Raw genomic sequence first — 57,671 nt, 5'->3', positions numbered from 1 at the left:
CGCCTTAGGTACGGGTATCGCGTGTCTGCTGCTTCTAATCACCCTGCTAAGGATGTATCGCGGGAAAGCTAGGGTAGAGGTAGAACTGGCTGACTAAGCAAGGAGGGCACTTGTTGATGAAGCTGTGACCGAACTCATCCGGTGCGTCTTATCGAGGGTGTTTTTACTCCTTCCCAAAGCAGATATGTGTTACCTAACTCCTCTAACTAGAGTGGGGACATTTTCTGGGGGGTAAAGCTCTCCTTGTGAGTGGAGTGCTGGCAGGGACTAGGCCTTCTCTGCTGGTAGGAATGCCAAAATCAGCTAAAAGCCTGCAAATGAAGAGTTTGCAGGCTTTTTTGTTTCTACTGGGCCCCTAAATTTTACACCTTTTCAGGTATTATAGTCGCATTATCCGGTGAGTTCCTCAAACGCCTCCATTGACTCACCGAATCGGTTTGTAGCTGGCTAAAATTCAACGAGTATAGGAGCAAACGCTGCACCACGCATTGGCTTCATCCATTCTTCGCATCTTCAGTCCTAACAAGTATACTTCGGGAAATATAAACGGGCAGAGCCTATAAGCGACGAAAGCTATTCCGTATTTTAGGGGTAACTTTTACATAGTTTGCTTTAAGCTAGATATGAAGGAGATTCAGGATATAGTTGCCGCGTTTGAGCAAGCCCGTGAGCAGAACAAAAAAACAGCGCTGGCAACGGTGGTGCATGTGGAGGGTTCGTCTTACCGAAGGCCGGGTGCCCGGATGCTGGTGACGGAAGATGGACAGCTGACAGGCGCTGTGAGTGGTGGGTGCCTGGAAGGGGATGCGTTGCGTAAAGCACGGCTGGTGATGCTGGAGCAAAAGTCCATGCTCATCACCTATGATACAACGGATGATGACGATGCTAAATTAGGCGTAGGATTAGGCTGCAACGGCATCATTCGAATATTGATAGAGCCCATCAACCCGGAATCGCCTGACAACCCTATCGCATACTTTAAAACCTTTTTGAGTAGCCGGCGAGCTGCTGTACTCATCACCCTGTTTTCGTTGGAGAACAGGGTGGCAGAACAGCCAGGCACCTGTCTTTTTATCTCTGAAGGCAGAAAAGTTAGTGGTACTTGCACCGACAAAGCTATAGAAGAGGCCTTATTGACGGACGCCGAGCGGGCACTGGAAGCAGGTGTTTCGGTAACCAAAACATATGTTTCTTCTGAGAACACCCTGACTGGTTTTGTGGAAATACTAAAGCCAGCGGTTTCGCTTGTAGTAGTGGGAGCAGGGAACGATGCCATACCGCTCACGCAGCTGGCTGCTATACTTGGGTGGCAGGTGACGGTGGTAGACGGACGTGCCAATTATGCTACAACAAATCGTTTTCCTGGGGCACAACGCGTGCTGGTTTCTAAACCGAAGAAGGTGCTGTCTCACATCCAACCAGATGCCCAGACGGTGTTTGTGTTGATGACCCACAACTACAACTATGATATAGCCATGCTGCGTCAGTTACTGCCACTGCAGCTGCCCTACATCGGTTCGTTAGGCCCTAAAAAGAAGCTGGACCGGATGTTGGCAGAGCTGCAGGAAGAGGTCCTGGTTATTCCGGAAGAGCAGCTGGCTTTTGTGTATGGGCCCACAGGCCTTGACCTAGGAGCTGAAACACCCGAAGAAATTGCGCTATCTATCATTTCAGAAATAAAAGCGGTTCTTTCCGGTAAAAACGGCACTTCCTTACGGAATAGGCAGGACGTTATCCATCCTCGTGAAGCTACAGTGATTGAGCAGGAGATTTTAGCTGATAATTCAACTAGTGCATCTACCGGGGCCAGAGGAACAAGTATGAAGGGTAGTTTTACATGCGGTTCTTAAGGAGAGATTCAGAGCTATCATGACAGGATTGGTATTATTAGCTGCAGGAGCGTCTACCCGGCTGGGAAAACCGAAGCAGGAACTATACTTTGAGGGCATGACCCTGTTTGAGCGGGCCATAAAGACAGCGCTGGGTTCTGCCTGCACTCCTGTTGTAGTTGTACAGCGTGCTGAGGCTACTTTTGCCCTGCCTGAGGCTATTGCCCATGCGGTTACCATGGTGCAGAACCCTGAATGGCAGGAAGGTATGGCCTCTTCCATCAGGTGTGGTTTAACAAAACTGCTCGCACTCGCGCCTGATGTTTCCGCCTGCATTTTCATGGTTTGTGACCAGCCTTTCGTACAGGAGTCGCTGCTGGATAACATGATACAAACAAAACATGAGAGCCGGAAAGGTATCGTGGCAAGTGCCTACAAGGATACCATCGGTACGCCTGTGCTTTTTGATAAGCGTTACTTCCCGGATTTGCTTTCATTGCAAGGGCAGGAGGGTGCCAAGAAAGTAGTCCTGAAGTATAAACAGGATGCAGCGACTGTTCCTTTTCCCTTAGGCTATATAGATATAGACACCGCAGAAGATTACGACTCACTAATAAATCTCAAGAATAACACTTTCTAAAGAGGCTGCCCTTTTGGGGGATATTAGAATTTTTCTATCTTAGTATTCGAACTTAAGAAGATTTACGCATGGCACTATACAAGCTTCAAATCAATGGGCGCTCTTATGAGGCAGATGTTGAACCGGACACGCCACTGTTATGGGTGTTGCGTGACAACCTGGGCCTGGTAGGCACAAAGTATGGCTGCGGCATCGCGCAATGCGGCGCCTGCACCGTGCATGTAAACGGCAACCCCATGCGTTCCTGCGCTTACCCTGTTTCGGCTGCTGCCAATGCTAAGATAACCACTATCGAAGGGCTGGAGAGCAACGGCAAACTGCATGCGGTGCAGGAAGCGTGGGATGAAGTGGATGTGGCGCAGTGCGGTTACTGCCAGGCCGGGCAAATCATGACAGCCACTGCTTTTTTAAGTAAGAATCCGAACCCAACAGAGGAGGAGATTGAAACTGCCATGAACGGCAATATCTGCCGCTGCGGTACGTATCATCGCATCCGCGAAGCTGTTGCATTAGCCGCCACTAAACTGAAATAGCCATGACCGATATCTCTACGACAAGCAGACGTAACTTTATGAAGCTGGCTGCCACAGCGGGTGGCGGTCTTGTGCTTGCCTTTAGCTGGACCAACACACTGGCTTCGGCAGTAATGGAAGTGTTAGACGATACCAACCTGGCTAGCGGTAAAATTGACTTCAATAGTTACCTGTCTATCTCGCCTGATGATGTGATTACCATTTTTTCACCAAACCCGGAGCTGGGGCAGAACATCAAGACTTCTTTCCCGATGATTGTGGCCGAGGAGTTGGATGCTGACTGGACCAAAGTGAAGGTGGTGCAGGCTCCTTTGGATACGAACAAGTTTGAGCGCCAGGTAACCGGTGGCAGTGGCGCCGTTCCGCACTCATGGGAGCGACTTCGTAAGGCAGGGGCAACAGCCAGGCAAATGTTGCTGGAGGCTGCCGCCAAACGCTGGAAAGTGTCGGCAGATACCCTGACGACAGAAAACGGTGTGGTGGTGCACAAGGCCAGCGGCCGCAAACTGACGTATGGTGAGCTGGCAACAGAAGCTTCTAAAGTACCTGTTCCGACAGACGTAAAGCTAAAGGACACAAAAGATTTCAAGCTTATCGGCAAGGCGATACGCAATGTCGATAACTATGAAATGATTACCGGAAAGCCGCTTTATGGGCTGGACGTGTATCGCGATGGGATGCTGTACGCTGTGATTCAGCGGCCAAAGGCTTTTGGCATGAAGCTGAAATCGGTGGATGCTGCCGCAGCCAAAGCAATACCTGGCGTGGTGGATGTGGTGACCTTCAAAAACAATGTTGCCGTGGTGGGTACCTCCACCTGGCAGGTAAATAAGGCCCGCAAGGCGCTAAAAATAGACTATGAAGCGGAAGCCCCGCTCGAAAGTTCGTCCGACCACGACCGCATTTTTAAAGAATTGCTCAGCAGCAAAGAGGCAACCGTACGCCGTAAGGATGGTGATGTAGAGGCTGCCTTTAAAAAAGCGGCAAAAGTAGTGACAGCGGAGTATCAATGTCCCTTCCTGTCGCACAGCCCTATGGAGCCGATGAACTTCTTTGCAGATGTTCGCCCGGATGGGGTGGAGCTGATTGGCCCGATTCAAACCCCGGAGCGTGCACGCGCGGATGTGGCGAAACTCCTGAACATTGCCCCGGAAAAAGTCACGCTGGAGTTAACCCGCCTGGGTGGTGGCTTTGGCAGAAGGCTTTACGGAGACTATGTGCTGGAGGCAGCTGAGCTTTCCAGTATTGTAAAGAAACCAATCAAGCTGGTTTGGACCCGTGAAGACGATATGACCGGTGGTACGTATCGCCCGGCAGTGCGCTATCGCTTCGAGGCGGCACTGGACGCAAAAGGGAACATGATTGGTTACAAACTGCGTGGTGCAGGTATAAACTCAGGTAATCCCACGCGTGAAGACAACTTCCCTTCCGGTGCTGTCGAAAACCTGCTAATAGATTCTATAGAACATCAATCGCCAATCACCACAGGGGCATGGCGTGCACCCATCACCAACTTCCTGGCATTTGCTGAACAGGCTTTCCTGGATGAAGTGGCGCAGGCAGCCAAAAAAGACCCTGTGCAGTTCCGGCTGGAGTTGCTCGATAAAGCCAAAAACGCACCTGTTGGTGCTATCAAGTATGACATCGACCGCATGAAAGGTGTCATCAACCTGGCAGCCGAAAAGGCAGGTTGGGGCAAGAAGGAGGGAGTATCGCAAGGCTTTAGTGTATACTTCTCCCATAGGTCTTATGTAGCGCAGGTGGCGGATGTGGTGATGAAGGAAGGCAAACCTGCAGTTGACAGGATTCATGCTGCCGTGGATTGTGGCATTGTGGTAAACCTGAGTGGTGCATATCAGCAGGTGCGCGGTGGTGTGATTGATGGCCTGGGGCATGCCATATATAGCAACCTTACCTTCAAGGATGGCGCAGCAGAACAAAGCAACTTTAACAACTACCGCCTGATCCGGATGAAAGAGGTGCCGGAGGTAGATGTATACTTCGTTAACAACGGCATCGATCCGACCGGTCTGGGTGAGCCGGCGCTTCCTCCAACGGGTGGCGCTGTTGCAAATGCGATTTACAAGGCAACAGGCAAGCGGTTACGGAATCAACCCTTTATCAACCAGCCGGAGCTAAAGACAGTTTAACTGATGTTAGTTACAGAGCACACCACCTTGTAGCGCAAGTCTGCAGGCGGTGTGCTTTCGTTTTAAAAGAAAGCGCCATTGAATTACTACCTTAACTTTTAAGGTTTATCGCGTATAGCAGAGCATGTTGAGAGATAGTCACGGGAGGAAGATAAATTACTTAAGGCTGGCGGTAACCGATAGGTGCAACTTACGGTGCTTCTATTGCATGCCGGAAGAGGGACTCAACTGGCTTTCCCGCACTGAGCTGATGTCGTATGAAGAAATGCTGCACATCAGTTCCATATTGGTGAGAATGGGGGTGGAGAAGATTCGCATTACCGGCGGGGAGCCTTTTGTGCGCAAGGACCTCATGTCTTTTCTCACGCGCCTCTCACAGCTACAGGGGCTGCGCCAACTGACACTGACCACAAACGGGGTACTGACGGCACCCTTCGTACCTGCGCTTCAGAAAATCGGTGTAGCTTCCGTCAACCTCAGTCTCGACACCTTAGATCCGGAGCGCTTCCTGGCAATTACGCGCCGTGACGAATTTGCCAACGTCATGGCGACCTTGGATGCCCTGTTGAAGTATGGCATGGAGGTGAAGATAAATGCCGTGGTGATGGAAGGGAAAAATACCGAAGACATCCTGCCGCTGGTACAGCTGACAAAGGATATGCCTGTTAGTGTTCGTTTTATTGAAGAGATGCCCTTCAACGGTGGTTCACACCAAGCCAGCCTTACCTGGAATTATGTGCAGATTTTAAATACCATCCGGGAAAAATATCCTCAACTAAAGAAGCTGCAGGACCCGCCTTTCTCTACCTCCTTCAACTACCAGATTCCGGGGCACAAGGGCAGTGTGGGCATTATACCTGCTTATACCCGTTCTTTTTGCGGCTCCTGCAACCGCATCAGACTAACGCCGCAGGGCGACCTGAAAACCTGCCTTTACGGGAAGAATGTGCTGAACGTAAAGGATTTGATGCGCGCAGGTACAGATGCAGGAGGACTCGAAAATGCGCTTCTGCATGCCATAGGCAATAAGGAAAAAGATGGCTGGGAAGCAGCGCAACATGCTGCCGGCCTGCCGGTGTTGAACGCATCCATGGCTACGATAGGAGGGTAAAAAGCACTACGCATGATTAAAGTAGTAGAAGCGGAAGCTATTATTCAGGCTCAGGCACGGAATTACGGGGTAGAAGTAGTGCCACTGGAGCAGGCACTGGGCCGCGTGTTAGCCGTTGAACTGACTGCTGATAGGGACCTGCCACCTTTCAACAGGGTAGCCATGGATGGCATCGCCATCAAGTATGATGCCTTTGAGTCCGGCACTCGCTCTTTCCGAATCCAGGCAACCCAGGCCGCAGGCGATAAACCAGCAGAAGTGTTTGCTGCCGATGCGTGTGTGGAAATTATGACCGGGGCAGCCTTGCCTTCCATGCTCGATACGGTGGTTCGCTATGAAGACCTGGAGATAAAAGACGGGGTTGCAACGGTTTTAACAGATGCTGTAAAGCAGGGACAGAACCTCCACCAGCAGGGGAAAGATAAGAAAGTAGGGGAAGTGGTGGCACCAGCCAACAAGCTGATTGATGCTGCGCTGATAGGAGTGGCAGCATCGGTGGGTGCCACAGCGCTGCGTGTGAAGACGCTGCCCAAAGTAGTGGTGATTTCTACAGGTGATGAGCTGGTGGAAGTGCAGGAAGCACCGCTCCCGTACCAAATCAGGCGGTCGAATAGCTATACGATACAAGCCGCTTTGCAGCAGTATGGCATACAGGCAGCGCAATTGCACATTCCGGATGATAAAGAAAGTATAAAGCACCAGTTAGCAGGCTGTCTTCAAGCCTATGATGTGCTCCTGCTGAGCGGCGGCATCTCCATGGGCAAGTATGATTTTGTGCCTCAGGTGCTGGAGGAACTGCAGGTAAGTAAGCTGTTCCATAAAGTGCAGCAACGGCCGGGCAAACCCTTCTGGTTTGGCAAACATGCCAACGGCGTGCTGGTGTTTGCCTTGCCTGGTAACCCGGTCTCTACGTTTATGTGCTTTCACCGCAACTTTGTGCCCTGGCTGAAGGCAAGTATAGGCCTGCCCGTAACACAGGCTTTCGCCGCTTTGAGCACAGACTTTGCGTTTGAGCCGGACTTGCAGTACTTCCTGCAGGTAAGTATAAGTATAAATACCAACGGGCAATTAGTTGCCACACCGCTCGTCGGCAATGGCTCCGGCGATTTTGCCAATCTGGTCGAAGCAGACGCATTCCTGGAGCTTCCGGCAGAAAAGCGTAACTTTAAGCAAGGCGAAGTATACCGGATATGGCCTTTTAAGCCGGTCCTATACTAATACTTCGTCCCTCAAAGTATAAATAAGCAAGTATAACATGAGTGATTTCTCGCACCTGAACGATAAAGGGCAAGCCACGATGGTAGATGTGGGCGGAAAGCAAGCGACCTACCGCACCGCCACAGCCCGGAGCATTGTATCGCTGCCACAGCAAGTCTTGGAGAAGCTAATCGAAGGAGACATGCAGACCAAGAAGGGCTCTGTGTTCCAGACAGCCATCATCGCCGGCATTATGGCCGCCAAGAAAACAGGCGATTTAATCCCACTGTGCCACCCCATCGGCATGGACAACTGCAACATCAACATACAGCTAAACGAGCAGCAGGAGGTTGTGATTGACTGCACAGCCAGTATCACGGCCAAGACAGGCATTGAAATGGAAGCGCTGGTGGGGGCATCGGTAGCGGCGTTAACCGTGTATGATATGTGCAAGGCGCTGAGCCATGATATCGTCATCAAAGAGACAAAACTGATTGAGAAGACAGGAGGGAAGCGTGACTTTAAAAGAGCATAAAAAACACAGCCTCATCCCCAGGCCAACCTACGGTAACTTTGGGAGAAATGAGTGGGCCATTCTTGGTACCCCTTGCAGTGCCATCAAAGCGCTTGCGGATACGGTGATAAAAGCCCTGTCCGGCAAGTATAAATGTGCTTATGTAGATGCGCAACATGCCCATGCCGACGAGGAAGCTGTGTTGCCCGGTCGTTTGGCTGCTGGTGCTGTGGCAACGTATACCGACCAGATTCACTACCATCAGTTCGACTTCAAAAAAGAGCTGAATCCTTTTCACTTCAGGCAGCTTTTCGCAGACATGGACCTGGTACTGGTAAATGGCAACCATGAACAGGCAAAAGCGCAGGTGGTGGTCATAGATACATCTAAGAAAGCATCACTTCAGAAGCGCCTCTCGCAGCTAACCCATGTGCAGTTGTTTTTACTGGCAGACAATGCGGACGAGGTTTTTGACTTTATACAGGACGCCGTGCCTGATTGGCAAAACGTCCCACTTTACCGATTAAGCGAAACCGGAAAGATTGTTGCGTTCTTCCAGGAGCAGTTGCAGCAGGCAAGGCCCATGCTGAACGGTTTGGTGTTGGCAGGTGGCCAGAGCCTGCGCATGGGCCAGGACAAAGGCGCGCTGCAGTGGCATGGGAAAGCCCAACGCTATTTTATGGCAGATATGCTAAAGTCGTTTTGTGCGGAAGTTTTCATCTCCTGCCGAGCAGAGCAAGCCGGTGAACTAGACCGAACGTATAAGCCATTGGCTGATACCTTTACAGGACTGGGTCCTTACGGAGCTATCCTTTCAGCGTTTCGGGAGCAGCCGGATGCGGCATGGCTCGTGGTGGCCTGCGACCTGCCCTTGCTGAATAAAGCAACCCTTCAGCAGTTGGTTGATAAGCGGAACAGCTCCGCCGTTGCCACTACGTTCGAAAGTCCGCATGATGGATTTCCGGAGCCGCTGATTACGATTTGGGAGCCAAAGAGCTATCCGCAATTACTATCTTTCCTAGGGCAGGGCTATACTTGCCCACGCAAGGTATTGCTCAACAGCGATACGCAGCTACTGACTCCCCTTGACCCGGAGGCGCTGATGAACGTGAACACCCCGGAGGAACTGGCGCGCGTAAAAGAGGTCTTGGCCCAACGAACAACCAGCATCCATGCAGAATAACCTGCTACGTTATACTTGCCAGATAGCACTGCCGGGCTTTAGCGAGGCTTCTCAGCAGCAACTGCAGGAAGCCCGGGTGCTGGTTGTCGGGGCAGGGGGGCTGGGGTGCCCGGCCGCGCAATACCTGGCCGCGGCTGGCATTGGCACCTTAGGTATTGCCGATTTTGATGTGGTATCAGTCGGAAACCTGCACCGGCAGGTACTTTTTACACCGGAGGAGGTGGGGCAGCACAAAGCGTTGGTAGCCTGCGAAAAGCTACAGCGCCAGAACCCTGGTATTAAACTGGTGCCGCATGTGCTCAAGGTTACCTCCGATAACATCCTGGCGCTGCTGCAGGAGTATGATTTGGTGCTGGATGGTACGGACAATTTTGACACGAAGTACCTGCTAAACGATGCCTGCGTGTTGGCCGGAAAGCCGCTGGTTTACGGGGCGATTTACCAGTTCGATGGGCAGGTGGCCGTTTGGAATGTAAGGCAGCCGGATGGAAGCTTCTCGCCCAATTACCGGGACGTGTACCCGATGGTCGATGACTCGCAGGTGCCGAATTGTGCCGAAGGGGGCGTGATTCCTACACTGGCTGGTATGATTGGCTGCATGCAGGCCAATGAGGTAATCAAATTTATCACGAAAACGGGTGATTTATTGGCCGGTAAACTTTTGCTGGTGGATGCGCTAAGTATGCAGAGCCGTGTCATTAAGCTCGGGAAAGCCACGAAAACAAGTATAAGCGCTTTGCCGCAAACGGAGGAAGTGCCAACACTGTCTGTCCAGGAAGTAAAGCAACAGCTGGAGACGGAGGGCTGTGTGCTGGTGGATGTCCGGAATCAGGCTGAGCGGGATACCTACCATATTGGCGGAGAGCACGTGCCGCTGGAAGCCTTGACGGAAGAGGCGGCTTTTCTCGCATCAGACAAACCGATACTGATTTACTGCGCGTCTGGGAAGCGAAGCGGTGAAGCTGTTAAGCGCCTGAAAAAGATGTTTCCCGAAAAAGAAATCTATTCACTAGAGGGGGGAATGAAGGCCTGGCGGGAGCAAGTATAACTACGGGTGCGCTGCCACCCATACTTCCCCGTCTTCAAAAAACTCCTTTTTCCAGATGGGCACGGTTTGCTTTAAAGTATCGATAATGTAGCGGCAGGCATCAAAAGCAGCAGCCCGGTGTGCCGCCGCTACCGCAATGACTACCGGTACCTCACCCACCTGCAAGGTGCCGGTTCGGTGGTGCAGGAGCACCTTTTGTACCGGCCATTTTTCCATCGCCTGCTTTGCAATTTTCTGCATTTCCTTCAGGGCCATTTGCCTGTAGGCTTCAAACTCCAGCCGCAAAACAGCTCTGCCTTTGGTGGCATTGCGCACCGTGCCAATAAACACATCAATACCACCGCACTCCGGCGACATCACCCATGCCACGCAGGCGGGTATATCCAGGGGCTCCTCTGTAAGTTTAATATCGACCATGTTACCGTCTCTCAACCGCCGCTTACGGGTGGAATAATAGCCACTTCATCCTGTTGTTGCAGCGCGTCACCATCCGCTGCATATGCATCGTTCACGGCTATCATGTAGGATGCCAGCTGCTTCAGGCGGGGGTATTTTTCCTCCAGTTTGCTACGCAGGTCGGTAACGGTGCCCGCTTCGGGCAGCTCCACCTCTATGGCAGAGGCTCCAAAGATATCCTTCGCAATTCCGAAAGCCAATACGTTTATGTTCATGCTATACTTAATTAATCCAGGGCAGGTGCTTGTAGAGAACTTCTACACCGGCCACAAAAATGAGCGCTGCCGTCATGCGGCGAATTACCAGCGGGTTGAACGTAAAGATGGACAGGCGGGACCCCAACTGGCCGCCCACCAGCACCGCGCTGCACAGCAGCAGTATACGCGTCAGGTTGATAGAGGGCGGTAGCTGTGAAAGCTGGCCCGCAATACCTGCCAGCGAATTGACAAGTATAAAGACACTGGCCGTCGCTGCTATTTTCTTTGTGCCATCCCACTTCATCAGGTGCAGGACGGGAGAGAGAAAGATACCGCCGCCAATGCCCAGCATGCCGGACAGGAATCCGATAGAGCCACCCAGCAAACCATCTTTCGAATAGCTCTTTTCTTCTACAACGACGGCTGCTGCGCCTTCGGAAGCAGTTCGTTGGCGGAACCACATCAGCAGGGCCGCCACTACCAGGCTGCACCCCAGCAGCACATAAAATGTATGTTGCTCTATCCGTAGGGATGCCCCCAGGTAAGCTGCAGGTATACTCAGCAGCGCAAGGGGGGCTACTTTTCGCCAGTTCACGTGGTTGTTGCGGATGTAAAGTATCGTGCCACCCGTTACAACCACAATGTTACAGATGAGCGCAATCAGCCTTACTTCCGTAAAGGGCAAGGCATACAGGGCAAGTATAGCCAGGTAGCTGGAGCCGCCCCCAAACCCCACCGATGCATACACAAAGGCTATCACAAAAAAGAAAAGCAATAGCTCCGGGTGCTGCATAGGTTATGACTTGGTTGATTTCAACTGAAGGGTGCGCCTACTTTGAACGTAATGCCTTTACCTGAGCCGGTGTAACAGCCTTGGCTTTGTTGCCCCAGTTATTCTGTATATAGTTAACCACATCCGCCACTTCCTGATCAGATAAATGGGGTAGTGCGGGCATTTCCATGTTGTACGTTTCGCCGTTCACGGTTATCTCCCCTGATACACCGTGCACGACTGCTTTAATCGCACGGGTCGGGTCTTTCATGAGATTAGCAGAGTTGGCTAAGGGCGGGAAAGCTCCTGGTACGCCTTCGCCATTCTCCATGTGGCAGCTCTGGCAATTAGCAATGTAAAGTTGCTTTCCTCTTTTAATGCTATCTGCAGGCTTGTCTGTGCCCACAGAAGAAATAACGTAACCGGATGTAAGCAGCGTAGAAATCAGTATTGTTTTGAACATAGTGTGCGTGTTTGGTAGGCCAAGATAGTTAAAAAAAATTTCTGTCTATAGTACGCAAAACGGGTTTAAACATCTGTCAGGTTACAAACAGATGATTGGAGCATGCTGGCTTTGTTACGAGGGGAACTGCCGCAAATTGTTAGAACAAGAGTTTAGAAAGTGCCGTTAGTCCTACGATAAGTATTACACCTTTTGAACTACGGGAAGGCCATTGGTGGCTGCTGGTTTGCTGATGTCGGGTGCTTCAGTTATTGAACTGTCTCACAAACCGGCTTCCAAAGTATTAAGAGCAAAACACCGTCCTGACCAACATACTTCATCATACTATGGAAAACGACTCCACTCCATTACCTGATAAACAGCCGGTCATGCTGCACATTAACGGCGCAGAAGTAAAGCTGCAGCTAGCTCCCTGGACCTCGCTGCTCGATGCATTGCGCGAGCACTTACATCTGACAGGCACTAAAAAAGGGTGTGACCACGGCCAGTGCGGGGCATGTACGGTTCTTGTAGACGGAAAGCGCATCAACTCCTGCCTGACCCTCGCTGTGATGCAGGAAGGCAAAGAAGTTACTACTATTGAAGGGCTTGCCAAAGACGGGGAATTGCACCCGGTACAGCAAGCCTTTATTGATCATGATGCCTTTCAGTGCGGCTACTGCACTCCCGGCCAGATCTGCTCGGTGATAGGATTGGTAAACGAAGGCAAGGCCAAAACGCTGGATGACATTCGTGACCTGATGAGTGGGAACGTGTGTCGTTGTGGGGCCTATGTAAATATTGTAAAAGTGGTGCAGGAAGCATTGGAAAGGAGCGAAGCCAGATGAGGCCATTTACATTTACCAGGGTTAAGGATGTAGCCACTGCGGTGCAGGAAGTTACAGGACAGCAAAACGCCAAGTTTATAGCCGGTGGTACAAATCTGCTGGATCTGATGAAGATAGATGTGATGACGCCTCAACACTTGGTCGATATCACCCACATCGCATTAAAAACAATAGAGGAGAATAAGGAGGGAGGTTTGCGACTGGGAGCACTTGCCACCAATGCGGCTACGGCCTATCATGCGCTGGTAGAGACGCGTTATCCCTTACTCTCACACGCCATACTTGCCGGTGCCACCGGGCAGCTGCGCAATATGGCTACCGATGGCGGTAACCTGCTGCAACGGACCCGCTGCTACTATTTCTACGACACCGACACTCCCTGCAACAAGCGGGAGCCCGGTTCGGGCTGCTCTGCCATAAAAGGCTATAACCGTGACCTGGCTATACTTGGCACCAGCGAACACTGCATTGCCACACACCCCTCCGATATGGCGGTGGCGCTGGCGGCGTTGGATGCAAAAGTTAATGTAACGGGTAAAGACGGCGACCGTGTCATTCCAATCCTGGAGTTTCACAGGCTGCCGGGCGATAAGCCGCACATTGACACAAACCTGAAGGAAGACGAGATCATCACCTCCATCGATCTGCCAGCCAAGGGCTTTGCCGACCATTATACATATATCAAACTGCGCGATAGGGCCTCTTATGCGTTTGCGCTGGTGTCGGTTGCCATTGGGCTCGAGATGGAGGGCAACACAGTGAAAGAGGCACGCATTGCGTTGGGGGGCGTAGCACATAAACCCTGGAGATTGCCCCAGGCAGAGGCGCTGCTTCAGGGGAAGGAAGCAACCAAAGCCAATTTTACGAAAGTGGCCGAGGCCTATTTAGAGGGTGCGAAGGGGTACGGAGACAACGATTTTAAAATTGAACTGGCCAGGCGCGCGATGGTGCGTGCGCTGGAGCAGGCTTTAAGTATGGAGGCAGCATCATGAAGACAGAACAGATAGGAAAACCATCCAACCGTGTAGATGGTCGCGCAAAAGTAACCGGCGAAGCAAAGTATGCTGCTGAGTTCAATGCCCCGAATCTGGCCTATGGCTTTGTGTTGAACAGTGCCATCGCAAGGGGAACGATAAAAAGTATAGATACCAGTAAAGCCCTGGCCCTGGATGGGGTGTTGGAGGTATTCACCCACGAAAACAGACCCGGTTATGTTTGGGGAGATAAGAATTATCAGGACGAAGATTCACCGCCTGGTTCGCCGTTCCGGCCGCTCTACAAAAGCGAGATACAGTTCAGTATGCAACCCATTGCCCTGGTTGTGGCAGAAACCTTTGAGCTGGCGCGCTATGCCGCCACACTTGTAGAAGTGGTGTATGAGCCCGATGAATTTGAATCAGACTTTAATGCCAATATGGAAAAGGCTTATAAGCCTAAAAAGTATAAATCTACGCCGCCACAAGACCCTAGGGGCAAGCCGGAGGAAGCCCTGGCAGAAGCTGCCGTAAAAATTGAACAGACATATGCGCACCCAAGCGAGCATCACAACCCGATGGAGATGCATGCTTCTACAGTTGTATGGGAGGGAGATGGAAGAATTACGGTGTATGACAAAATCCAGGGCGTACAGAACAGCCAGAAGTATTTAACCAATGCCTTTGGCCTGGATGAAGCGCACGTGCGCGTGATTTCTCCTTTTGTGGGCGGTGCGTTCGGTTCTGGACTGCGCCCGCAGTACCAGTTGTTCCTGGCAGTGTTGGCGGCGCTCCAGCTCAAGCGCTCTGTCAGGGTGGTGCTTACGCGGCAGCAGATGTTCTCCTTTGGCCACCGGCCCAAAACGGTTCAACGTTTTGCGATAGGCGCCTCAGAGGATGGCAAGCTGCAGGCAATCCAACAGGATGTGTTTGCCGAGACCTCAAAGTTCGAGGATTACTCAGAGGATGTGGTGATCTGGCCTGGCGTACTGTACAAGTGCGATAACGTGAAGCTGAGCCATAAACTAGTGGGGTTGGATGTGTATACCCCGCTGGATATGCGTGCACCGGGTGGTACTACGGGTATCTATGCGATGGAGTGTGCCATGGATGAAATGGCCTATAAACTGGGCATGGACCCGCTGGAGTTCAGGCTGAAGAATTACGCTGAAAAAGACCAGAACAAGGACAAGCTTTTCTCCAGTAAAGAGCTGAAGGAATGTTACCGGCAGGGAGCTGAAAAATTTGGCTGGAGCAAACGCAATCCGGAGCCAAGGTCGATGAAAGAGGGGCACAACCTGGTTGGCTGGGGAATGGCCCACGGAGCCTGGGAAGCAAAGCAACAGGAGGCCGAGGCCAAGGCTACGTTAACGCCTGATGGTAAACTAACTGTGGGGAGCGCCACTGCCGATATCGGGACCGGTACCTACACCGCCATGACACAGATAGCTGCCGATACAGTCGGGCTTCCCCTGGAAAATGTGACCTTCCAACTCGGAGACTCTTCTTTGCCAAAATCCCCTTTGGAAGGAGGATCGTGGACGGTTTCCTCTGTCGGCTCAGCCGTAAAAGCAGTCTGTGACAAAGTGCGTGAAAAGCTTTTAGACCTGGCGCAGCAGCTGGAAAACTCACCTGTGGCGAATGTGGGATTGGATGAGGTTACCTTTGCTGATGGTAAGATTAGCCTGAATACCGATCCGTCTAAAACGGTCTCTATTTTAGATGCCCTGAAGCAGAACGGGGGGCAGGCAATAGAGGAAAAAGTAACCAGCAAACCGGTGGAAGGACAGGAGAAATTTTCACCTTATGCGCATTCAGCCACCTTTGTGGAAGTAAAGGTAGACGAAGACCTGGGAACTGTAAAAGTTACGCGTGTGGTGAGTGCCATTGCCGGTGGCCGCATCATAAACCCTAAAACAGCCCGAAGCCAGATCTTGGGTGGTATGGTATGGGGAATCGGTGCGGCGCTGGAAGAAGAAACCGTAATGGATAATAATCTGGGACGCTTTATAAACCATGATCTGGACAAATACCATGTTCCCGTAAACGCCGATGTACATGACATGGAGGTCATCTTTGTAGAAGAAAAAGATGAGCACGTGAACCCTATTGGGGCGAAAGGCTTGGGAGAGATAGGTATTGTAAGTGTAGCCCCTGCCATTGCCAACGCTGTTTTCCATGCAACCGGCAAGCGAATTAGGGAGCTGCCGATTACATTGGATAAGCTGTTGTAACTAAAGCATAGGAACCTTACATAAGTATAAGTATGGGTGAACAAAGTATAGCTGTTCAATAGACGATTTAGGCTTATGACATCTCGCGCACACAAGAGCCTGCAAACATAACTATGCAGGCTCTTGTGTTTTCGAGCATACTAGAAACTGCCCCTGTTCCGGAATAGTAGGTGAGTACGAACGTCTGCGATAAGCAGCGGAAGTGCAATGGACAAAGCTGTAGTTTGCTTGGACAAAGTTGTATTGGGGACCAAGCCTACGTCTTCAAATTAAGCACACGTATTGAACGCCAGCTTCCTGTTCCTAAACGCCGAATCCGTAAGTATCCTCTGGTAAAAAGTTTTTCAGAGGATGGAAGCAGGTCTTGTTAATCTAATTAAAATATATAGATTTATAAGCGTAAAATGATGTTTTACGTGGTGCATCCGGGCGCGATGTTTTCTGCTACCGCCCTGTTGTAGCTCCACATACTTAGGAACATAACATAAAACCATGAAGCGAATCCTACTGCCTTTGGCGCTCTTTATGATGACAGCAACCGCCTTTGCCCAGGACTGGCCCAACCTGAAGAAGTACGAGGCCGCCAACCAGGAGGTCCTGGCCTCTGCCACACGCCCCAGGGCCGTGTTCATGGGCAATTCCATCACCGAGGGCTGGTGGCAGCAGCGGCCGGAGTTCTTCGAAAAGAACGGCTTCGTGGGCAGGGGTATAGGGGGGCAGACCACGCCCCAGATGCTCATCCGCTTCACCCCCGACGTGCTTGACCTGAAGCCGGAGGTGGTCGTTATCCTGGCCGGCACCAACGACATTGCAGGCAACACCGGCCCCTCCACAGTGAAGATGATAACCGACAACCTGGCGGCCATGGCTCAGTTGGCGAAGGCCAACGGGGTAAAGGTGGTGCTGAGCTCGATTTTGCCTGTGAAGGAGTACCCGTGGAAGAAGGAGGCCGACGCGGTGGGCATGATCGCCCAGGTGAACGCGTGGATGAAGCAGTACGCGGCTGAGCAAGGCTTCATCTACCTGGACTACTTCCCAGCCATGGCAGACAAGGAGCAGGGACTGAAAAAGGAGTACTCCGGCGACGGCGTGCACCCCAACCTCAAGGGCTATGCCGTGATGGAGCCACTGGTGCTCCAGGCGGTGCAGAAGGCGCTACAGTAAGGCCCGAGAGGTGAGAGAAAGGCGCTTAATTGTCCGTGCTCTCAGCAAGTTGGCGCTTCCGCCATGCAAGTAGTAGCAATGGCGGCTACAAATTATACTTTATTATACTTTGAAGACGGGCTTAATATAAAAACTGGGCCGGAGCTAACTCACAGCCCCGGCCCAATTTAGCTTATACTTCAGTCTATACTTTTAATAGTTAACTTACCAGGTGATATGACTTAGGGTAGCCCGGTACCTCAACCATTCGCTCCTCACACCAATTAAGCCTCCTTTCATACCTCACCCTTGAGCGCAGCGCCTGGCTGTAAAGCAGATTTATACTCTCACTCAACCGCTTTAGCCCGCTAGCCAGCCAGTACAAAGTATAGGAGAGCTTAAACCTAGCCACTGGCCCGTGTCAGGCTGGAAGTATAAAAACATACTTGCAGGCTACTTGCCAAGAAGTCTAGCAAAATGGTTGTCCAGGTGGTTGCGCATGCCATTGCGCAGCATCTCAGCCGAACCATGTTCTATAATATCCACCAGCCCCTTATGGGACACGAACTTGCGGACAGGTACATCCATATTCAGCAGCCCGCTGCGCTGCACATAATCAAACACAGGCAGCAGCATGCTCTGAAACTTCTTTAAGGTGGTATTACCGGATATCTCGTAGAGCTTGCCATGGAAGGATATCTCGTGCTGCACCTGAAAAATCGTAGAGTCGGAAAGGTCTGGCTCGTTTGCCACAATTTCTTTCAGCTCCTCAATATCTTCCTTCGTAACGCGCTCCATTATAAAGTCTGCCATGCCGATTTCCAGTACCAGGCGCAGCTCAAACACCTCCCGAAGCGTTGCGTTATCGAGCACCTGAGGTATCAGGCGCTTCTCCAGCATCGACAGCAGGTCCGGGTTTGTAATCACAGCGCCCCGGTGTTTCTTAGACTCAATCAGGCCTATCATCCGCAGGCGCAGCAAAGCTTCTCTTATCACGGTGCGGCTAACGCCCAGGGTGGCCGCAAGCTCCATTTCCTTCGGTATGGCATCCCCTACCTTGAGGTTCTGCTGCACCAGCAGCTCAAGTAAGTTCATTTCTACTTTGTCAACCAGCGAACTGGTATCGATAGCACCTATCTTATTAAACGGAGACTCCATGCTTATGCCTTATATGTCTAACTTAAGTTTGTTAATAGTCAATTTACAAAGTTACTACAACTAAGGAAAAGTTGTTTTAAGAAAAAGTTACGGATTTTTTTTGGGATTCAAGATAAAGTCTCTTATGTTTATTATGTCATACATAAGTCAATAACCTTAACCTCTCATCTTATGAAACTTAAACCATTACTCAGGCTATTCCTCTGGGGGATATGTCTGCTCATGGCTCCCCAACTATTCGCCCAAGGGACGACAGTCAGCGGGCGGGTGATTTCTTCTGAAGATAAGTTACCACTGATCGGGGTAAGCTTAAACATAAAAGGTACAGACCGCGGCACCCAGACGGATGTAGAAGGCGCCTTTACCATTCGGGCGGCCGCAGGGGATGTGCTCGTGGTAAGGTACCTGGGCTTTGAGGCGCGGGAAGTAACCGTACCAGCCAACACCGAAACTTTGGAGATTGCCCTGTCTCCGGCTACAGCCAAGCTTGGCGAAGTGGTGGTGGTAGGATACGGTACCCAGAGCCGCGAGACGCTTACCGGCGCCGTTTCTACTGTAGACAACAAAGTGCTGGAGTCGGCGCCGCGCACCAACGTGGCCACGGCCCTGCAGGGCACGGTTACGGGCTTGCGGGTGCAGCAGACATCAGGCCAGCCGGGCGCTACGCCTAATATCACCTTCCGGGGTGGCACCAACTTTAACGGCTCAGGCTCTCCGCTTGTGATTGTGGACGGAGTGATTTTCCCCTCCTTATATGGTGTCAACTCCGAAGATATCGAATCCATTAACGTGCTGAAGGACGCTGCCTCTACCGCTATTTATGGAGCGAGAGCAGCCAACGGTGTTATCCTGATCACGACCAAGAAAGGCAAGAAAGGCCGCGCGCAGGTAACCTATAGCCTGAAGCACGCCCAAAACTACATCCGCCGCAACCCGATAGACTTCATGAGCGCGGAGGATTACATTCTCTGGAACAGAAGGGGCCTGGGCAGCCGGTATGAGGCCGCCATGAAAGATGGTAACACGGCTGAGGCGAATAACGCCCGCAACCAGCTGACTGGCTCCTGGGGATGGGCGCAGAGCCCTGCCTGGGCGGCACCAGACGGCAAATACTCCACACAACTGGTAAGCGGTAACAACAGGCACCTGCTGAACGACCCGATGTGGAACCTGCTGGTTGATAAGAACCCCTTTGGTACAGGGCAAATGGATAGTATCCTGTACCGCTCTACTTCTCAAAGGGAGCTGGAGGATATGATTCTGCAGGAGAGCTCGCTGCAGGAGCATTACATCAACTTCTCGGGCGGTGGCGATAAAGGTACTTTTGCCTTGGGCGTTGGTACTGTAAAGGATGTGGGAATGGTAGTAGGCTCCTCCCTGAAAAGGTATAACCTGAACTTCAACGGTGGGCTGGATGTGAACGAGGACTTCAAAATCAACCTGAACCTTTCGGCCTACAACGATAAAAACACACCGTCTTACCTAACGGCAGATGCAGGCGGCGGCCTGACTGGCGGCTTGATTCAACGTTTTGGTGGCATCGCTCCAACAGCGCGCTTCACGCATGACGTGACAGGTGCAATACTGCCTGGCGTAGACGGCGGCACGCTGGGCAACCCGCTTTACCTGCAGGATAAGTTCGTAAACAAGAACGAGGAGCAGCGCTTCTCCGGTAGCCTGAACCTGGAGTACCGCATATTGCCGCAGCTGAAGGCCATGGCCTCTGCCTCTGGTTTTATGCGCTATACCAGCTACGAGAGCTTTACCAAGGCCTACCAGAACGGAACGGGCGGCGCCTTCATCAACACCAGAAACGCCTCGTATACCCTTCCGCGTGCCAATCAGTACTCCTACAACGCCTTTTTGCAGTATGACAATACCTTTGGCAAACACACGCTGAGCGTGCTGGGTGGCGGGGAGTATTTCGACTCACGTTTCTACCAGTTCAGTGCCTCGGCCCGCGGTGCTTCCACCGACTTTATCCCATACTTGTCAGCCTCTACTGAGGCGGTGGGTATTCCATACTCCGGCTTCTACTCCTGGAACCGCCTGGTGTCCGGTATCGGCCGCGTTACCTACGATTACGACTCGCGCTACCTGCTGAACGTGAACATGCGTTACGACGGAACTTCGCGCCTGGCGGATAACCGCTACGGCCTTTTCCCGGGCATTTCTGCTGGCTGGAACCTGCATAACGAAGCTTTCTTCACTAATTCCGGCATCAGCGACTACATCAGCACCATTAAGCCGCGTGTGAGTTGGGGACAGAACGGTAGCATCGAGCCGCTGAGCGACTTTGCCACAGCTGCTACGTATGGGGGCACCGGCATCTACGGTGGGCAGGCAGGCTTTGCGCCTAACTTCCTGCTGAACACCGCCCTGAAGTGGGAGCGTGCATCCTCGCTCAACTTTGGTTTAGACCTGGGCCTGTTCGAGAACCGCATCACTGTTATCGGCGACTACTTTATCCGCGACATCTACGACAAGATTACCTCGCTGGGCATCCCTAGCTGGACGGGATACGGCAGCTTTACCACCAACCTGGGCCAGCTGCAGAACCGCGGGGTAGAGCTGGAGGTAAGGGCAAACGTGATTCGTCCTGCGCAGCCGGATGGCTTCAGCTGGGATGTGAGCGCCAACTTCTTCCACGTGAAGAACTACGCTAAAAAACTGCCTGACAACGGCCTGGAGAACAACAGGCAAAGCACCATAGAAGTATATGACCCGGCAAGCGGCAAGCGGGTGCATGTGGCTGGTTTGCAGGAAGGCAAGCGCGTAGGCCTGGATGAGATCTGGGCGCCTATCTATGATGGCCTGTACCTGACAGAGGCTGACCTGGAGGCAGATGCTAACTTGTATAACGCTTACCTGCCGCACCGCGATAAGAAAGTGAAGCTGCTGGGCGATGCCCGCTGGCGCGATCTGGACCAGAATGACACCATCGACTTCCGCGACAGGGTTTTCGTGGGCCGCACTATTCCAACTGTGCAAGGCGGCTTCGGCACAAACTTCAGCTGGAAAGGCTTCAACCTGTTTGCACAGTTTGATTTCGCTCTGGGCCACACAATCCTGAACCAGTCCAAGCTCAGAGGCTTGTCGCAGGTGCAGGGCTCGCAGAACGGGCCGGTGGACGTGAAAAACACCTGGCACCCGGACAACCCAAGCGGCACTCTGCCACGCTACTACTGGGCGAACTATGGCCGCAACTACTTCCAGGACGCCGGTGGCAGCACAACCTCTTTTGCCAACTTCTATGAGAAAGGCGACTACCTGGCCATGCGCGAGATCACATTGAGCTACCAGGTGCCGCAGGCCTTCCTGCAAGGGGTGCTGCGCGATAAACTGCAGGGGCTGCGCCTCTTCGTAACCGGCACCAACCTGGCGTACTTTACTGGCTACAGTGGCAATTTCCCGGAGGTGGGAGGCAACGATGTGGGTAGATTCGCGCTGCCGCGCACTATCACCACAGGTTTGAACGTGACACTATAAAACGGGCTTTTCAAGAGAAATCAACATGAAACGATATATTTCAAGTATAAAATATGTGCTGGGGCTCTCGTTGGTGCTTGGTGCCACGGGCTGCGGCGACCAGCTGGATGAGGTGAAACCACAAACCTCACTTAACCGGGACGTTATCCTCTCAGACCCGAACGCTGCCATGACCTTATACTATGGCGTGTACGGCTCCTTCCGATCGTACCACGGCACGCTGTTCTCGCTGGGGGAGATGCGCTCGGAGATATGGGCTGACGGTCTTTTCACAGAGTCCGAGGATGGGGGCGCCAGGAACTACTATACCCATAACATTGACGTTAACAATGTGCCGGCTACCAACTGGGCGGGCTTCTACAGCCTGCTGGATAAGCTGAACACAGCCATTAAGCTGTTCCCGCAAACACCGGTGCCGGATGACCAGAAGAACAGGGTGCTGGCTGAGATGCACGGTTTGCGCGGTTACATCTACTATACGATGCTTAAAACCTGGGGAGGCGTGCCGCTGACCACCGAGCCCGTAACACAGGTGGGCGGGCTGGCGGACCTCTACCGCGAGCGGGCTACCCCGGACGCCGTGATGGCCCAGGTAAAAGCTGACATCGATCAGTCGCTGGCGCTGTTTGGGAGCGATAACGCCCTGACCGGCGGCTTTACCGGCACCTCCAAGCACATCTACTGGAACCGCGCCGCTACCCTTACCCTGAAAGGCGATGCCTACCTCTGGTCGGGCACACATATGGGCGGTGGCAGCGCTGACTTTGCCGCGGCGCAGCAGGCACTGGAGGAGGTAGGCACCATCGGCGGACTTGGTTTGCTGGAGAACTATGCCGACCTGTTTAACCCGGCAAGAGAGGCTGGCAACAAGGAAATCATCTTTGCCATCAACTACGAGAAGGATGAGGGCACGATGGGCGTGTATGGCAACTTCAGGGTAAACACCACCCAGGCCAGCACCCTGCTGCTGGACCCTCTAACGAACCCAAGGACAGTGGCGCAGGCTTATCCTTATCTAGCGGGTGCAAGCCGCGTGGGCATGTCTGAAGGGATGATTCAGAAACTGCAGAACCCTGACGACAAGCGCATTGCGGCAACGTTTCAGGTGATGTACCGCGACGTAGCGCCTACTTACCCGATTGCCGGTGTGCTGCTGACCAAGTTTGCCGGCCGCCAAGATGCTGGGGCCCAGCTGTACGACACGGACTTCCCGGTGTACCGCTATGCCGATGTGCTCCTGATGCTGGCCGAGGCCAAGACCAAGCAGGGCATGGACCCATCCGCCGAGATAAACCAGATTCGGGCTCGTGCCTATGGCAGCGACTATACTCCTTATGAAAACGGCAGCCAGGAAGACAACATGCGCGCCATTCTGGAGGAGGACCTGCGGGAGTTTATAGGCGAGGGCAGGCGCTGGTGGTCGCTCCGCAGAGCGGGCAACGAGTGGGTGTTTGCCTACGTGGATCCGGTATACCTGGCCGCGGGGCAGGAGTACAAGCTGCTGCTGCCAATCTCGGTGGGCATGCTCAACTCCGATCCGAAACTGACACAGACGCCAGGGTACTAACCCCGGGCAAGGGCATGTATACTTGCCTGATGTGCTAAAAGGAGCTGTGCTATACGCTGGTGTGGCACAGCTCCACGGGCACAAAGCAGCAGCCGCCATACTTTGAACACGGTGAAGCTTAGGTTTTAAAGGGATTAAAAAGGTAGTACCTTTAAGAGTTCGCCCAAACCTTAAAGTATGGAAAGTATGCATGTCTGATGATGCTAAACAAAAAGCTCGAACATAATACAGAACGCTAAATACACCTGAATGAAATTTGCACACTTACAAGGGCTCATCGTGGCTCCTTTCACACCCATGCACCCAGATGGAAGCCTGCACCTGGAGCTGATCCCATCTTACTACAACCTGCTGAAAACAAACGGGAATACAGGAGCCTTCATCTGCGGCTCCACCGGGGAGGGCGTGTCCCTGACGCTGGAGGAGAAGAAGCAGGTAGCCGAGGCTTGGGGCGAGGCTACCAAAGGCGACGATGACTTTAAGGTAATCACGCTGGTGGGCGGCACCTGCCTGCAGGATGCCATCGACCTGTCGCGGCACGCGCAGCGTATCGGCCTGTACGCCGTATCATTTACGGCCCCCTCATACTTTAAGCCCGCTTCGGTGCAGGTGCTGGCTGAGTGCTGCAAAGCGGTGGCCGATGCCGTGCCGCAGATGGCCTTCTATTACTACCACATTCCGGTGCTGACGGGGGTGGGTTTCCAGATGATAGACCTGCTCAAAGAGGTGGAGGGAAGCATCCCCAACTTTGCGGGCATCAAGTATACGCACGAGGATTTCATGGATTTCCAGTCTTGCCTGCGCTTCGGCAACGGCAAGTATGACATGCTGTGGGGCCGCGATGAGAACCTCCTGTCTGCCCTGGTACTTGGGGCAAAGGGCGGTGTAGGCAGCACCTACAACTATGCCGCTCCGCTCTACACCAGCCTGATAGAGGCCTTTGAGCAAGGTGATTTGGAGAAGGCCCAAAGCCTGCAGCAGCAGTCCATCGACATGATCCGCCTGCTGGGCAAGTATGGCGGCATTGCCACCGGCAAAGCCTACATGAAACTGATTGGCCTCGACTGCGGCGCGTTCCGTCTGCCAGTTCGCAACATGGGTACAGCGCAGTTCCAGTCTTTTAAAGAGGATGTGGCCGCACTGGGTTTTGACGAATATTGCTCCCGCGCACCCGAAACGAAATACGCCTAACACAGTCTGATGAAAAATATCCTGCCTATACTTCTTTTTCTACTCGCCTTTACCGTAGGCCGGGCAGAACAGCAAAAGCCTAACAACCTGGAGTGGTCTGTTGCAGCCACACTTCCTGCCTCTCCCGGACAGGCGGTGCAGCCGGGCCTGGCCGGTCCGGTGGGCGGCGTGCACAACAACGCGCTGCTGCTGGGCGGTGGGGCCAACTTTCCGGAGGGCTTGCCTTGGGAGGGAGGAAAGAAAAAGTATTGGCAGGATATTTTCGTCTTGCTTAAAGACGGACAGGGCAAGTATAGCTGGCACGACAAAACCTTTCAACTGCCGCAGCCGCTGGCCTATAGCGCCAACGTTGCCACCCCGCAGGGCGTGGTAAGTATAGGCGGGGAGAATGAGCAGGGCATCCAGAACGCGGTGCTGCTGTTGCAGTGGAACCCCGCCTCAAAAGAAGTAAAGGTAGAGCAGCTGCCGGCGCTGCCGTTGCCCCTTACCAATGCTGCCGCGGCCGTCATCGGCAACCAGGTATACGTGGCAGGCGGCGAAACCACGGGCAAGGCCAGCAACGGCTTTTACCGCTTAGACTTATCTTCACTTTCCAAAGGCTGGGAGCAGCTGCCGGAGCTGCCAAAGGCGCTCTCGCATGCGGTGGCGTTTGTGCAGTCCAACGGCGAGTACCCGGCTTTATACCTGATTGGCGGCAGGGCCAGAACCGAGTCCGGCGTGAGCGAACTCTACGGCTCCACCTTCCGCTACGACCCAAAGAAGAACAACTGGAAACAACTTAGCAATATTTCTGACGGCAAGGGCAACGAAACAACGCTCTCTGCTGCTACCGGCGTTATCACCGGGGCCAACTACATCCTTGTTTTCGGAGGCGACAAAGGCAATGTCTTTACACAGATAGAGCAGCACAATGCCGCCATCGCCCGCACCACCGACGAGGCCGAGAAGGCAAGGCTGGAGGCAGCGCGCCTGGCCCTGCAGACCCAGCACGAGGGCTTCAGCAAAGACATTTACCTCTACAACACTGTTACCGACGCCTGGACCAAGTCCAGCGAGCTGCCTTACGCGCCCGTAACCACCTTTGCCACCCGCTGGGACAACGACATCCTGATTCCTTCCGGCGAAATCAGGCCGGGGGTGCGCACGCCGGAGGTGCTCAAAGGCAATCTCGCGCCGCAGCACTACTTCGCCTGGCTCGACTACGTGGTCGTGGTGTTATACTTGCTGCTGATGGTGGGCATCGGCATGTGGACCTCCCGTAACCAAAGCACCACCGACGACTACTTCCGCGGCGGGCAGCGCATACCGGGCTGGGCCGCTGGCCTGAGCATCTACGGCACGCAGCTGAGCGCCATCACCTTCATGTCCATCCCGGCCAAGACTTACGCCACCAACTGGAACTACTTTATACTTCAGATGACCATTATCCTGGTCATTCCTGTAATCACTACCTACTTCATTCCGTTTTACCGCAAGCTGCAGATAACCTCGGCTTACGAGTACCTGGAGAAGCGCTTCAACTACGTGGCGCGCGCCCTGGCCTCGTTGCTTTACATCATGCTGCAGCTCGGTCGCCTGGCCATCGTGCTCCTGCTGCCGAGCCTGGCGCTCACCCTGGTGACAGGCATTAACGTGAACCTGTGCATCCTGCTGATGGGCATAATTACAATCTTTTATACTATGAAGGGCGGCATTGAGGCTGTGGTATGGACGGACGTGGCGCAGGTGGTTATACTTTTGGGCGGTGCCCTGGTGTGCCTGGTGATGATTCCATTTCAGTTGGAGGCCGATGCTGACACGATCTGGCAAACCATCCAGCAAAACGAGAAGCTCAATATCCTCGACCTCACTTTCAGCCTTAATGAGCCTACGCTGTGGGTGGTGATACTGGGTGGCCTGGCTATCAACGTAATTTCCTATGGTACCGACCAATCCGTGGTGCAGAAATACCTGACCACGAAAAACGAGGCAGAGTCGAAGAAAAGTATGCGTTTGGGTGCTTGGATGGCGCTGCCTTCGGCTATCATCTTCTTCTCGATCGGTACCATGCTGTACCTGTTCTTTAGGGAGCACCCGGAGAAAGTGAACTACCAGCTGCAAAGCCAGGACGCTATCTTCCCGTGGTATATCGTAACGGAGCTTCCGGCGGGCATCACCGGCCTATTGATTGCCGCCATATTCGCAGCGGCCATGTCTACCCTGAGCAGCAGCATGAACTCGGTGACTACGGCCATCATCACTGACTTTTACAGGCGCTTTGTGCCGACCAAGTCAGACAAAAGCTACCTGAGCACCGCCAAGTACATCACCCTGACGATAGGCGTGGTGGGCACCTCGCTGGCGCTGGTGATGGCGCAATGGGGCATTTCTTCGCTCTGGGACCAGTTTAACACCATTCTTGGTCTGTTCACCGGCGGCCTGGGCGGCTTGTTCATGCTGGGCATCTTCACCAAAAGGGCCAATGCCAAAGGGGCTATTACGGGGCTTCTGCTGAGCGGACTGGTGCAGTTTTATATCAGCCAGTACACCAACATCAACCTGCTGCTCTATGCCTTCACCGGGCTGGCATCCTGCGTGATTTTCGGGTACCTGTTCAGCCTGCTTTTCGGCGGTCAGGAGCGCGAGCACGAGGGACTGACCATCTATGAGAGCGAGGCGCAGCGCGGCAAGGTAAAAGAGAAGGTGATGTAAGTATAGACCATAGTCTTTTAAAGTATAAACCCAAGTATAAAGCTGCGCTGGAAAACGCAGCAAGTATCAAACACAAAGTATAATGACAAGAGCCAAAGGTATTCTGTGCTGCCTGTTGCTGGTGCTGTTCTGTAGCGTGGGCTGCACCAGAAGCGTAACCACATCGGGTCCCGCAGTGAGTGGGGTAAGTATAACGAGCACTGCCCCAACCGTGCCGGTGCTGCGGGGCACGGAGCATAACCCGGTGCTGCGCGTAACGATGTACGTGCCGGCGGGCAGCGAAAGTATAAACTTCCAAAGTATAAAAGCCCGCCTCAACAGCACGGCCCTGCAGGATGTGGAGAAGCTGGATGTATACTTTACCGGCTCCGAGGCGCTGTTCCGTACCGATAACTTGGTTAAGACTATCCGGCCGACGGCAGAGGATTTTGAGGTGCCGTTGAGCATCCAGGCCAAGCCGGGCAAGCACTATATCTGGTTCAGCGTTACGCTGAAGGAGTCGGCCAACATCGATAACAAAGTGGCGCTGCACGCTACCCAATTGGTAGACGCGGCTGGCAAAGTATACCCGGTGTCGGAGGATGGCTCGGAGTATACCAAACGCATGGGCATTGCCCTGCGCAAGGCCGGCCAGGACGGTTCGCACACCTACCGCATCCCGGGCATCGCCACCACCGACAAAGGCACCCTGATTGCCGTGTATGACATCCGCTACGAGCACGCTGGCGACCTGCCGGCCAATATCGACGTGGGCATGAGCCGCAGCACCGACGGCGGCAAAACCTGGGAGCCGATGAAAATTATCATGGACATGGGCGAGCCGCACGAAAACAACGGCGTCGGCGACCCATCTATACTTTTTGACCCCGCCACCGGCAAAATTTGGGTGGCAGCGCTGTGGAGCAAGGGCAACCGTTCCATTGCCGGTTCCGGCCCCGGCCTGTCGCCGGACGAGACGGGGCAGTTTGTGCTGGTGAGCAGCGACGACGACGGCAAAACCTGGTCGGAGCCGTACAGCATCACTGATCAGATCAAGAACCCCGACTGGCGCCTCTATTTCAACGGCCCCGGCAACGGCATCGTGATGCAGAACGGCACGCTGGTTTTCCCGTCGCAGTACTGGGATGAGAACAAGATGCCGCACTCCTCTGTCATCTACAGCCAGGACAACGGCAAGACCTGGAAGAGCGGCATCGGCGCAAAATCCAATACCACCGAGAGCCAGGTAGTGGAAACCACGCCCGGCACCCTGATGCTGAACATGCGCGACAACCGCGGCCGCTTCCGATCTGTGGCTACCACCACCGACCTGGGCCAGACCTGGGTAGAGCACCATACTTCCTACAGCGCCCTGCCGGATCCGGTGTGCATGGCCGGCTTCATCAAGGCTGATGTGAGCACGAAGAAAGGGAAAGAGGAAGTACTCTTCTTCAGCAACGCCGCAACGCCGCACGGCCGCTACAACATCACGCTCAAAGCCAGCACCGATCTGGGCGAGGCCTGGCCCGAAAACAACGCCTTGCTGGTTGACGAGCGCGGTACGTACGGCTACTCAGCCCTCACCAAAGTCGATGATAACACCATCGGCCTGCTCTACGAGGGCGTGCGCGAGCTATACTTTGTGCGCATCCCGGTAAGCGAAGTAATAAACTAAAACCACAGCAACACACCTGCCCGAAAGTATAACCGGGCAGGTGTGTTGTGTTTGCATCTGCCATGACGCGTTTCCTACTGCTTTTTATCGCTTTTATACTTGCTATACCCGGGTACTCGCAGCAAGACGCGGCCCGGCTGAAAGTAGCCTGTATCGGCAACTCCGTAACCTTTGGGTATCTGATCGAGGACAGGGAGCAAAAAGCTTATCCGGCGCAGCTCCAGCATTTGCTCGGGCCGGCGTACGAGGTAGGGAATTTCGGGCTGAACGGGGCTACGCTGCTACGCAAAGGACACCGGCCCTACACCAAAACGCAGCAGTATCAGGATGCCCTTGCCTTCGAGCCTGATATTGCCGTGATTCACTTGGGCCTGAACGACACCGATCCGCGCAACTGGCCCAACTACCGCGATGAGTTTGCCGCTGATTACTACCACCTGATTGACACGCTGCGAGCCGTAAACCCGGAGGTGCGCATCCTTATCTCCCGGCTCACGCCCATTTTCTCGGGGCACCCGCGCTTTGCGTCCGGCACCCGCGACTGGTTCTGGCAGATTCAGGAACTGATACCTGTGATTGCCGAAAACAGAAAGGTAGAACTCATTGACCTGCACACTCCGCTCTACAGCCGCCCAGACCTGTTCCCCGACGAGCTGCACCCTACCGCCGAAGGAGCGGGCATTATAGCGAAAACCGTGTTCGGACACCTGACAGGCAAGTATGGTGGCTTACGTCTGGCGCCCGCTTTTTCAGACCACATGGTGCTGCAGCAGAAAATGCTAATTCCGGTGCAGGGCATAGCCGACGCCGGGCAAAAGGTGACCGTGCGGTTCAACGGAACGGAGGTAAAAGCCAGCGCCGGTGCTGACGGAAAATGGAAAGCTATACTTCCGCCTCAGAAAGCAGGAGGGCCGTTTGTGCTGCAGGTTTCCACACCAGATAAAAGTATAAGTATAAACGATGTGCTGGTGGGGGAGGTATGGCTGAGCTCCGGACAGTCGAACATGGCCTTTCCGCTGGCAGCGGCCCAGGGCGGGAAAGAGGAACTGCGGCAGGCGCAGCTTTCAAACGTTCGCCTGTTAAACATGAAGCCGCTTGCCGAAACAGGCAACTTCGCCTGGGATTCGCTCACGCTGCATAAGGTAAATCAGCTGGCCTACTTTTCAGGCACCTGGCAACGGGCCGATTCGGAAACAGCGAAGGATTTCTCGGCAGTGGCCTACTACTTTGGCAAGCAGTTGCAGGAGCAGTTAAACGTACCTATCGGGCTGATACAGGTAGCCGTGGGCGGCTCTACCACTGAGTCGTGGATTGACCGCCACACGCTGGAGCACCACCCGCAGCTGGTGCACATGCTGCACAACTGGCGCAAGTCGGATTTTGTGATGGGCTGGGCCCGCGAGCGGGCAGGCGTAAATGTGCAAGCTGCAAAAGCAGCCAAGCAGCGCCACCCCTACGAACCGGCCTATAACTACGAGGCAGGCATCGCCCCGCTTATCGATTTCCCTATTAAAGGCGTGATATGGTACCAGGGCGAGAGCAACGCCCACAACATCGAGCTGCACGAAGAGCTGTTTAAGACACTGGTGAGCAGCTGGCGCAAAAAATGGGGTTACAACTTCCCCTTCTACTACACCCAGCTCTCCAGCATCAACCGCCCCAGCTGGCCGCACTTCCGCGACAGCCAGCGCCGCCTGCTCTCGCAGGTAGAAAATACCGGCATGGCCGTGACCAGCGACATCGGCGACCCGCAGGACGTGCACCCGACGCAGAAAAAGCAGGTAGGGGAGCGGCTGGCGGCCTGGGCCCTGGCCAAAACCTATGGCAAGCGCTTACCCTACAGTGGTCCGCTGTTCAAGGAGGCGCAGTTCTCCGGCAATCAGGCTGTTTGTACGTTTGAGCACGGCAAGGGGCTGCAGACCAGCGATGGCGCGACTGTCCGCGGTTTTGAGGTAGCGGGCAGCGACAGGGTATTCAGAGCGGCAAAGGCCGAGGTGCGGGGTAACAAAGTATGGGTGTCTTCGGAGGAAGTGCCTGCGCCGCAGTATGTGCGCTACGCCTGGGAGCCTTACACCACCGCCAACCTCGTTAACAAAGCAGGCCTGCCTGCCTCTACGTTCACCACAACCAAGTAAATAACCTCCCGATATGGAAGCCAATCATACAAAAGACCTGAACTACTACAAAGACTTCTACAAAAGCCAGCTCCTCAACGACACGGTGCCGTTTTGGTTCCCGCGCTCCGTTGATGAGGAGCATGGCGGCTACCTGCTCATGCGTGATGCGGATGGCAGCCTGCTGGATGACGACAAAGCCGTGTGGATACAAGGCCGCGCCGCCTGGCTGCTGGCTACCCTTTACAACACCGTGGAGCAACGCCCGGAGTGGCTCGAAGGCGCCAAGAAAGGCATCGATTTCCTGCGCCAGCACTGCTTCGATACAGATGGGCGCATGTTTTTCCACGTGACACGCGACGGCAAGCCTATCCGCAAGCGCCGCTACTTCTTCTCCGAAACCTTTGCCGTGATTGCATTTGCCGCCTACGCCAAAGCCAGCGGCGATGAGGAGATTGCCCGGGATGCCCGTGAATTATTTGGCAAGTGCCTGGAGTATGCCACTACGCCCGGTTTGCTGCCAGCCAAGTATACCGATACGCGCCCGTCCAAGGGTATTGGCGTGCCGATGATTCTGATGAACACAGCCCAGCAGCTGCGCGAGACCATCGGCGATGAGCGCTGCGACGAGTGGATTTCCAAATGGATAGCAGAGATTGAGCGCGACTTTGTAAAAGACGACATCCGCTGCGTGATGGAGCAGGTGGCTCCTGATGGCAGCATCATCGACCACATCGACGGCAGAACCCTGAACCCGGGCCACGCCATCGAGGGAGCCTGGTTTATACTGCATGAGGCCCGCTACCGCAATAACGACCCACACCTGATAGACCTCGGCTGCCGCATGCTCGACTATATGTGGGAGTGGGGCTGGGACAAAGAGCACGGCGGCATTTTATACTTCCGCGACGTGTACGGCAAGCCGGTGCAGGAATACTGGCACGACATGAAGTTCTGGTGGCCGCAAAACGAGACCATCATCGCCACGCTGCTGGCCTACCTGATGACGGGCAACCAGAAGTATGCCGACTGGCACCAGCAAATCCACGACTACGCCTACAGCCACTTCCACGACAAGGAAAACGGCGAGTGGTTCGGCTACCTGCACCGCGACGGCAGCTTGTCCAACGGCAGCAAAGGAAACCTGTTCAAAGGCCCCTTCCACCTGCCGCGCCAGGAATGGTACTGCTGGCAAGCGCTGGAAGCTTTTCGTTGAATTTTGAATGAGTGATTGAGTGAATCTGTGAATGAAGCGCGGTACGACCTCAACTTTCTAACTCTCTAACTTTTTAACTTTCTAACTCCTAAACTCTATAATTCAATAACTATAATGTTTCGATTACTACTTACCGTCTCTTTTCTTTTTACCGCGCTTTTCGCGCAAGCCCAAACCACCGACGTGCCGGTTTTTGTCTCCGGTCAGGAGGGACATAAATCCTACCGCATCCCAGCTATCATTGACCTACCAAACGGTGACATTCTGGCCTTTGCTGAAGGCAGGGTGCATGGCGCAGCCGACTTTGGCGATGTAAACATCGTGCTGAAGCGCAGCTCAGACAAAGGCAAAACCTGGTCGGCGCTGCAAACCGTGGTGGACTACGATACCCTGCAGGCCGGTAACGCCGCTCCCGTGGTAGACCTGACCGACCCCAAGTATCCAAAGGGCCGCATCTTCCTGTTCTACAACACCGGCAACGCGCATGAATATGAGGTGCGCAGCGGTAAAGGCTACCGCGAAGTATGGTACATCACCTCTACCGACAACGGTCAGACCTGGTCGGAGCCGGTGAACATCACCACGCAGGTGCACCGCCCGAACATGCCTTCGGCCAACCCGGCTTATACTTTTAAGGAAGACTGGCGCACGTACGCCAATACCCCGGGCCATGCCATCCAAATCGCCAACGGCAAGTATAAAGGCCGCATTTACGTAGCTGCCAACCACTCCGAGGGAGGTCCCAAAAATACGGCTGAGGATTATTTTGCACACGGCTTCTATACCGACGACCACGGGCAGACCTTTAAGATCAGCGAAACTGTTCCGGAGCCAGGGGGCAACGAGGCTATGGCCGTTGAGCTGACTAAAGACAAACTGATGATGAACATCCGCAACCAGCAGGGAGATGTGCGCGCCCGCATTGTGAGCATCAGCAGCGACGGCGGCGCTACCTGGGACACGACATACTTTGATAAGCAGCTGCCCGACCCGGTAAACCAGGGAAGTATACTTAACCTTGGCAAAAAGAAGGGCAAAGCCATACTTGCCTTCTGCAACGCCGCCGACCCGCAGCGCCGCGATAACCTAACCCTGCGCATTAGCTACGACGAGGGCAAAACCTGGCCCGAGCAGCACGTTATCGCCAAGAGCCCTGACAACGAGCGCGACCACGCCGCCTATTCTGACCTGGTAAAGATAGGGAAGAAGGACATCGGCGTGCTGTACGAGAAGCACGGCTACGAGCGCATCGTGTTTACCGTAGTGAAGTGGAAAAAATAGTAAGACAGAAAGAACGCCTGTCCTAAGGAGAAGTACGAGCTCTATATAGTAGTTTGCGTTTACGAAAACATTGCGTATTTTTCCTCTCTCATAAGGTATAACACCTCAATTGGGTAGCACTGTGAAATGGCACCCAGTTGAGGTTTCCTTACTTTAGATTCTCCCTATTCCCGTCATGCCCTCAGGAAAGTGCATCAGGAGAGCATGCCAGCCTTGTACAGCTAAGGTAGAAATCGCCTTGATGAAGTATAGGCACGGAGAGATAACATGTTTTATTTCAGCGTTAACGAAGACACAAGTATAAATTCCGGGTTCTGGAACCCAATTGAAAGTATAATAATGAGAATTACCGCTTTTATTTGCCTGGCTCTATGGTTAACTACTTTTTCGGCCCTGGCCCAGGATAATTCCGCAGAGAGCAAGCGCCTGGCCCCCACGCCGCCGATGGGCTGGATGACCTGGAACTTCTTTGCCGACAACATCAACGAGAAGGACATCCGCGAGATGGCCGATGCCATGGTGGCCTCGGGTATGGTGGAGGCTGGTTACAACTACATCTTCATCGACGACGGCTGGCAGGGCGGCCGCGACAACCGCAACAACATCATTGCCGACCCAAAGAAATTCCCCTCCGGCATCAAGGCGCTGGCCGAGTATGTGCACAGCAAGGGCATGAAACTGGGCATCTATTCTGATGCGGCGCAGCTAACCTGCGCGGGCTATACGGCCAGCCTTGGGTTTGAGGAGCAGGACGCTAAAACCTTTGCTTCCTGGGACATCGACTACCTCAAGTATGACTACTGCTTTGCGCCGAAAGACTCGGCTACAGCTGTAGAGCGCTACACCAAAATGAGCCAAGCCCTGCGCAAGAGCGGCCGCGACATCGTGTTCGGCATCTGCGAGTGGGGGCAGCGCAAACCCTGGTATTGGGCCGCCGAGGCTGGCGGGCAGCTGTGGCGCACCACCTACGACGTACGCGACAAGTGGAAGAACCTGAGCACCGAGGAGAATGCCGAAGGCATCCTTGACATCCTGGATATTAATGCCGAACTGCACGAGTATGCTGGCCCGGGTCGCTGGAATGATGCAGATATGCTTGTGGTAGGACTTTACGGCAAGCCAGGCCCTTCAGGCGACATGGGCGGAGTTGGCATGAACGATACCGAATACCAAAGCCAAATGAGTTTGTGGAGCATCATGGCCTCACCGCTGATTGCCACCAATGATATTCGCAACATGAACGAGGCTACCAAGCGCATCCTGCTCAACAAGGAGGTAATCGCTGTGAACCAGGACGCACTGGGCAAGCAGGCCGAGCGCAAAGTGCATGACGGCACCTGGGACGTGTTCGTGAAGCCGCTGCAGAACGGCGAGGTGGCCGTAGCCATTCTCAACCGGGGCGACCAGGCCAAGAACTACAGCATCGACTGGGCAAAGCTGGGACTAAGCGGAAAGTATGAGGTGCGCGACCTGTGGGCGCACAAATCCGCGGGCAAAGGCAAGGGCTGGAAAGGCCGCGTGCAGTCGCATGAGACAAAGCTTTTCCGCCTCAAGAAAATCTAACAGCATAAATCCGGAGGCCCGCACAACGCCGACAGCATCCTAAACGAGTATCCATTTTTAGCTTTACCATGAATAAACTCTTACCGCTTATCTGCTTGCTGGCAGTAGGCTTTTTTCCGACGCTTGCCCAAAAACCTTACCTCGACCCTGTCTTCGAAAACCCCGCCGTACAGGAAGAGAACCGCCTGCCGATGCGGGCTTCTTACTTCCCGTTTGAGGATGCAGCCAAAGCTGCCGCTGGCGACAAGGCCAAGTCTTCCCGCTTTATGTCACTGAACGGCATGTGGAAGTTCCACTGGGTAGCGGACTACAAGCAGTTGCCGCAGGATTTCTACGCTACTAATTTTAGTGACAAGAGCTGGAAAGAGTTTCCGGTGCCGGCCAACTGGGAGTTCAACGGCTATGGCGTGCCCATCTATGTGAACCCGTTCTACGAGTTCAACATGAAGAACCCGCAGCCGCCCGATATTCCCGATAACATCGAGCAACCAGCCGGAGCTTACCGCCGCGTGGTTACCCTGCCTGCCACCTGGAAAGACCAGCGCGTGTTCATTCACCTGGGGGCCGTGAAATCGGCTTTTAAGCTCTATGTGAATGGCAAGTATGTAGGCCTGGGCAAAGACAGCAAACTGGAGTCCGAATTCGACATCACACCCTACGTGCAGCCGGGCCAGAACCTGATTGCCCTGGAAGTGCGCCGCTGGAACGACGGCAGCTACCTGGAGGCACAGGACATGTGGCGCGTGTCGGGCATCAGCAGAGATACTTACCTCTATGCCCGCCCTAACGTGCACCTCTACGACTACGTGACCAACGCTTCGCTGGCCAACGGCTACCGCGATGGGGTAATGGACCTGCATGTAACAGCCTGGAACAACACCGACGAGAACCAGGAGAAGTATAAAGTAAGCGCTGCCCTGTACGATGCCGACGGCAAGAAAGTATGGAGCGCCCAGCAAAACACCTGGGGCCTGAAAATGAAGCAGGGCAAAACCGAGCTTCGCTTTAAGGCCAACGTTGCCAACGCCAAGGCCTGGAGCGCCGAAACCCCGAACCTTTACCGCCTGGAAATCGCCCTCTACGACGGCGACGGCAAGGTGCAGGAGGTAATCAACCGCAAAATGGGTTTCCGTACGGTAGAGATTAAAAACACGCAGATACTGGTAAACGGTAAGCCGGTGATGTTTAAGGGCGTGAACCGCCACGAGACACACCCGGAAACGGGGCAGGTGGTGAGTCGCGAGGCCATGCTGGAGGAAGTGAAGCTGATGAAGCAGCTAAATGTGAACGCCGTGCGCACCAGCCACTACCCGAACGACTCTTACTTTTATGAGCTTTGCGACGAGTATGGCCTGTACGTGATGGACGAGGCCAACGTGGAGTCGCATGGCATGCACTACGATTTGGGCCGCACGCTGGCCAACGCGCCGGAGTGGGAGCTGGCGCATCTGACGCGCATCGGCCGCATGATTCGCCGCGACCGTAACCACCCGAGCATTTTCTCCTGGAGTTTGGGCAACGAAGCAGGCAACGGCTGGAACTTCTACCGTGGCTACGAACTGGCCAAGAGCCTGGACCCATCACTGCCGGTGCACTACGAGCTGGCCTCCGGCGACTGGAACACCGACATCTACTCTAAAATGTACCGCACGCCGGACGAGGTAATCGCCTACGCCCAAAGCAACCCGACACAGCCATACTTGCTGTGCGAGTACGCGCACGCCATGGGCAACAGCATCGGTAACTTTAAAGAGTACTGGGACATTTTCGAGACCTACCCGGTGCTGCAGGGCGGCTTTATCTGGGATTGGGTGGACCAGGGCGTGTACCGCATGAAAGATGGCAAGAAGATTCTGGGCTACGGCGGTGACTGGGGTGATAAAGACACGCCAAGCGACAATAACTTCCTGATTAACGGGGTGATTGGCGCAGACCGTACGTTCCACCCGCACTCTTACGAAGTGCGCAAAGTATACCAGGAGATTGCTTTCACGCTGCACAAAAACCAACTGGGCGTGCGTAGCAAGTACTTCTTCCGCACCCTGGATAACTTTAAGCTGAACTGGACGCTGCTGCGCGACGGCAAAGCGGTGAAGTCCGGTACCATCAACGAACTGACCGTGCAGCCGGGGCAATCGGTAAGGCTGACCCTGCCGGAGGAGGCGATTAAAGCTGACACGGCCAATGAATACTACCTGCAGGTAAAGGCCGTGCTTAAAAACGATGAAGGTGTACTGAAAGCGGGTACGGAGCTGGCTTTTGAGGAATTTGCCCTGAGCAAGCCTGTGTCGCCAGCCTATGCTGCGAGCAGTGACAAGATAAACGTAACAGACGGAGCTTCGGCCATTGAACTGGGAAACAAGAGCTTCAGCCTAGCGGTAGACAAGAAAACCGGAAACATCACCTCTTACAAAGCGAACGGCAAGACCATCCTGGAGAGTGGCCCGCGCATCAACTTCTGGCGCCCCGGCACCGACAACGATTTCGGAGCCAACCTGCAGAAGCGCCTGCGCGCGCTGAAGGATGCCGACGATAAGGCGGTGGTGAAGAAGGTGCATGTAGAAACGCTGGCTGACGGACATGTGCAGATAAGCATCGAGAAGGAGCTTTTGGACGGTGGCCTGAAGTATGAGCAAACCATTATTGCCGACGGCAAAGGTGCCCTGACGGTGAAAAACAACGTGCAGCCGCTGAAGGAGCTGAAGATGATGACCTTCAAGGTTGGCAACCACATGACGCTTCCAACCGACTTTAAGAACATCGAGTGGTATGGCCGCGGCCCGTGGGAAAGCTACTGGGACAGAAAGACCTCCGCGTTGGTTGGCCAGTACAAAGGCAGTATTTCGGAGCAGTATCATCCGTACGTGCGTCCGCAGGAGAGCGGCAACAAATCGGATGTGCGCTGGGCCAAAATCAGCCGTAAAGACGGTTCCGGCATCATCATTCAGCACATCGACACGCTGCTGAACGTGAGTGCGTTGCTCTACAGCCCGGAACAGCTGTTCCCGGGATTCGACAAGCACCAGACGCACTCGGGTTCGCTGGAGCCGGACAAAAACATCCACCTGCACGTGGACCTGCAACAGCTCGGCATAGGCGGCAACAACAGCTGGGGCCTGCTTCCGCTGGACAAGTATAAACTGTTCCTCAACAGGCCATACTATTACGAGTACCGCATTGTGCCGGTGAAAAAGTAAGATTGATTGATTTTTAGCGGAGCGGCACAAGGGGATACCCGTGGCCGCTCCGTTTGTTCTTAAGTACCTGTAATCAAAGTATAAAAAAGTATAAGCCAAGGCGTTTCGGCTGGGAGAGGATGTATACTTTTATGAAGACACACGCTATGTTTAGAAAGCACATGCTCTATCTTCTGCCACTCGTGTTGCTTGCCTGCCAGAGCCAGCCGAGTAGTACTGTCACCAGCCCGACACCAGCAGCAGGTAAAACAGAAGCGGTAGCAGAGCGTCCCAGAACGCCCATCATGGGCTGGTCGAGCTGGAATAACTTTCGCGCCAACATCAACGAGGACATCATCCGGGCACAGGCCGATTTCATGGTGTCGACGGGGCTGCAGGAGGCCGGTTATACTTATGTCAACATCGACGATGGCTTCTTTGGCGGTCGCGACGCAGAGGGACGTATAGTGGCGCATCCGGAACGGTTTCCTAGCGGCATGCGGGCCCTGAGCGACTACATCCACTCCAAAGGGCTGAAAGCGGGAATTTACTCTGATGCCGGCATCAACACCTGCGCCTCTTACTGGGACAAAGACACCGTGGGCGTGGGCATGGGCCTGTACGGGCACGATACGCAGGATTTACAGTTGATGCTGCAGGAGTGGAACTACGATTTTATTAAAGTAGACTGGTGCGGCGGCGACTGGCTGGGACTCGACGAGCAGACCCGCTATACGCAGATTGGTAACCTGATTCGCCAGATGCGGCCGGACGTGGTGTATAACGTGTGCCGCTGGAAATTCCCGGGCGAGTGGGTGGTGCCGCTGGCAGACTCCTGGCGCATTTCCGGCGACATTGACAACACTTTTGCCTCGGTAATGCATATTGTGGACCTGAACGCCGACCTGTGGCGGCACGCCTCGCCAGGCCATGTAAACGATATGGACATGCTGCAGGTAGGGCGGGGCATGAGCTACGAAGAAGACAAGACACACTTTTCGATGTGGTGCATGATGAGCTCTCCGCTGCTGGCCGGAAACGACCTGCGCCAGATGAGCCCGGAAACCATCAGCATCCTGACCAACAAAGAACTGATTGCCATCAACCAGGACAGGCTGGTGTACCAAGCCCGCCGCCTGGTGGACAAAGGCGACCTGGAAGTATGGGCTAAGCCCCTGCAGACGACCATGAGCGGGCAGGTAGCCGTGGCCCTGCTGAATAGGTCAGATAAATCTGCTACCATCGCCCTTCAGCCGGATTCTGTGGGCTTAGATGCCGCCAAAGGATACACGATGCGTGATTTATGGGCGAAGAAAGATTTTACGGTTTCTATCGCGAAAGAAGTTAGCTTTGACGTTCCGGCGCATGGGGTGGTAGTGCTGAAGCTCGAGGGTGTTTCCAGGCCTTACAACGTTTTCCAGTATAAGTAAGGAAGTACCTGTTGGGGATTTTGGACAGAGGACATAAGAGGGGGCAGTACAGTGCTGGGTCCAACCACCCCTACCCCTCCTTGTCTAAGGCGGGGAGCCTGTAGTTACTGATGCTGAAGTATAAATTTCATAGTCAAAGTATAAACACCCCTATGGTCCCCTCAAGGGGACAGTCTATACTTGTTGTATAGCAAGGGTTGGAGCTATGAAAGTATAAACTGGCAAGTATAAAAGTATAACCAAAGTATAAAGTATGGCTTTTCAAGCCACTCGGATTGCAAATCCGAGAAGATAGGAAGGCACGGGTTGCAAACCCGCGCCAGCGGGGAATAGGGGTGTTGCCGAAGTATAAGAAGGCACAAGCGGATGCCGGCGCCAAAGAAAGTATAAGTATGGCCAAAGTATAAAGTATGATTTTTTAGGTCAAATAAGTATCAGATTCGATATCATAGTTAAACACAAACCTGCTCCAGAGAAACCAACTAGCAGCAAAAGCAAAGTATAAACTCACTAAATATGAAGTATAAGTTTACCTCCAATGTATGGCGCTACACCCTGGCAGCTATACTTTCCCTTATTACCCTCCAAACCCACGCCTCCGACACCCTGAACGTGGTCACCCACAACCGCCTGACAGTGGTGACCGACCCGAGCCAGGGCAATAATTACTATAAAGCTTGGGGCGTATTTCCCTCCAAAGGCGAGGACATTAGAAGTATAAAGCTGAAACTGCGCCTGGGCTGTCCCGACAACATGCGCTGCGCCGACTGGGACTATAAAGACCACATCACCATCCGCCGCACCGGTGGCAAAAAAGGTGAGTCGCAGGATATTGAGATTGGCCGCATGCTGACGCCTTACGGCGGGGCCTTCGGCAAGGAGTGGACCTTTGACTGGGAGGTGGACGTGACCGACTTCAGCCTGCTGCTGCGCGACAGCGTGGAGATAGAGTATAACCACACCGGCTGGGAGCCCAACGAAGACCGCGGCTGGACCCTGACGCTGGACTTTGAGATTGTGAAAGGCAAGCCAGCCTGGGAGCCCATCTCCATCCAGAAAATCTACGACGGCGCCTACCGCTACGGCGACCCGGCCAACCCGATTGAGAATGCGCTGAAGCCAGTAACTTTTACCGCGGATAAGAATGCCGCCTTTGCCCGCCTGCGCGTGGTACAGACCGGCCACGGCATGGACAAGCCCGACAACTGCGCCGAGTTCTGCAGCAAGTATAGGGAAGTATTCTTCGACGGAAAGCTCATCGACAGACGGGATATCTGGAAGAAATGTGGCGAGAACCCGCTCTACCCGCAGGCTGGTACCTGGGTGTACGACCGCGCTGACTGGTGCCCTGGCGATTTGATGCAGCCCGACCTGTTCGACCTGCCCGTAAAGCGCGGCGGCCAGCACACCGTAGACATTAACATGGAAGACTATACTTCGTCGGAGCCAAGTGCGGATGCCTACATCACCGCCTACATCATCCAGTATAAAAAGCCAGCCGCTAAAAACGATGTGGCTATTACCGACATCATCCGTCCGTCGCTGAAGGACGCGCACCGCCGCCAGAACCCGTCTAATTTGCACCCGCAAATTGTTGTGCGTAATATGGGCGCAGCGCCGCTTACAAGTATGGAGATTAGCTACGGCACCAAGGGCTTCCCTAAAAAGAAGTATAACTGGACGGGCAACCTGCAGCCGGCAGGCTACACTGTTATCGCCCTGCCCGGCGAGATTGAGAGCAACCCCGGACAAAACTTCTTTGAAGTGGAGTTGCAGCGGCCCAACGGCAAAAAGGACAAGTATGCGGCCGACAATAAAATGGCCAGCGCCTTTGAGGGAGTGCCACGGCACGGGGGCACGGTGGTGGTTTACCTGATGACGAACAACCAGCCGGAGCAGAACAGCTACACGCTGAAGGACAGCGAAGGCAAAATCATCCGGGAAAGGAATGCCGGAACTCTGAAGGCCAACACCCTGTACCGCGACACGGTGCAGCTGGCGAATGGTAACTACGAATTTATACTTCAGGACAGCGGAGGAAACGGGCTGGAGTTCTGGGCCAACCCACGCGGTGGCCGAGGCAAGGTGCGCCTGCTGGACCAGGACGGTGCCATGCTGCAGGATTTCGAGTCAGACTTCGGATCATCCGTACGCTACGCTTTTGAGGTAGGCACGCCGGTGGCGCCAATCACCGACCAGACCTCCTTTGGCCTGTACCCCACCCGCACCAACGACAGCACCACCTTCGACTACTACGCCAACCTGCCGCACGACGTGCTGGTGCAGATCGTAACCGATCCGGGCGATGAGGTGGTGCTGGAGCAAAAGTATGAGCAGATAAAAGAGGGTGTGTTTACTTACGACCTAAGCCATCACCCCAAAGGCCGCTTTTACCTAAAGGTTTTTGTGGATGGCGTAGAGAAATTCAAGAAGCGCATCCGCCTGAAAGAGTAATTCTATACTTGCCTGATTTAAAAATGCCTCCTGCAGTTGATTGACTGCAGGAGGCATTTTTTTAACTGCATCTCCTCAGGCTACATTTTTATGGAATTCTTCTCAAAAAAATCAGTGTAATTTTTAATGAATCTCACCATTAATTCATTGCGGTTTAATGACGTGCGTGTGCGTCAACAATAATGCTATAGCTTTTTATTATACAATTTTTGTTGATAAAGTATAAAGGTGATTAATTACTCAAAGTCGTCCTATCTTCTTAAAAAAATAGATAAAGTTTTTTTTTATTAAAAAAAGTTCGTCTACCTTGGTAACAATTCCGTAACATGGGCTTTAAAAGTTAATATCCCTTATTCGATGTTTGATAAGCAGGTTACCTATAAGAGGAATATTGTGAAGCATTTATACTTCGCAGGAGAGCTCTCATGTGCGGACCTCAGCACACTGACTAATAAGAGCGTTCCCCTTACTGCCCGGATGCTGAACGAGTTAATCGGCGAGGGAACTATAGTGGAGAAGGGGTATGCCGTTTCCACCGGCGGAAGGAGGCCTCTGATGTATTCCCTTAAGCCGGACCTGATGTACATCGTCTCGGTGGCCATGGACCAGCTTGTTACGCGCATCGCCCTGCTGGATGTGCATAACAACTATATCGGGGAAGTACAAAGTATAGATTTGCCCCTTGCAGGAAATTCCAATGCCCTGCACGACCTGGGCCAACACCTAAAAGAATTCTTAAAGCAAGCAAAGGTAGCGAAGAACAGCATCATCGGTGTTGGAATCGGGATGCCTGGTTTTGTAGATGTTGTAAAAGGAGTCAATCACTCATTCTTAAAGGTGGAGGATGGCACCAGTATTATCAGCTACCTGGAGTCTGTCATCAAGCTTCCGGTACTGATAGATAACGACTCGAGTCTGGTGGCATTGGCGGAGCACAAGCTCGGAACGGCCAAAGACAGGCAGAACGTGATGGTGCTGAGCATAGGCTGGGGCATCGGCCTGGGCATGGTGCTGGATGGGGCGCTCTTCAGGGGGCACAACGGCTTTGCCGGTGAGTTCAGCCACATCCCCATCTTCATGAACAACAAAATGTGCAGCTGCGGCAAGAGCGGTTGCCTCGAAACAGAAACATCGCTGGTAGTAGTGGCTGAGCGGGCGGTGAAAGGGCTTCAGGAAGGAAGGGTGTCGATGCTGCAGGGACTGAGCCTGGACGATATGGAGGCTACCTCCAATGCCATTATGGAAGCCGCCCTGAAAGGCGACCGCTTTGCGATAGAGCTGTTCTCTGAAACGGCCTATAACATTGGCAGGGGCGTAGCCACACTTATCCACTTGCTTAACCCGGAGCTGATCGTGTTGAGCGGCCGCGGGTCTTTGGCCGGAAAACTCTGGATGGCTCCTATCCAGCAGGCGATAAACGAGCACTGTATCCCCAAAATCGCCGAAGATACAGAAATCAGGATTTCCACGTTTGGGTACCAGGCCGAAATTATTGGCGCAGCCGCGCTGGTGATGGAGCATTACGATACCCTGAGTTTAGCTAAGAGTAAAATGGCTGGCGACCACCAGGTCGTTTAGCCCGATGTAGTACCCATATAAATTAATTTCTAACTAACGGTTTCAAAAATTTTTTACAATCAAAACTGTTTTCTATGAGAAAAGTATTGACGAAACAGTTTGTGCTCTGCATGTTGCTGTGCCTGTTTACAGGATTGGCATTTGCGCAGCAGACACGAACGATCACCGGTACAGTTAAAGATGAGAAAGGTACTCCCATACCTTTTGCGTCTGTACAAGTGAAAGGAACTACAACGGGAACCACTACTGGAGAGGATGGAACATTCAGCCTTTCCGTGAACGAAGGGGCAGTACTGGTGGTGAATTCCCTCGGCTACGACTCCAAAGAAGTAAGCGTTGGGGCTGGCAGCACCCTGAATGTAACCTTAGGGAGCAGCAGCAGCCAGCTTAGTGAGGTAGTAGTGACGGCTCTTGGCATTGAGCGCGAGAAGAAATCGTTAGGTTATGCCGTACAGGAAGTGAAGGGCGAGAGCCTGGTAGAGTCCAGAGAGGCGAACCTTGCCAACGCCCTGACAGGTAAAGTGGCTGGTCTGCAGATTACCCGCTCCAGCAACGGTCCGGCCGGCTCTTCTAAAATCATACTTCGCGGTAACAACTCGCTTACAGGCGACAACCAGCCGCTGATTGTGGTGGATGGTATTCCGATCGACAACTTCACCGGAAGAAACAACAACGACTACTGGAACCCGGGCCTGGACATGGGTAACGGTCTGGCCGACATCAACGCGGAGGATATCGAAAGTATATCTGTGCTGAAAGGCCCGTCTGCTGCCGCGCTTTATGGTTCACGAGCTGGTAACGGTGTTATCCTGATCACCACCAAGTCTGGTAAACCACAGGATGGCTTGGGTATCACGATTTCATCTACCGTAGGTTACGACGAGATCTTTACCTATCCGGAATTGCAGAACACCTTTGGTCAGGGAACCGAGGGAACTCACGATCCAATGTCTGGCCTGAGCTGGGGCCCAAGAGCCGAAGGACAGACTGTGCAGAACTGGAGAGGCGAGAATGTGCCGCTGCGCATCTACGATAACATCGATAACTTCTTCAGGAAGGGACTGTACTCCAGCCAGAACATATCGTTCCAGCAGCAGTACAATAACACGTCTATCTATACTTCCTTCAACCGCTTCGACAATGAGGGTGTTTCCCCTGGCGTGAACCTGTCCAGAACCAACCTGATGGCCAGAGCTGTCAGCAACTTCGGCAAGTCCGACCGTTGGACCACAGACACGAAAGTACAATACACGAAGTCTAACGCCGAGAACAGACCAATTGGCGGTAACAACCCTAACAACTCCTTCGGAACACTGTTCGGGCTTCCTCGCTCCATGGACATCCGTGATTTTGAGCAGGCCGTTGACGGTGAAGGCAAGATGATCTGGTACGGAACCAGCAGCCAGATGAACCCTTACTGGAACAGCAGGTATAACCTGAACCAGGACCTCAGAGACAGGTTTATCCTGAACGGATCGGTAAAGTATGATTTTACCGATTGGTTGAGCGCTGAGCTTAAAGGTGGCGCCGACATGCACTATACAACCACCGAGAGCAAGCTTTACGGCGGTAGCCCGCAGACGCCATCCGGAAGATACAGCCTGGGCAAGCAGAACTTTACAGAGACTAACTTCAGCACGCTCATCACCGCGCAGCGCGACAACGTAGTTGGCAAGCTTGGTGGTATGGTAACCTTGGGTGGTAACCTGATGGCGCAGAAGTTCAGCTCTATGAACGGTAGCGCCGGCGAGCTGGAAGTGCCTAACCTGTTCTTCCTCAATAACAGTATCTCCAACCCAAGTGTGGGCCAGGATTACCGTGAGCATAAAATCAACTCGGTATACGGATCGGTACAGCTGAACTGGGATGGTTACCTGTTCCTGGATGCGACTTTCCGCAACGACTGGGCCTCAACCCTTAACCAGGATAACCGCTCTTACTTCTACCCATCTGTGAGCGCCTCTTATGTGCTGACAGACATGCTGGAGACAACGGGTACTGTACTTCCTTCCTGGCTGAGCTTTACAAAACTGAGAGCTTCCTATGCCGAGGTGGGTAACAGCCTTCCTGCTTACCAGCTCTACAACACCTACTGGATTGGTAAAGACCCGAACGGTAATACAACGGCCGGAAGAAACAACATTCTCTTCGATCCAAATGTGAGAAGTGAGTTGATCAAGGCTTACGAAGCTGGTCTGGAGGCGCGTTTCTTCGACAACCGCATCGGTGTAGATGTGGCCTGGTACAAGTCTAACGCCACACGCCAACTCATCGACCTGCCTATGGACCCGCTGAGCGGCTATAGCTTCAGAAAGATTAACGCAGGCGATATCCAGAACAAAGGTGTGGAGATCATGGTGGATGCGGACGTGATCCGTAACCCAGAGGGCTTCAACTGGAACATCAGCGGAAACTACTCCAGAAACCGTAACACCGTGGAGGAGCTTTACGGGGATATCGAAATTTACCCACTGGGCGGCTTTGACGACGTGCGCGTGAATGCAGTAGTTGGTGGCGAGTATGGCGAGATCTACGGCAGCACTTTCAGAAGAGTGGATGATCCGGAAAGCCCATACCATGGACAGCTTCTGCTGAATGCAGATGGTTTGCCAGTAATCGGAGAGCAGGGCGTGAAGCTGGGTAACCAGCAGGCGGATGCCCTGGTAGGTATAAACAACAGACTGCGTTACAAAGGTCTGGGTCTTTCCTTCCAGGTTGACGCCCGCATCGGAGGCGAAATTTTCTCTGGTACGCACGTGGCCATGCAGCGTAGCGGTACAGGTGCCGCCACTCTTAGAGACGGTGGTCGCGAGAGCTTCGTGGTGGAGGGTGTGATTCAGGATCCAACTTCTGGTCAGTATAACACCAACACCACAGCGGTGACTCCTCAGAACTACTGGAATGCCGTGGCTGGAGTGAACAACCTGGGTATTACAGAAGCCAACATCTACGATGCTACGAACGTTCGCCTGCGCAACGTGCAGCTGAGCTACGCCCTGCCAGGCGGCTTGTTGTCTAAAACACCACTTCAGAGAGCCAGCGTTGGAATAACAGCCACGAACGTTTGGTTGATTTCAAGCCACATGGATGGCCTTGACCCTGAGTCTGTGTTTGCGACAGGAACCAACGCAGTAGGTTTTGAGAACGGAAGTATGCCAACAACACGCTCTATCCTGTTCAACCTTACGCTGGGCTTCTAATCAAATAATTGCGAAATGATTATGAGAAACATATTGAAAAAATCGTGGGTGCTGATGGCGACGGGACTGTTGCTGACCTCATGTAATGACTTTGAAGAGATAAACGTAAGCCCTGTGGCTGCCAACGCGGACCAGGTGCAGGTGGAGTACTTTATCAATAACTCGATTATCAGTGCACAGATGAACCCGGATGTGGCTGAGCGCTCCTTTATACTTTACTGGAAAGTGGCCGCCCACTACCAGGAGGGAGGAACCCTATCCGCAGGTGGCTACAACGATGGCTGGACAAGCGCCTACTACAACCAGGTGGCCAGCTGGCTTAATGCAGCCAACACGGCTATCGAAATTGCCAATGGCCATATTAGCTCTGGTAATACACAGCCGTACACCAACAACCTGCTGCAGGTGGCCCGTATCTGGCGAGCGTACCTGATGAGCGAGATGTCTGACAACTTCGGCCCTATTCCGATCAATGCCTTCCAGGGTGAAAACCCGGAGTTCTCGGATGTGAAGTCGGTTTATTACTTTACGTTGGAGGAGCTGAAGGACGCGAGCGCTAAGCTTGATGCGTCTGTGGAAACGAACGACAGGCTGAGAAAACTGGACCCTGCTTATGCCTATAACTGGGATAGCTGGAAAAAGTATTCCAACTCGCTGCGCCTCCGTTTGGCCATGAGGCTGTCAGAAGTGGACCCAGCTAAAGCTCAGTCTGAGTTTGAAGCTGCTGCGGCTTCCAGCGAGCTGATCCTGTCAATGGGTGACGTATTCAAGGTACAGGAAAGACCAGGTTGGGATGCCCTTTCTGGGGTGATGAGCCGTGAGTGGAACGCGCAGCTTTTGTCTCAAACACTGTTTAACACATACTTTAACCTGGGCGGCGTTGAGTCCAGAAACCTGCTCGGTGGCTCTTTCCACAGCGCTATCAAGCCTGCCGATTGGTTGGGGCAACGATTTGAGAATCACTTTGCCACCAAAACCAATAACCCATCTGCCGGGTACTGGTTCAATGGTCTGCCGCATGCCATCGATCCCCGCGCCTACGAATCGTTTATCATTCCGGGTGATTTCTCAAACCCTAACTTCAGCAACTATCCTTCCTGGACAACAGACGCCAGAAACACGAAGCGCCAGCTGTTGGATGACAATGGTAACGTGCTGAAGGAGATTGACGCTACGAATACCTGGAACTCAACAACAAACGGATCGTGGGGGGCTAAAGGAGCTAAGAACAGGCTCTATACCTATTCTGGTACTATTCCGCGCATGTCGCATGAGTTCAGAACAAGCCAGAGCCAGCGCGTTTTCTTCGGCCCTTGGGAAACATACTTCCTGATTGCTGAGGCTGCGCTTCGCGGATGGAGTACACCTATGGGAGCCAAGGAGGCGTATGAGGCCGGTATTGCAAGCAGCTTTGAGTACTGGAACCTGCCGATGCAATCTTACCTGAGCTCAGAGGAGTACAACAGAAACGGTACTTCTGTAAGCTGGGATCACACAGCCGAGCCTCCAGCCACACAACAAATGCAATTTGAGAATGGCTATACAGGCGAAACAGGTCAGACAGCTTTCAAGTATCCGGACAACCACCTGTACAAGAACGGAACCGTGAAAAATGATCACCTGACCAAGATTATCACCCAGAAGTACATTTCCCAGTTCCCGTGGCTGCCACTGGAGGCCTGGAATGACCATAGACGACTTGGCTTGCCATTCTTTGAGAACCCTGCTGTAGAGAACCCGCTTCCAAACCTGCAGGCACTGAACTCCTCAAACTACATGGAGAGCCGTGTGGAATTCTTCCCGCAGCGCCTGAGGTATCCATCCAGCCTGATAAACACTAACCCTGCCGGGTATGATCAAGCAGTTGGCTTCCTGGGTGGTCCTGATGCCGTGAGCACACCGCTTTGGTGGGCGCAGAAGAAGTAAGTTCTTAGACTAGTTTTAATTACCATTTTAGAGTCCTGCCTGTGATATGCACAGGCAGGACTTTATGTTTAAGGCCCTTCCCTTAAAAAGAAAGATTTTGCATTGTAAGCAGAATCTTTTTTTATACTTTGGCGATATGTATGACATGAAGCATAAAAAGTTGAGGCTTGTCATGCTTTCTACCTGCTTTAGGGTGCCATTGACCGTTCGCAGGCTGTAAATCCTGATTTATACTTTAACAGAGGGCTACACAAATTATATGCGTTTTCGAACACATTTTTTCGAGCTATAGCTTGTGTTTCATATTTGAAAATCATATGTTTAGAGCTAAATAAGGAAAATGAGGCAGGGTGATGATGCGTGTTTAAACGTGTACGAAAATCTTAGTTACCGCACACGCACCTACTTAAAGTGAATCACCCTGCGTAGTACATGATATAAGCCACATTATATATGACATAAGTCGCCTTCTGTTCAATAGCAACCTTCCCCGCCAGACGTCACAGTTCCAGAGAAAACAGTTTTTAACCAATCACACAAATAACCTAATTAACCTACCTTTTTAATTGATGATGCCTATATGAAAAATTCTACCAAACTATCAGCTCTGCTGCTGATGGCGCTCGCTGTGGGCGGGCCGGTAAGTAGCAGGGCGCTGGCCGATTCCGGGCTTAGGCCTGAGCAGTTGGTCCGGCTCAACGAGGGGCTTGTTAACGCCGACTGGCAGGCAACAGCCGTTCAGGGGAAAGTAACAGGAACCAGGGGAGAGGCGCTTCCTGGTGTAACGGTTGTATTGAAGGGGACCAGCACTGGTACTACTACAGGCGTAGACGGCTCTTTCAGCCTGAACGTGCCGAATGGAACTGGTACCCTGGTTTTCTCCTACATAGGATACGTGGCGCAGGAAGTATCTGTTGACGGAAAGACTTCCATTAATATTACGCTGCAAGAGGATACCAAAGCGCTTGATGAAGTAGTAGTAGTGGGCTACGGTGAGCAGAAGAAAGCTAACCTGACCGGCTCCGTGTCTACGGTAAGCTCCGAAGTGCTCGAATCGCGCCCAGTGCAGAATGTGGGACAGGCGCTGCAAGGCGTTATGCCAGGCCTGAACCTGCAGACGACAGGATTGGGCGGTGAGCTGAACCAGCCGCTCAACTTTAACATCCGTGGTGCCGGCACCATTGGTAATACCTCCTCTTCTCCTTTGGTACTCATCGATGGGATGGAAGGCAACCTGAACGCCATCAACCCGCAGGACATTGAGTCTGTAACGGTGCTGAAAGACGCAGCAGCTTCTTCTATCTATGGCTCACGAGCTCCGTTCGGTGTTATTTTGGTAACCACCAAGTCGGGTAAGGCTGGCAAGAACCGCGTGAGTTATTCCAATAACTTCCGGATTTCGGATCCAATGGGTCTGCCTACCATGATGGATTCTTATACTTTTGCGATGTACTTCAACGAGGCGGCTGCCAACGGCGGTGAGTCTCCTAAGTTCTCGCAGGAGGTGCTCGACAGAATTCAGCAGTACCAGCGCGGCGAGATTGATTATGCCACGGTGCCAAACGCCAATGGCGACCGATACGAATATTACACTGGTTCCCATGGTAATACCGATTGGTTTAAGGAGCAGTACAAAGACAACTCCTTCTCGCAGGAGCATAACGTCAGCCTGAACGGTGGAACGGAGAACACGCAATATTATGTGTCCGGTGGGTATCTGGACCAGGGAGGTTTAACCCGCCATGGGGGCGATGAATTCCAGCGCTACAGCTTCTCAGGCAAGATTGATGCGAAAATCTCTGAGCTAGCTAAGTTCAACTACTCAGCCAGGTACGTGCGCCAGGACTTTACCAAGGCCACACACCTTACCGACCTGTTCTACCACAACGTGGCCCGACGCTGGCCCACAGTACCTGTTACTGACCCTAACGGACACTGGTCAGACCCAAGCGAGATTGCGCAGCTGAGAGAAGGCGGCCGTCTTAATACGCAGGAGGACTGGTTGTACCAGCAAGCCCAGCTGACACTTACACCTGCAAAAGGCTGGAACATTATTGCCAACGGTAACTACCGTATCCGCAATTATAACAACCACAACGACGTACTTCCAGCTTATGGCTATGATGTGGCTGGTGAGGCATATGCCATTCCGGTAGGTTGGAATTCGGCCGGATACACGTATGTATATGAGTATGCGCTGAAAGAGGACTATTTTAGCTCTAACATCTACTCTGATTACAGCTTCAGTTTCAATGACAGCCACAACTTTAAAGTGCTTGGTGGCTTTAACTCTGAGTTGACGAAGTATCGTGACCTGGGTGGCTCAAGAACTGGCTTGATTACGCCATTGCTGCCAACCATTAACACGGCTACCAATGACAGCAGAGCGACGGCAGGCGGGTATCAGCACTGGGCCATTGCAGGTTTCTTCGGTCGTTTGAACTACAACTTCAAAGAGCGTTACCTCTTGGAATTAAATGGCCGCTATGACGGTAGCTCCCGCTTTATCAGGGACAAGCGTTGGAACTTCTTTCCGTCTGTTTCTGCTGGTTGGAACGTGGCCAATGAAGACTTCTGGACGTTTGACCATCTTATCCAGACATTCAAGATCAGAGGCTCTTACGGTGAGTTGGGTAACCAGCAGACAAACAACTGGTATCCATTCTATACGCTTCAACCTGTTAGCGTAGGTACCGGTGGGTGGCTGCTGAACGGGCAGAAACCAAACACTGCCGGAGCTCCTGGTATCGTGAGTACGCTTCTGACTTGGGAGCGGGTAACCAGCTGGAACGCAGGCTTCGATGTGGCTCTGCTTAACAACCGCCTGAACGTGAACTTCGATTACTTCCAGCGCAAGACCTTTGACATGGTAGGTCCGGCACCGGAGCTCCCTGTAATTCTGGGTACCGGAGTTCCTCAAATCAATAACACGGACATGGAGTCCAAAGGCTTTGAGATTGAGGCCAGCTGGCAGGACAATATCGGCGAATTCAACTATGGCGTGCGTGCCGTGTTGGCCGATGACTACCAGGTAGTGACAAAGTATCCGAATGTGACGGGTAACATCAGCCAATATTACAATGGCAGAAAGTTCGGGGAGATTTGGGGCTACACCACCGTTGGTATAGCAAAAACCCAGGCAGAAATGGATGCGCACCTGGAGAAAGTTGACCAGAGCTCCATGGGTAGTAACTGGGGGCCCGGCGATATCATGTACGCTGACCTGAACGGAGACGGCAAGATAAACGGAGGTGCCGGAACACTGGACGATCCAGGTGACCGCAGCATTATCGGTAACAGCGCCATGAGATACCGTTATAGCCTGGACCTGACGGGTGACTGGAAAGGCTTTGATGTGCGTGTTTTCTTCCAGGGTGTAGGCAAGCGCGACTACATGCCTAACGGCCCATACTTCTGGGGTGTTAACGGCGGCATGTGGCAGTCTGCCGGCTTTATGGAGCACATGGACTTCTTCCGCGACGAGAACTCACCGATGGTACAGGCTGGCGTAGCTGGTGTAAACCTGGATTCTTACTTCCCGGCTCCTGACTTTGGGTACGGAGGCAAAAACCAGCAAACCCAGACCCGCTACCTGCAGAACGGCGCTTACCTGAGGCTGAAGAACGTGCAGCTCGGTTACTCGCTGCCTGCCTCGCTTACCTCTAAAATTGGGGTAGACCGTGTAAGGCTGTATGTATCAGGTGAAAACCTGCTTACATTCACTGACATGATTGACATCTTTGATCCGGAGTCTGTAGGTCTGAATGGATGGAACGACGGTAAAACCTATCCATATGCACGTGTGCTCTCTTTCGGCCTTAACCTTAACTTCTAATTACCCATCGTAATGAATAGATCAATTAGCAATAAGTTATATGCAGTGCTGTTATTTCTCGGCTTTGTTGGGATAACAGGCTGTAACGATTACCTGGACAGGGAGCCTCTGTCTGACGTAACACCGGACAAATACCTTTGGAGTGAGGCGGACCTGGCGGCTTACACCATCGCCCGGTATAACTTCCCGACACATGGTGGCTGGGGACCGGGTACCTTCAGTTCGGATAACCACACCGATAACCAAGTGAGCAGCGGTTACGCTAACCGCTGGGTACCTGGCGAATGGCGTGTACCACAGGCTGGTGGTGCCTGGGAGTTCGGTAACATCCGCCAAACCAACTACTTCCTGCAGACTGTAGTGCCCCGCTGGAAGGAAGGCAAAATAACAGGTAATACCAGCAACGTAGCCCATTATATAGGCGAAGGCTACTTCCTGCGCGCCTACGAATACTTTAACAAAGTTCAGGCGGTAGGTGATTTCCCGATTGTAAAGACAACCCTGCCAGACAAGGCGGAGCAGCTGACACAGGAGTCCAAGCGCAGACCGCGTCATGAGGTAGCCCGCTTTATCATCTCTGACCTGGACTCAGCTATACAGTTGCTGAGCACAGCGCCTCCGGGTGGTAAAAACAGGATATCCCAGCATGCGGCCCAGCTTTTCAAATCCAGAGTGGCCCTGCATGAGGCTACCTGGCTGCTATACCACAAAGGAACAGCCCATGTACCAGGTGGCGCAGGATGGCCAGGGCAGGGCAAAGTGGATAACTTCAGCATCGACATCGACGCTGAGATCGACTACTTCCTGACGCAGGCAATGGAAGCTTCTTCTGCGGTTGCGGATGCAGTGCCGTTGGTAGAAAACACCAAGGACAACGGGTATGATTCCTCTAACAACCCTTACTTTAAGATGTTCGGCGACCAGAGCCTGAGCAAGTATAGTGAGGTGCTGCTGTGGCGTCAATATGACCCTACGCAGGGTATCAACCACAACGTGAACCACTACCTGAACCGCAATGGTGGCAACACCGGGTTTTCCAGAGGCTTCGTGGACAACTTCCTGATGAGCAATGGCCTGCCTATCTATGCAGCGGGTTCTGGCTACCAGGGCGATGACTACATTGAAGACGTGAAAGAGGACCGTGATAACCGCCTGCAAATATTCATGAAGGCTCCTGGCGAGCTGATGTATAAAGGCAACACAAATCAGGATGGTTCACCAATTGTGTTTGGCAATCCAGACATTGTTGGTCTGGCTGAGACACGTGACGTAACGGGTTACTCTGTTAAGAAGGGTGTGGCTTATAGCTTTAGTGAGGCTGAGGGCAGCCATGGTTCTACCGGCAGCATCGTGTTCCGTGCTGTGGAGGCTTACCTGAACTACATCGAGGCCTCTTACCTGAAAGAAGGAAGCATCAACGGCAAGGCCGAGCAGTATTGGAGAGCTATCCGTGAGAGAGCTGGCGTGAACCCTGATTTCAACGTGACCATTGCAGCTACTGACATAAACCAGGAGGCTAAGAATGACTTTGCCGCCTACTCTGCCGGAAAACTGCTGACCGATGCAACGCTCTACAACATCCGTCGTGAGCGCCGTACCGAGCTGATGGCTGAGGGCATGCGTTATACAGACCTGAAACGCTGGAGAGCGCTGGATCAGCTCAAGACGCAGCCATACATTGTAGAGGGCTTTAAAGTATGGGGCCCAATGCAGGAGTGGTACGTGGATGAAAAGACTGGGGAGTCGAAGCTGATCGAGGCAGAGACTGCTGGTAAAACGGCCAACGTTTCCAAGAAGTCAGAAAGCCCGTACCTGCGCCCTTACCGCGTGAACCTGAGTGGCAGCAACCTGGTGAAGGACGGATACCGTTGGGCTAATGCCCACTACCTGGAGCCGATTGCCATACAGCACTTCCTGATTACTTCGCAGGGGGCCGCAGATGGCTCGGTTATTTACCAGAACCCGGGCTGGCCGCTGCAGGCCAATGCCGGCGCAACAGAGTAATCAATCATCAACAGGTGAATATTTGATTAGATTGAGGTTGTAGTTTTAGTTTAAGTAAGGGAAAAGGGACTGCCAGGCTTCAGCTTGTGCAGCCCCTTTGCCCTTTTTATAAAGTTCAGCAAAAAATGATACAGAGGCTCTGGGTTTTAGTAGTACTTATACTTTGCGCCGGCTGCACGGCCATGCCGCAAAAGGCAAAGCCCGTGGAGTGGGTGTTGCTGTGGGAGGATGAGTTCGAAACGGACGGGACACCCGACCCTGCCAAGTGGAGCTTTTCCGGCAGAAAATCCCCGGACTGGGCCTGTTACTGCGCCGATAATCCATCCACTACGTTCGTAAAAGATGGCCAGTTATACTTGCGCGGTATCCTGAATGAGGACCCGGCAGACACGGCCAAGTACCAGACCGCCTGTATCCAAACCAAAGACAAGTTTGCCTTTAAGTATGGCAAGGTAGAAGTGCGAGCCAAGCTCTCGAAGGGCAAAGGCTCCTGGCCTGCCATCTGGCTTATGCCGCAAGATTCAAAGTATGGCGGCTGGCCGAACAGCGGGGAGATAGACATCATGGAGCACCTCAACTACGACTCCATCGTGTACCAGACCCTGCACAGCCATTACATCGATAACCTACAGCAGAAAACAAACCCGGTATACTTCGCCACGCCCCCGTTCCGGGAAGGCGAATTTAACACCTATGGCCTGGAGTGGTACCCCGACCGGCTTGACTTCTTCATCAATGGCCAGAAAACATTTTCCTACCCTAAAATAGAAAACGCCGACTCCTCGCAGTGGCCTTTCGACGAGGAGTTTTACATCATCCTGGACCAGGCCCTTGGCGGCAACTGGGTAGGAAGTATAAAAGACGAAGACCTGCCCGTGCAGATGGTAGTGGATTGGGTGCGGGTCTACCAGACAAGTAATCAAAAACATGCTAACCTATAGCGCAGCATGCTAGGCAAAAAAAGTACATCTCTCTTCTGTCTGTTGCTGGCCATACTTTGCATAGCCCCTTATACTTATGCCCAACAGAAACCGAACGTCATCCTGATTTATGTGGATGACCTGGGATACGGTGATCTGGGCAGCTATGGTGCCACCAAAATCTCAACACCGAATTTAGATAAGCTGGCCGGGCAAGGCATCCGGTTTACGCGTGGCTATGCCACCTCCGCCACCTGCACCCCCTCACGCTACGCTTTGATGACAGGTGAGTACCCCTGGCGAAAGCAGGGAACCGGCGTGCTGCCCGGTGATGCGGCATTGGTGGTGCCTACTGATAAACTAACTTTGCCAGGTGTGTTCAAGAAAGCCGGGTATGCTACCGCCATTGTGGGCAAGTGGCACCTGGGCTTAGGCGATGCAGTAGAAAAAAACTGGAACGAGTACATCAAGCCCGGACCCAACGAGGTGGGTTTTGATTACTCGTTCATTTTTCCAGCCACTGCCGACCGGGTACCTACTGTTTTCATGGAAAACGGAAGGGTAGTGGGACTTGACCCAGCCGACCCGATACAGGTAAACTACCGGGAGAAGATAGGCAGCGAGCCTACCGGAAGAGAGAACCCGGAACTGCTCAAGATGAAAGCTTCGCCCAACCACGGGCATGACAAAACCATCATCAACGGCATTGGCCGCATTGGCTACATGAGCGGCGGCACCAAAGCCCGCTGGACCGATGAAGAAGTACCGCTTACCTTTCTGCAGAAAGCCAAAGACTTTATCGTGGAAAATAAAAAGCAGCCGTTCTTCCTGTTCTACTCCCTCACCGAGCCGCACGTGCCGCGCATGCCTTCCACCTACTTCAAAGGCAAGAGCGGGCTGGGCTATCGGGGCGATGTGATTTTGCAGATGGACTGGGCTGTGGGCGAGATTATGAAGGAGCTGGAACTGCAGGGCCTGGCGAAAAACACCCTCCTTATTTTCACCAGCGATAACGGCCCGGTGCTGGACGATGGCTACGAGGATGAGGCGGTAACCAAGCGAAATGGGCACATGCCAACCGGTCCTTTGCGCGGTGGCAAGTATAGCGCCTTTGAAGCGGGCACGCGCGTGCCCTGGATTGTGAGCTGGCCTGGTAAAATAAAGCCGGCCGTATCCGAGGCCATGGTTTCGCAGGTGGACCTGGTGGCCTCTTTTGCCAGTCTGCTGCGCCAGCCGCTGGCCCCCGCCGATGCGCCTGACAGTCAGGACATGTGGAAGGCGCTGACCGGAAAATCCAGGCAGGGCAGAAGTGTTTTGGTGCAGCATGCGGGCACGCTGGCTATAGTAAAAGACAACTGGAAGTATATCGAACCGAGCAACGGTAGAGCTTATAACCCGCTGACAGATATTGAACTGGGCAATGCATCGGAGCCACAGCTCTACAACCTGAGCGAAGACATTGGCGAAAAGCGTAATCTGGCAGCACAGCATCCGGAGAAGGTGAGGGAACTAGCACAGCTGTTGCAGGAAATCAAACAAGCAGGAAAAAGCAGGTAACAAAGTATAATTTTCGTTTATGATGAAGCAAGTACTCTTACTCATGGCGGCATTTGTGTGGAGCTTTGCAGCTTCGGCCCAAACGCCAGCAAAGAAGCCCAACATCGTCATCATCGTGTCCGACGACCACGCCTTTCAGGCCATCAGCGCCTACGGCGGCAACCTGATGCAAACGCCCAACATCGACCGCATTGCCAAGGAAGGAGCCACCTTCAACAAGGCCTACGTGACCAACTCGATTTGCGGGCCGAGCCGCGCCGTTATCCTGACGGGCAAGTATAGCCACAAAAACGGGTTTAAGGACAACGAAAACTCCCACTTCGACGGCAGCCAGAACAGCTTCATCAAGGAGCTGGGCAAAGGCGGCTACCAGACGGCATGGGTGGGCAAGTGGCA

The 57,671-nt window shown here is 53.3% G+C and carries 40 protein-coding genes (2 of these 40 running past the window's edge); 35 read left to right on the top strand and 5 right to left on the bottom strand.

Annotated features, from left to right (window positions below; translation table 11 throughout):
• From BM040_RS07390 to moeB, 10 genes are all read left to right on the top strand, one after another.
• On the top strand, window positions 1–97 hold the end of the coding sequence (locus BM040_RS07390; RefSeq protein WP_092099869.1) for a carbon starvation CstA family protein. 1,352 nt of this gene lie to the left of the window's left edge; the window shows 97 of its 1,449 coding nt (coding positions 1,353–1,449); its start codon lies beyond the left edge, outside the window; the stop codon is at window positions 95–97.
• Window positions 98–623: 526 nt separating this feature from the next.
• Entirely contained in the window at window positions 624–1,850 is a 1,227-nt protein-coding gene (locus BM040_RS07385) for an XdhC family protein (RefSeq protein ID WP_092099868.1), read from the top strand.
• A gap of 19 nt (window positions 1,851–1,869) precedes the next feature.
• Entirely contained in the window at window positions 1,870–2,469 is a 600-nt protein-coding gene (locus tag BM040_RS07380) for a nucleotidyltransferase family protein (protein ID WP_092099867.1), read from the top strand.
• A gap of 68 nt (window positions 2,470–2,537) precedes the next feature.
• Entirely contained in the window at window positions 2,538–3,002 is a 465-nt protein-coding gene (locus BM040_RS07375) for a (2Fe-2S)-binding protein (RefSeq protein ID WP_092099866.1), read from the top strand.
• Between the two features lie 2 nt (window positions 3,003–3,004).
• The gene (locus BM040_RS07370; RefSeq protein WP_092099865.1) at window positions 3,005–5,152 is read left to right on the top strand and encodes a xanthine dehydrogenase family protein molybdopterin-binding subunit; all 2,148 of its coding nucleotides are present in this window, start codon (window positions 3,005–3,007) and stop codon (window positions 5,150–5,152) included.
• A 124-nt stretch (window positions 5,153–5,276) separates the two neighbouring features.
• Complete coding sequence (gene moaA / locus BM040_RS07365; protein ID WP_092099864.1) at window positions 5,277–6,263, top strand: GTP 3',8-cyclase MoaA; 987 nt, start codon at window positions 5,277–5,279, stop codon at window positions 6,261–6,263.
• Between the two features lie 12 nt (window positions 6,264–6,275).
• Window positions 6,276–7,481: a molybdopterin molybdotransferase MoeA gene (locus BM040_RS07360; protein ID WP_092099863.1), complete on the top strand. Its 1,206-nt coding sequence runs from the start codon at window positions 6,276–6,278 to the stop codon at window positions 7,479–7,481.
• Window positions 7,482–7,518: 37 nt separating this feature from the next.
• The gene (moaC, locus tag BM040_RS07355; RefSeq protein WP_092099862.1) at window positions 7,519–7,995 is read left to right on the top strand and encodes a cyclic pyranopterin monophosphate synthase MoaC; all 477 of its coding nucleotides are present in this window, start codon (window positions 7,519–7,521) and stop codon (window positions 7,993–7,995) included.
• A complete protein-coding gene (locus BM040_RS21700; RefSeq protein WP_245756129.1) occupies window positions 7,955–9,157 on the top strand; it encodes an NTP transferase domain-containing protein in 1,203 nt (400 codons plus the stop codon). The genes moaC and BM040_RS21700 overlap by 41 nt, the downstream gene beginning before the upstream one ends.
• The gene (gene moeB, locus BM040_RS07345; protein ID WP_092099861.1) at window positions 9,147–10,205 is read left to right on the top strand and encodes a HesA/MoeB/ThiF family protein; all 1,059 of its coding nucleotides are present in this window, start codon (window positions 9,147–9,149) and stop codon (window positions 10,203–10,205) included. The genes BM040_RS21700 and moeB overlap by 11 nt, the downstream gene beginning before the upstream one ends.
• On the opposite strand, the gene BM040_RS07340 is transcribed toward moeB, so the two are convergent.
• Genes BM040_RS07340 through BM040_RS07325 form a run of 4 tightly spaced genes read right to left on the bottom strand, consistent with a single transcriptional unit; the run spans window position 10,206 to window position 12,093 of the window.
• On the bottom strand, window positions 10,206–10,622 hold the full coding sequence (locus BM040_RS07340; RefSeq protein WP_092099860.1) for a molybdenum cofactor biosynthesis protein MoaE: 417 nt from the start codon (window positions 10,620–10,622) through the stop codon (window positions 10,206–10,208).
• 11 nt (window positions 10,623–10,633) lie between these two features.
• Window positions 10,634–10,876 (bottom strand): MoaD/ThiS family protein, encoded by a 243-nt coding sequence (locus BM040_RS07335; RefSeq protein ID WP_092099859.1) that lies wholly within the window; start codon window positions 10,874–10,876, stop codon window positions 10,634–10,636.
• 7 nt (window positions 10,877–10,883) lie between these two features.
• On the bottom strand, window positions 10,884–11,651 hold the full coding sequence (locus tag BM040_RS07330; protein ID WP_092099858.1) for a sulfite exporter TauE/SafE family protein: 768 nt from the start codon (window positions 11,649–11,651) through the stop codon (window positions 10,884–10,886).
• 37 nt (window positions 11,652–11,688) lie between these two features.
• A complete protein-coding gene (locus BM040_RS07325) occupies window positions 11,689–12,093 on the bottom strand; it encodes a c-type cytochrome (protein ID WP_092099857.1) in 405 nt (134 codons plus the stop codon).
• A gap of 326 nt (window positions 12,094–12,419) precedes the next feature.
• Between BM040_RS07325 and BM040_RS07320 the strand changes: the two genes are divergently transcribed.
• From BM040_RS07320 to BM040_RS07305, 4 genes are all read left to right on the top strand, one after another.
• A complete protein-coding gene (locus BM040_RS07320; protein ID WP_092099856.1) occupies window positions 12,420–12,920 on the top strand; it encodes a (2Fe-2S)-binding protein in 501 nt (166 codons plus the stop codon).
• Window positions 12,917–13,912, top strand: a complete 996-nt coding sequence (locus tag BM040_RS07315; protein WP_092099855.1) for an FAD binding domain-containing protein — start codon at window positions 12,917–12,919, stop codon at window positions 13,910–13,912. Before BM040_RS07320 ends, BM040_RS07315 begins: the two co-directional genes overlap by 4 nt.
• Entirely contained in the window at window positions 13,909–16,128 is a 2,220-nt protein-coding gene (locus BM040_RS07310; protein WP_092099854.1) for a xanthine dehydrogenase family protein molybdopterin-binding subunit, read from the top strand. The genes BM040_RS07315 and BM040_RS07310 overlap by 4 nt, the downstream gene beginning before the upstream one ends.
• Before the next feature lie 492 nt (window positions 16,129–16,620).
• Window positions 16,621–17,292 (top strand): SGNH/GDSL hydrolase family protein, encoded by a 672-nt coding sequence (locus BM040_RS07305; protein WP_175491013.1) that lies wholly within the window; start codon window positions 16,621–16,623, stop codon window positions 17,290–17,292.
• Window positions 17,293–17,724: 432 nt separating this feature from the next.
• On the opposite strand, the gene BM040_RS07300 is transcribed toward BM040_RS07305, so the two are convergent.
• Complete coding sequence (locus BM040_RS07300; RefSeq protein ID WP_245756128.1) at window positions 17,725–18,366, bottom strand: FadR/GntR family transcriptional regulator; 642 nt, start codon at window positions 18,364–18,366, stop codon at window positions 17,725–17,727.
• A 234-nt stretch (window positions 18,367–18,600) separates the two neighbouring features.
• Between BM040_RS07300 and BM040_RS07295 the strand changes: the two genes are divergently transcribed.
• From BM040_RS07295 to BM040_RS07200, 21 genes are all read left to right on the top strand, one after another.
• Window positions 18,601–21,918, top strand: a complete 3,318-nt coding sequence (locus tag BM040_RS07295) for a SusC/RagA family TonB-linked outer membrane protein (protein ID WP_092099851.1) — start codon at window positions 18,601–18,603, stop codon at window positions 21,916–21,918.
• A 25-nt stretch (window positions 21,919–21,943) separates the two neighbouring features.
• Window positions 21,944–23,485: a RagB/SusD family nutrient uptake outer membrane protein gene (locus BM040_RS07290; protein ID WP_092099850.1), complete on the top strand. Its 1,542-nt coding sequence runs from the start codon at window positions 21,944–21,946 to the stop codon at window positions 23,483–23,485.
• Between the two features lie 249 nt (window positions 23,486–23,734).
• Window positions 23,735–24,676 carry a dihydrodipicolinate synthase family protein gene (locus BM040_RS07285; RefSeq protein ID WP_092099849.1) on the top strand — a complete coding sequence of 314 codons (942 nt, stop codon included), beginning with the start codon at window positions 23,735–23,737 and terminating at the stop codon, window positions 24,674–24,676.
• Between the two features lie 9 nt (window positions 24,677–24,685).
• On the top strand, window positions 24,686–27,367 hold the full coding sequence (locus BM040_RS07280) for a sodium:solute symporter family protein (protein ID WP_092099848.1): 2,682 nt from the start codon (window positions 24,686–24,688) through the stop codon (window positions 27,365–27,367).
• An 82-nt stretch (window positions 27,368–27,449) separates the two neighbouring features.
• Entirely contained in the window at window positions 27,450–29,021 is a 1,572-nt protein-coding gene (locus BM040_RS07275) for a sialidase family protein (protein ID WP_092099847.1), read from the top strand.
• Between the two features lie 62 nt (window positions 29,022–29,083).
• Window positions 29,084–31,156 carry a GDSL-type esterase/lipase family protein gene (locus tag BM040_RS07270; RefSeq protein WP_092099846.1) on the top strand — a complete coding sequence of 691 codons (2,073 nt, stop codon included), beginning with the start codon at window positions 29,084–29,086 and terminating at the stop codon, window positions 31,154–31,156.
• Between the two features lie 13 nt (window positions 31,157–31,169).
• Entirely contained in the window at window positions 31,170–32,351 is a 1,182-nt protein-coding gene (locus tag BM040_RS07265; protein WP_092099845.1) for an AGE family epimerase/isomerase, read from the top strand.
• A 114-nt stretch (window positions 32,352–32,465) separates the two neighbouring features.
• Window positions 32,466–33,632 carry a sialidase family protein gene (locus BM040_RS07260; protein ID WP_092099844.1) on the top strand — a complete coding sequence of 389 codons (1,167 nt, stop codon included), beginning with the start codon at window positions 32,466–32,468 and terminating at the stop codon, window positions 33,630–33,632.
• Window positions 33,633–33,971: 339 nt separating this feature from the next.
• Window positions 33,972–35,195 carry a glycoside hydrolase family 27 protein gene (locus BM040_RS07255; protein WP_175491012.1) on the top strand — a complete coding sequence of 408 codons (1,224 nt, stop codon included), beginning with the start codon at window positions 33,972–33,974 and terminating at the stop codon, window positions 35,193–35,195.
• A 68-nt stretch (window positions 35,196–35,263) separates the two neighbouring features.
• Window positions 35,264–38,392 carry a beta-galactosidase, LacZ type gene (locus BM040_RS07250; RefSeq protein ID WP_092099842.1) on the top strand — a complete coding sequence of 1,043 codons (3,129 nt, stop codon included), beginning with the start codon at window positions 35,264–35,266 and terminating at the stop codon, window positions 38,390–38,392.
• Between the two features lie 131 nt (window positions 38,393–38,523).
• On the top strand, window positions 38,524–39,801 hold the full coding sequence (locus BM040_RS07245; RefSeq protein WP_217646728.1) for a glycoside hydrolase family 27 protein: 1,278 nt from the start codon (window positions 38,524–38,526) through the stop codon (window positions 39,799–39,801).
• 275 nt (window positions 39,802–40,076) lie between these two features.
• The gene (locus BM040_RS22055; protein ID WP_262502446.1) at window positions 40,077–40,208 is read left to right on the top strand and encodes a hypothetical protein; all 132 of its coding nucleotides are present in this window, start codon (window positions 40,077–40,079) and stop codon (window positions 40,206–40,208) included.
• A 109-nt stretch (window positions 40,209–40,317) separates the two neighbouring features.
• Window positions 40,318–42,255 (top strand): peptide-N-glycosidase F-related protein, encoded by a 1,938-nt coding sequence (locus BM040_RS07240; protein ID WP_092099841.1) that lies wholly within the window; start codon window positions 40,318–40,320, stop codon window positions 42,253–42,255.
• A 477-nt stretch (window positions 42,256–42,732) separates the two neighbouring features.
• Entirely contained in the window at window positions 42,733–43,833 is a 1,101-nt protein-coding gene (locus tag BM040_RS07235) for an ROK family protein (protein ID WP_217646726.1), read from the top strand.
• 74 nt (window positions 43,834–43,907) lie between these two features.
• Complete coding sequence (locus BM040_RS07230) at window positions 43,908–47,033, top strand: SusC/RagA family TonB-linked outer membrane protein (RefSeq protein WP_092099839.1); 3,126 nt, start codon at window positions 43,908–43,910, stop codon at window positions 47,031–47,033.
• Window positions 47,034–47,054: 21 nt separating this feature from the next.
• The gene (locus tag BM040_RS07225; protein ID WP_092100310.1) at window positions 47,055–48,959 is read left to right on the top strand and encodes a SusD/RagB family nutrient-binding outer membrane lipoprotein; all 1,905 of its coding nucleotides are present in this window, start codon (window positions 47,055–47,057) and stop codon (window positions 48,957–48,959) included.
• Window positions 48,960–49,539: 580 nt separating this feature from the next.
• Window positions 49,540–52,794, top strand: a complete 3,255-nt coding sequence (locus BM040_RS07220; RefSeq protein WP_092099838.1) for a SusC/RagA family TonB-linked outer membrane protein — start codon at window positions 49,540–49,542, stop codon at window positions 52,792–52,794.
• A gap of 12 nt (window positions 52,795–52,806) precedes the next feature.
• Window positions 52,807–54,798, top strand: a complete 1,992-nt coding sequence (locus BM040_RS07215; RefSeq protein WP_092099837.1) for a RagB/SusD family nutrient uptake outer membrane protein — start codon at window positions 52,807–52,809, stop codon at window positions 54,796–54,798.
• A 125-nt stretch (window positions 54,799–54,923) separates the two neighbouring features.
• Window positions 54,924–55,739 (top strand): glycoside hydrolase family 16 protein, encoded by an 816-nt coding sequence (locus BM040_RS07210; protein WP_092099836.1) that lies wholly within the window; start codon window positions 54,924–54,926, stop codon window positions 55,737–55,739.
• A 6-nt stretch (window positions 55,740–55,745) separates the two neighbouring features.
• On the top strand, window positions 55,746–57,275 hold the full coding sequence (locus BM040_RS07205) for a sulfatase family protein (RefSeq protein WP_092099835.1): 1,530 nt from the start codon (window positions 55,746–55,748) through the stop codon (window positions 57,273–57,275).
• A 22-nt stretch (window positions 57,276–57,297) separates the two neighbouring features.
• Window positions 57,298–57,671, top strand: partial view of a sulfatase family protein gene (locus BM040_RS07200; protein WP_217646761.1) — the 5' portion only. Its footprint extends 1,165 nt past the window's final position; 374 of the gene's 1,539 nt are visible here — the first part of the coding sequence; it begins with the start codon at window positions 57,298–57,300; its stop codon lies beyond the right edge, outside the window.

Origin of the sequence: Pontibacter chinhatensis (assembly GCF_900113285.1) — a bacterium.
In the GTDB taxonomy this organism is placed as follows: domain Bacteria; phylum Bacteroidota; class Bacteroidia; order Cytophagales; family Hymenobacteraceae; genus Pontibacter; species Pontibacter chinhatensis.
The sequence above is the reverse complement of the archived record's forward strand: the minus strand, read 5'-3'. Positions and strand labels throughout refer to the sequence as shown.

Excerpts from the sequence above, each read along its gene's own strand:
- moaC (WP_092099862.1), top strand. The coding sequence starts at position 7,519 with ATGAGTGATTTCTCGCACCTGAACGATAAAGGGCAAGCCACGATGGTA.
- BM040_RS07375 (WP_092099866.1), top strand. The coding sequence starts at position 2,538 with ATGGCACTATACAAGCTTCAAATCAATGGGCGCTCTTATGAGGCAGAT.
- BM040_RS07230 (WP_092099839.1), top strand. The coding sequence starts at position 43,908 with ATGAGAAAAGTATTGACGAAACAGTTTGTGCTCTGCATGTTGCTGTGC.
- moeB (WP_092099861.1), top strand. The coding sequence starts at position 9,147 with ATGCAGAATAACCTGCTACGTTATACTTGCCAGATAGCACTGCCGGGC.
- BM040_RS07210 (WP_092099836.1), top strand. The coding sequence starts at position 54,924 with ATGATACAGAGGCTCTGGGTTTTAGTAGTACTTATACTTTGCGCCGGC.
- BM040_RS07380 (WP_092099867.1), top strand. The coding sequence starts at position 1,870 with ATGACAGGATTGGTATTATTAGCTGCAGGAGCGTCTACCCGGCTGGGA.
- BM040_RS07235 (WP_217646726.1), top strand. The coding sequence starts at position 42,733 with ATGCTGAACGAGTTAATCGGCGAGGGAACTATAGTGGAGAAGGGGTAT.
- BM040_RS07330 (WP_092099858.1), bottom strand. The coding sequence starts at position 11,651 with ATGCAGCACCCGGAGCTATTGCTTTTCTTTTTTGTGATAGCCTTTGTG.
- BM040_RS07245 (WP_217646728.1), top strand. The coding sequence starts at position 38,524 with ATGAAGACACACGCTATGTTTAGAAAGCACATGCTCTATCTTCTGCCA.
- BM040_RS07215 (WP_092099837.1), top strand. The coding sequence starts at position 52,807 with ATGAATAGATCAATTAGCAATAAGTTATATGCAGTGCTGTTATTTCTC.
- BM040_RS07335 (WP_092099859.1), bottom strand. The coding sequence starts at position 10,876 with ATGAACATAAACGTATTGGCTTTCGGAATTGCGAAGGATATCTTTGGA.
- BM040_RS07255 (WP_175491012.1), top strand. The coding sequence starts at position 33,972 with ATGAGAATTACCGCTTTTATTTGCCTGGCTCTATGGTTAACTACTTTT.
- BM040_RS07295 (WP_092099851.1), top strand. The coding sequence starts at position 18,601 with ATGAAACTTAAACCATTACTCAGGCTATTCCTCTGGGGGATATGTCTG.
- BM040_RS07265 (WP_092099845.1), top strand. The coding sequence starts at position 31,170 with ATGGAAGCCAATCATACAAAAGACCTGAACTACTACAAAGACTTCTAC.
- BM040_RS07325 (WP_092099857.1), bottom strand. The coding sequence starts at position 12,093 with ATGTTCAAAACAATACTGATTTCTACGCTGCTTACATCCGGTTACGTT.
- BM040_RS07305 (WP_175491013.1), top strand. The coding sequence starts at position 16,621 with ATGAAGCGAATCCTACTGCCTTTGGCGCTCTTTATGATGACAGCAACC.
- BM040_RS07310 (WP_092099854.1), top strand. The coding sequence starts at position 13,909 with ATGAAGACAGAACAGATAGGAAAACCATCCAACCGTGTAGATGGTCGC.
- BM040_RS07315 (WP_092099855.1), top strand. The coding sequence starts at position 12,917 with ATGAGGCCATTTACATTTACCAGGGTTAAGGATGTAGCCACTGCGGTG.
- BM040_RS07270 (WP_092099846.1), top strand. The coding sequence starts at position 29,084 with ATGACGCGTTTCCTACTGCTTTTTATCGCTTTTATACTTGCTATACCC.
- BM040_RS07370 (WP_092099865.1), top strand. The coding sequence starts at position 3,005 with ATGACCGATATCTCTACGACAAGCAGACGTAACTTTATGAAGCTGGCT.
- BM040_RS07240 (WP_092099841.1), top strand. The coding sequence starts at position 40,318 with ATGAAGTATAAGTTTACCTCCAATGTATGGCGCTACACCCTGGCAGCT.
- BM040_RS07285 (WP_092099849.1), top strand. The coding sequence starts at position 23,735 with ATGAAATTTGCACACTTACAAGGGCTCATCGTGGCTCCTTTCACACCC.
- BM040_RS07205 (WP_092099835.1), top strand. The coding sequence starts at position 55,746 with ATGCTAGGCAAAAAAAGTACATCTCTCTTCTGTCTGTTGCTGGCCATA.
- BM040_RS07275 (WP_092099847.1), top strand. The coding sequence starts at position 27,450 with ATGACAAGAGCCAAAGGTATTCTGTGCTGCCTGTTGCTGGTGCTGTTC.
- BM040_RS07340 (WP_092099860.1), bottom strand. The coding sequence starts at position 10,622 with ATGGTCGATATTAAACTTACAGAGGAGCCCCTGGATATACCCGCCTGC.
- BM040_RS07220 (WP_092099838.1), top strand. The coding sequence starts at position 49,540 with ATGAAAAATTCTACCAAACTATCAGCTCTGCTGCTGATGGCGCTCGCT.
- BM040_RS07300 (WP_245756128.1), bottom strand. The coding sequence starts at position 18,366 with ATGAACTTACTTGAGCTGCTGGTGCAGCAGAACCTCAAGGTAGGGGAT.
- BM040_RS07385 (WP_092099868.1), top strand. The coding sequence starts at position 624 with ATGAAGGAGATTCAGGATATAGTTGCCGCGTTTGAGCAAGCCCGTGAG.
- BM040_RS07260 (WP_092099844.1), top strand. The coding sequence starts at position 32,466 with ATGTTTCGATTACTACTTACCGTCTCTTTTCTTTTTACCGCGCTTTTC.
- BM040_RS07225 (WP_092100310.1), top strand. The coding sequence starts at position 47,055 with ATGAGAAACATATTGAAAAAATCGTGGGTGCTGATGGCGACGGGACTG.
- BM040_RS07290 (WP_092099850.1), top strand. The coding sequence starts at position 21,944 with ATGAAACGATATATTTCAAGTATAAAATATGTGCTGGGGCTCTCGTTG.
- BM040_RS07360 (WP_092099863.1), top strand. The coding sequence starts at position 6,276 with ATGATTAAAGTAGTAGAAGCGGAAGCTATTATTCAGGCTCAGGCACGG.
- BM040_RS07280 (WP_092099848.1), top strand. The coding sequence starts at position 24,686 with ATGAAAAATATCCTGCCTATACTTCTTTTTCTACTCGCCTTTACCGTA.
- BM040_RS07250 (WP_092099842.1), top strand. The coding sequence starts at position 35,264 with ATGAATAAACTCTTACCGCTTATCTGCTTGCTGGCAGTAGGCTTTTTT.
- moaA (WP_092099864.1), top strand. The coding sequence starts at position 5,277 with ATGTTGAGAGATAGTCACGGGAGGAAGATAAATTACTTAAGGCTGGCG.
- BM040_RS07320 (WP_092099856.1), top strand. The coding sequence starts at position 12,420 with ATGGAAAACGACTCCACTCCATTACCTGATAAACAGCCGGTCATGCTG.